General features: G+C 62.7%; 46 protein-coding genes and 8 tRNA genes (2 of these 54 only partly in view). 18 read left to right on the top strand and 36 right to left on the bottom strand.

The window, feature by feature from the left end:
• The 3 genes in view from GA615_RS03705 to GA615_RS03695 are tightly spaced (each overlapping or abutting the next) and all read left to right on the top strand, a layout consistent with a single transcriptional unit that may run on beyond the window.
• Positions 1-330, top strand: the 3' portion of a protein-coding gene (locus GA615_RS03705; protein ID WP_152049909.1) for a hypothetical protein. It extends 444 nt beyond the left edge of the window; 330 of the gene's 774 nt are visible here — the last part of the coding sequence; its start codon lies off the left edge, out of view; the stop codon is at positions 328-330.
• Positions 327-1,292 (top strand): beta-ribofuranosylaminobenzene 5'-phosphate synthase family protein, encoded by a 966-nt coding sequence (locus GA615_RS03700; protein WP_152049908.1) that lies wholly within the window; start codon positions 327-329, stop codon positions 1,290-1,292. Before GA615_RS03705 ends, GA615_RS03700 begins: the two co-directional genes overlap by 4 nt.
• Complete coding sequence (locus GA615_RS03695; protein WP_152049907.1) at positions 1,289-2,878, top strand: non-canonical purine NTP pyrophosphatase; 1,590 nt, start codon at positions 1,289-1,291, stop codon at positions 2,876-2,878. Before GA615_RS03700 ends, GA615_RS03695 begins: the two co-directional genes overlap by 4 nt.
• A gap of 271 nt (positions 2,879-3,149) precedes the next feature.
• Here the strand turns inward: GA615_RS03695 and GA615_RS27345 are convergent, their stop codons facing one another.
• From GA615_RS27345 to GA615_RS03665, 6 genes are all read right to left on the bottom strand, one after another.
• A complete protein-coding gene (locus GA615_RS27345) occupies positions 3,150-3,728 on the bottom strand; it encodes a hypothetical protein (RefSeq protein WP_161602149.1) in 579 nt (192 codons plus the stop codon).
• A 15-nt stretch (positions 3,729-3,743) separates the two neighbouring features.
• Positions 3,744-6,602, bottom strand: a complete 2,859-nt coding sequence (gene ileS, locus GA615_RS03685; RefSeq protein ID WP_152049905.1) for an isoleucine--tRNA ligase — start codon at positions 6,600-6,602, stop codon at positions 3,744-3,746.
• Positions 6,603-6,713: 111 nt separating this feature from the next.
• The gene (locus GA615_RS03680; RefSeq protein WP_152049904.1) at positions 6,714-7,559 is read right to left on the bottom strand and encodes a purine-nucleoside phosphorylase; all 846 of its coding nucleotides are present in this window, start codon (positions 7,557-7,559) and stop codon (positions 6,714-6,716) included.
• Positions 7,560-7,648: 89 nt separating this feature from the next.
• Entirely contained in the window at positions 7,649-8,077 is a 429-nt protein-coding gene (locus GA615_RS03675) for a TPR end-of-group domain-containing protein (protein WP_152049903.1), read from the bottom strand.
• A gap of 203 nt (positions 8,078-8,280) precedes the next feature.
• Positions 8,281-8,646 (bottom strand): hypothetical protein, encoded by a 366-nt coding sequence (locus GA615_RS03670; RefSeq protein WP_152049902.1) that lies wholly within the window; start codon positions 8,644-8,646, stop codon positions 8,281-8,283.
• Between the two features lie 181 nt (positions 8,647-8,827).
• Complete coding sequence (locus tag GA615_RS03665; protein ID WP_152049901.1) at positions 8,828-9,853, bottom strand: Gfo/Idh/MocA family protein; 1,026 nt, start codon at positions 9,851-9,853, stop codon at positions 8,828-8,830.
• 280 nt (positions 9,854-10,133) lie between these two features.
• On the opposite strand from GA615_RS03665, the gene GA615_RS03660 reads away from it, so the two are divergent.
• Positions 10,134-10,206 (top strand) — tRNA-His (locus tag GA615_RS03660).
• Positions 10,207-10,900: 694 nt separating this feature from the next.
• Here the strand turns inward: GA615_RS03660 and GA615_RS03655 are convergent.
• Positions 10,901-11,452 (bottom strand): hypothetical protein, encoded by a 552-nt coding sequence (locus GA615_RS03655; protein WP_152049900.1) that lies wholly within the window; start codon positions 11,450-11,452, stop codon positions 10,901-10,903.
• Positions 11,453-11,627: 175 nt separating this feature from the next.
• On the opposite strand from GA615_RS03655, the gene GA615_RS03650 reads away from it, so the two are divergent.
• On the top strand, positions 11,628-13,166 hold the full coding sequence (locus GA615_RS03650) for a vitamin K epoxide reductase family protein (RefSeq protein WP_390622214.1): 1,539 nt from the start codon (positions 11,628-11,630) through the stop codon (positions 13,164-13,166).
• A 73-nt stretch (positions 13,167-13,239) separates the two neighbouring features.
• Here the strand turns inward: GA615_RS03650 and GA615_RS03645 are convergent, their stop codons facing one another.
• From GA615_RS03645 to GA615_RS03605, 9 genes are all read right to left on the bottom strand, one after another.
• Positions 13,240-14,346: a slipin family protein gene (locus GA615_RS03645; protein ID WP_152049898.1), complete on the bottom strand. Its 1,107-nt coding sequence runs from the start codon at positions 14,344-14,346 to the stop codon at positions 13,240-13,242.
• 441 nt (positions 14,347-14,787) lie between these two features.
• Positions 14,788-14,863, bottom strand: a tRNA-Leu gene (locus GA615_RS03640).
• Between the two features lie 122 nt (positions 14,864-14,985).
• Positions 14,986-15,056, bottom strand: a tRNA-Cys gene (locus GA615_RS03635).
• A 23-nt stretch (positions 15,057-15,079) separates the two neighbouring features.
• Positions 15,080-15,150, bottom strand: a tRNA-Arg gene (locus tag GA615_RS03630).
• A 122-nt stretch (positions 15,151-15,272) separates the two neighbouring features.
• Positions 15,273-15,342: transfer RNA gene (locus GA615_RS03625), tRNA-Trp, on the bottom strand.
• A gap of 27 nt (positions 15,343-15,369) precedes the next feature.
• Positions 15,370-15,440 (bottom strand) — tRNA-His (locus GA615_RS03620).
• Positions 15,441-15,463: 23 nt separating this feature from the next.
• Positions 15,464-15,534: transfer RNA gene (locus GA615_RS03615), tRNA-Ala, on the bottom strand.
• A 34-nt stretch (positions 15,535-15,568) separates the two neighbouring features.
• A tRNA-Ser gene (locus tag GA615_RS03610) sits at positions 15,569-15,652 on the bottom strand.
• Between the two features lie 489 nt (positions 15,653-16,141).
• Complete coding sequence (locus tag GA615_RS03605) at positions 16,142-17,464, bottom strand: S1C family serine protease (protein ID WP_152049897.1); 1,323 nt, start codon at positions 17,462-17,464, stop codon at positions 16,142-16,144.
• A gap of 547 nt (positions 17,465-18,011) precedes the next feature.
• Here GA615_RS03605 and GA615_RS03600 point away from each other — a divergent pair.
• Positions 18,012-19,400, top strand: coding sequence for a spinster family MFS transporter (locus GA615_RS03600; RefSeq protein ID WP_235905047.1), 1,389 nt, complete (start codon positions 18,012-18,014; stop codon positions 19,398-19,400).
• 168 nt (positions 19,401-19,568) lie between these two features.
• Positions 19,569-20,564, top strand: coding sequence for a malate dehydrogenase (locus tag GA615_RS03595; protein ID WP_152049895.1), 996 nt, complete (start codon positions 19,569-19,571; stop codon positions 20,562-20,564).
• 60 nt (positions 20,565-20,624) lie between these two features.
• On the opposite strand, the gene GA615_RS03590 is transcribed toward GA615_RS03595, so the two are convergent.
• The 3 genes from GA615_RS03590 to GA615_RS03580 are packed head-to-tail and all read right to left on the bottom strand — an operon-like array spanning position 20,625 to position 23,153.
• Positions 20,625-21,464 carry an energy-coupling factor ABC transporter ATP-binding protein gene (locus GA615_RS03590; protein ID WP_152049894.1) on the bottom strand — a complete coding sequence of 280 codons (840 nt, stop codon included), beginning with the start codon at positions 21,462-21,464 and terminating at the stop codon, positions 20,625-20,627.
• Entirely contained in the window at positions 21,461-22,159 is a 699-nt protein-coding gene (gene cbiQ, locus GA615_RS03585) for a cobalt ECF transporter T component CbiQ (protein ID WP_152049893.1), read from the bottom strand. Before cbiQ ends, GA615_RS03590 begins: the two co-directional genes overlap by 4 nt.
• Complete coding sequence (locus GA615_RS03580; RefSeq protein ID WP_152049892.1) at positions 22,149-23,153, bottom strand: energy-coupling factor ABC transporter permease; 1,005 nt, start codon at positions 23,151-23,153, stop codon at positions 22,149-22,151. Before GA615_RS03580 ends, cbiQ begins: the two co-directional genes overlap by 11 nt.
• A 279-nt stretch (positions 23,154-23,432) precedes the next feature.
• On the opposite strand from GA615_RS03580, the gene GA615_RS03575 reads away from it, so the two are divergent.
• Positions 23,433-24,218, top strand: coding sequence for a hypothetical protein (locus tag GA615_RS03575; RefSeq protein WP_152049891.1), 786 nt, complete (start codon positions 23,433-23,435; stop codon positions 24,216-24,218).
• On the opposite strand, the gene GA615_RS03570 is transcribed toward GA615_RS03575, so the two are convergent.
• Positions 24,143-24,535, bottom strand: a complete 393-nt coding sequence (locus GA615_RS03570) for a DNA polymerase ligase N-terminal domain-containing protein (RefSeq protein WP_152049890.1) — start codon at positions 24,533-24,535, stop codon at positions 24,143-24,145. The genes GA615_RS03575 and GA615_RS03570 overlap by 76 nt on opposite strands.
• Before the next feature lie 120 nt (positions 24,536-24,655).
• Here GA615_RS03570 and GA615_RS03565 point away from each other — a divergent pair, with 120 nt between their 5' ends.
• Positions 24,656-25,117, top strand: coding sequence for a ferritin-like domain-containing protein (locus GA615_RS03565; protein WP_152049889.1), 462 nt, complete (start codon positions 24,656-24,658; stop codon positions 25,115-25,117).
• A gap of 133 nt (positions 25,118-25,250) precedes the next feature.
• On the opposite strand, the gene GA615_RS03560 is transcribed toward GA615_RS03565, so the two are convergent.
• On the bottom strand, positions 25,251-25,568 hold the full coding sequence (locus tag GA615_RS03560) for a hypothetical protein (RefSeq protein ID WP_152049888.1): 318 nt from the start codon (positions 25,566-25,568) through the stop codon (positions 25,251-25,253).
• 345 nt (positions 25,569-25,913) lie between these two features.
• Between GA615_RS03560 and glnA the strand changes: the two genes are divergently transcribed.
• Complete coding sequence (glnA, locus tag GA615_RS03555; RefSeq protein ID WP_152049887.1) at positions 25,914-27,329, top strand: type I glutamate--ammonia ligase; 1,416 nt, start codon at positions 25,914-25,916, stop codon at positions 27,327-27,329.
• 24 nt (positions 27,330-27,353) lie between these two features.
• On the opposite strand, the gene GA615_RS03550 is transcribed toward glnA, so the two are convergent.
• The 4 genes from GA615_RS03550 to GA615_RS03535 all read right to left on the bottom strand — a co-directional run bounded on the left by GA615_RS03550 (position 27,354) and on the right by GA615_RS03535 (position 29,641).
• Positions 27,354-27,734, bottom strand: coding sequence for an SPW repeat domain-containing protein (locus tag GA615_RS03550; protein WP_152049886.1), 381 nt, complete (start codon positions 27,732-27,734; stop codon positions 27,354-27,356).
• Between the two features lie 232 nt (positions 27,735-27,966).
• On the bottom strand, positions 27,967-28,410 hold the full coding sequence (locus GA615_RS03545; protein ID WP_152049885.1) for a YHS domain-containing protein: 444 nt from the start codon (positions 28,408-28,410) through the stop codon (positions 27,967-27,969).
• Between the two features lie 161 nt (positions 28,411-28,571).
• A complete protein-coding gene (lspA, locus tag GA615_RS03540) occupies positions 28,572-29,243 on the bottom strand; it encodes a signal peptidase II (RefSeq protein ID WP_235905044.1) in 672 nt (223 codons plus the stop codon).
• Positions 29,240-29,641, bottom strand: coding sequence for a TraR/DksA family transcriptional regulator (locus GA615_RS03535; RefSeq protein WP_152049884.1), 402 nt, complete (start codon positions 29,639-29,641; stop codon positions 29,240-29,242). Before GA615_RS03535 ends, lspA begins: the two co-directional genes overlap by 4 nt.
• Before the next feature lie 318 nt (positions 29,642-29,959).
• On the opposite strand from GA615_RS03535, the gene GA615_RS03530 reads away from it, so the two are divergent.
• Positions 29,960-31,009, top strand: coding sequence for an NAD-dependent epimerase/dehydratase family protein (locus GA615_RS03530; RefSeq protein ID WP_152049883.1), 1,050 nt, complete (start codon positions 29,960-29,962; stop codon positions 31,007-31,009).
• A 129-nt stretch (positions 31,010-31,138) separates the two neighbouring features.
• On the top strand, positions 31,139-31,675 hold the full coding sequence (locus tag GA615_RS03525) for a type 1 glutamine amidotransferase domain-containing protein (RefSeq protein ID WP_152049882.1): 537 nt from the start codon (positions 31,139-31,141) through the stop codon (positions 31,673-31,675).
• A gap of 40 nt (positions 31,676-31,715) precedes the next feature.
• Here the strand turns inward: GA615_RS03525 and GA615_RS03520 are convergent, their stop codons facing one another.
• From GA615_RS03520 to GA615_RS03510, 3 genes are all read right to left on the bottom strand, one after another.
• Positions 31,716-33,152: a M56 family metallopeptidase gene (locus GA615_RS03520; protein WP_152049881.1), complete on the bottom strand. Its 1,437-nt coding sequence runs from the start codon at positions 33,150-33,152 to the stop codon at positions 31,716-31,718.
• 46 nt (positions 33,153-33,198) lie between these two features.
• Positions 33,199-33,618, bottom strand: a complete 420-nt coding sequence (locus GA615_RS03515; protein WP_152049880.1) for a BlaI/MecI/CopY family transcriptional regulator — start codon at positions 33,616-33,618, stop codon at positions 33,199-33,201.
• A gap of 118 nt (positions 33,619-33,736) precedes the next feature.
• Entirely contained in the window at positions 33,737-34,414 is a 678-nt protein-coding gene (locus GA615_RS03510; protein ID WP_152049879.1) for a uracil-DNA glycosylase family protein, read from the bottom strand.
• 202 nt (positions 34,415-34,616) lie between these two features.
• On the opposite strand from GA615_RS03510, the gene cimA reads away from it, so the two are divergent.
• Positions 34,617-36,239 (top strand): citramalate synthase, encoded by a 1,623-nt coding sequence (cimA, locus tag GA615_RS03505; protein ID WP_152049878.1) that lies wholly within the window; start codon positions 34,617-34,619, stop codon positions 36,237-36,239.
• A 36-nt stretch (positions 36,240-36,275) separates the two neighbouring features.
• Positions 36,276-36,716: a bis(5'-nucleosyl)-tetraphosphatase gene (locus tag GA615_RS03500; protein WP_152049877.1), complete on the top strand. Its 441-nt coding sequence runs from the start codon at positions 36,276-36,278 to the stop codon at positions 36,714-36,716.
• 108 nt (positions 36,717-36,824) lie between these two features.
• On the opposite strand, the gene secD is transcribed toward GA615_RS03500, so the two are convergent.
• The 5 genes from secD to GA615_RS03475 form a co-directional block, all read right to left on the bottom strand.
• The gene (secD, locus tag GA615_RS03495) at positions 36,825-40,070 is read right to left on the bottom strand and encodes a protein translocase subunit SecD (protein WP_152049876.1); all 3,246 of its coding nucleotides are present in this window, start codon (positions 40,068-40,070) and stop codon (positions 36,825-36,827) included.
• 162 nt (positions 40,071-40,232) lie between these two features.
• Positions 40,233-40,607 (bottom strand): preprotein translocase subunit YajC, encoded by a 375-nt coding sequence (yajC, locus tag GA615_RS03490; protein ID WP_152049875.1) that lies wholly within the window; start codon positions 40,605-40,607, stop codon positions 40,233-40,235.
• A gap of 90 nt (positions 40,608-40,697) precedes the next feature.
• Positions 40,698-41,825 carry a tRNA guanosine(34) transglycosylase Tgt gene (gene tgt / locus GA615_RS03485; protein ID WP_152049874.1) on the bottom strand — a complete coding sequence of 376 codons (1,128 nt, stop codon included), beginning with the start codon at positions 41,823-41,825 and terminating at the stop codon, positions 40,698-40,700.
• Positions 41,826-41,900: 75 nt separating this feature from the next.
• Positions 41,901-43,265, bottom strand: a complete 1,365-nt coding sequence (locus GA615_RS03480; RefSeq protein ID WP_152049873.1) for a DNA-directed RNA polymerase subunit alpha C-terminal domain-containing protein — start codon at positions 43,263-43,265, stop codon at positions 41,901-41,903.
• Positions 43,266-43,426: 161 nt separating this feature from the next.
• The gene (locus tag GA615_RS03475) at positions 43,427-44,914 is read right to left on the bottom strand and encodes a DUF1570 domain-containing protein (protein ID WP_161602148.1); all 1,488 of its coding nucleotides are present in this window, start codon (positions 44,912-44,914) and stop codon (positions 43,427-43,429) included.
• 194 nt (positions 44,915-45,108) lie between these two features.
• Between GA615_RS03475 and GA615_RS03470 the strand changes: the two genes are divergently transcribed.
• Positions 45,109-46,137: a hypothetical protein gene (locus tag GA615_RS03470; RefSeq protein WP_152049871.1), complete on the top strand. Its 1,029-nt coding sequence runs from the start codon at positions 45,109-45,111 to the stop codon at positions 46,135-46,137.
• 3 nt (positions 46,138-46,140) lie between these two features.
• On the opposite strand, the gene GA615_RS03465 is transcribed toward GA615_RS03470, so the two are convergent.
• From GA615_RS03465 to GA615_RS03455, 3 genes are all read right to left on the bottom strand, one after another.
• A complete protein-coding gene (locus GA615_RS03465; RefSeq protein ID WP_152050094.1) occupies positions 46,141-47,349 on the bottom strand; it encodes a glycosyltransferase in 1,209 nt (402 codons plus the stop codon).
• 298 nt (positions 47,350-47,647) lie between these two features.
• Complete coding sequence (locus GA615_RS03460; protein WP_152049870.1) at positions 47,648-48,409, bottom strand: biotin--[acetyl-CoA-carboxylase] ligase; 762 nt, start codon at positions 48,407-48,409, stop codon at positions 47,648-47,650.
• A 30-nt stretch (positions 48,410-48,439) separates the two neighbouring features.
• Positions 48,440-51,889, bottom strand: coding sequence for a pyruvate carboxylase (locus GA615_RS03455; protein WP_152049869.1), 3,450 nt, complete (start codon positions 51,887-51,889; stop codon positions 48,440-48,442).
• A 294-nt stretch (positions 51,890-52,183) separates the two neighbouring features.
• Between GA615_RS03455 and GA615_RS03450 the strand changes: the two genes are divergently transcribed.
• The 3 genes in view from GA615_RS03450 to GA615_RS03440 are tightly spaced (at most 50 nt apart) and all read left to right on the top strand, a layout consistent with a single transcriptional unit that may run on beyond the window.
• Positions 52,184-54,715: a PSD1 and planctomycete cytochrome C domain-containing protein gene (locus GA615_RS03450; RefSeq protein WP_152049868.1), complete on the top strand. Its 2,532-nt coding sequence runs from the start codon at positions 52,184-52,186 to the stop codon at positions 54,713-54,715.
• A 50-nt stretch (positions 54,716-54,765) separates the two neighbouring features.
• Positions 54,766-56,181 carry a DUF1501 domain-containing protein gene (locus tag GA615_RS03445; protein ID WP_152049867.1) on the top strand — a complete coding sequence of 472 codons (1,416 nt, stop codon included), beginning with the start codon at positions 54,766-54,768 and terminating at the stop codon, positions 56,179-56,181.
• Between the two features lie 31 nt (positions 56,182-56,212).
• Positions 56,213-57,290 carry the 5' portion of a cyanophycinase gene (locus GA615_RS03440; protein ID WP_161602147.1) on the top strand. The gene runs 575 nt beyond the window's last position, so only the first 1,078 of its 1,653 coding nucleotides appear in the window; it begins with the start codon at positions 56,213-56,215; its stop codon lies off the right edge, out of view.

Below are 57,290 nucleotides of genomic sequence, written 5' to 3'. Positions count from 1 at the left end.
GACAAAGAGGAAATGAATTCGGATGGCAAAATCGCGGCGGACGTTAAACGCTTTGTGTCAGCTGTCAGCCCACTAATTCGGAAGAGTGGCCCCAAGAAATTTGAGATCCGGTTTTACCGATGCCTGCCGACCCTCAATATTCTGAGGATTGATGACGAACTGTTCTGGGGACCATACCTGATCAAGGAGCAGAGCAGAAATTGTCCCACGTTCTTGGTGAAACGAGGTGGGATTCTATATGACAAATTCGTAAGTCAGTTCGAACAGATCTGGGCCAGCGATGAATGGTCCAGGGCAATACCTCCCGAATGGCTCTCCGCCGATAAATGATCAAGATCCGTTCATTCCCGCGACTGCACTTCGGCCTGCTAGACGTTTCTGGTTCAGGACATCGAGCGTATGGTGGTTCGGGCGTCATGCTCGATGCCTTACCAACAGAGGTTTCGGTTGGTTACGAGCCTGTAGGGGAGGTACATGCGCCAATCGACCAGACTGGGCGACATGATGTCGCCTCCGCTCTTGAGCGTATGCGAGCTGCCTATGGCCTAGCTCAAGGATTCCACTCAATTCATCGACTTCCCCCACAGCATATCGGTTTAGGCACAAAAACAAGTTTGATAATGGCTGTACTAAAAGCGTGGGAAAAGATCAGTGGGATAGACATTCCTGATCGACAGCTTCAACTGTTGAGTGGTCGCGGTGGCGCGTCAGGGGTCGGCATTCATGGATTTTTCCATGGAGGGTTTGTTGTTGATGCTGGCCATCCCTCAAACTCAGTGACTTCCTATATGCCCTCCGCTGGACATCGCCCCCGCGATGTTCCATTGGTAACGATAAAAAGCAAGGTCGAGGAGCGATGGCGATTTACGCTCATATTGGCCGATGGACGAAAGTACTATGACGGCGTTGAAGTGGATTTCTTCAAGCACAATACACCAATACCGGCAAGCGAGGCCAGGGAGGCGATTGAGATAACCCATCATGGCATTGTTCCTTCAGTCATTAGTGGCGATATCGAATTAATGAAGACCGCTCTTAGGCGCATGCATGGGTGTGGCTTCAAAAGGAGGGAACTCTTGGGTCAAACTGATCAGGTGAGACACCTGCTGTCGGATTTGGATGAGCTACGAGGGTGCGCCGTAGGCATGAGCAGCATGGGTCCACTGGTCTATGTTATCGACGCGAGCGGGTCGCAAACCATTCGGCCTCAAATATTAGATTGCGTCGCTCGCCACGGTGCAAAGGTGCTAGCTTACTGTCCAGCGAGGAATTCGGGGTACGAAATTGAATGAGAATATTACACGCTCGCCCATCCTTAAGAGAACAATTTTTAGTCGCACCCAAGCGGATCGAGGTCTACTTCTACACTTCAAGTACGGATAAATTTTTGCATGCGTACACCGTTTTTGAGCGATCTGGTCTGGCATTAAAACATTTCAAAAGTAGGACGGACCCTTATGCTGAGGACTATTCTCTCGGAAAGCATGGCCTTTTAACCCTGGCACTTAAAGAGATTCTGGGCCAGATCGGAACCCAATCGGTTTTTTTTGTCGAGGATACGTCTCTTCGCATCGAAGCTTTCAGCAATGAAGAGGATTATCCTGGGCTGGATGTTAAGGATTGGTTCAACAGAATGACATTCGATGAACTAAATTCAAGGCTCGCTGGATTTGAGAGGACCGCGACGATCAAGTCGGATATCGGCCTGCATGTTCCAGGGCTTCGGAGACCGCTTTTCTTTCATGGAGAGGTCACGGGCCAGATCGCATTAACGGCACCGGCCTTCGAGCAAAATCCCCAATACCCTTGGCTGACACCGAACACGTTCAATGGTTGGCTGATTCCTGATGGTTCAACAAAGCGGCTTGGCGAAATGTGCCTTGAAGAGTCCTGGCAGTATGACTTCCGTACTCAAGCATTGGAGTTGGTTTTGGATCGTCTGGAAGAATACACGGCAACCCTGAACTTGCCTCCCCATGCCTACACCCGCCTGAGGAAAAATATTCCCGACCAGCAGCCTTTGCTTTTTTCCCTCAACAGGCCGGTGTACATCGTCGTCGGAAAAACTTGCGCCGGGAAGAGCACTTTCGGAGCCCGCGCGGTCCAGAAGCATCGGCTGAAATGGGTAGAAGCAAGCAGTGTCCTACGAATGTTCCGTAGTGAATATGACTTCAATCAAGCGAGCGATCTGGATTTTGCTAAACACATACTCGACACCTACGGCTACGACGCTGTTGCCCGAAAAATTGTAAGATTGTATGGAAATGACGCAGCGGATGGTCTCGTTATTACAGGCTTTCGAGCCATAGAGGAATTAGAGACAATCAAAGCCAGCTTCCCTGAGGCTCAAGTGCTCCTTATCGAGGCGACCGATAGGGCTCGCTTTCAGCGTCACCTGGGACGGGGACGAATAGAAGAAATTAAAACGCTTTCTGCCTTTAAGGATCACGACATAAAGCAATGGAGTATTGGCCTGTTGAGAGTTGCAGAAGAGTTCGCCGACATAAAGATTGTCAACGAGGGCACTTTGGATGACTTTTTCCAGAAGGTCGACGCCCTGCTTAGCGGCGTCGGATCAAAGTCGATTCCCGGCATTTCACTGCATGTAAATCCGCGCCGCGGATTCCAGGAAAATCAGATCTATCGATGCCTGTATGTGTTGAATCAAGCTGCCCGGCCATTGTCCTGCGACGAGATTCAATACCTCACAGGCCAGAATGGTTCTGCGGTGCTTCACAATAATGCCAATAAGGTCTTGAAGAAAGTGCCAGAGCTGGCCAAACGCTACGCTATGCCCAACGAAAGAGTTCATTACGAGATCACTAATGCAGGGAGAGCGTATATTCGTTATATGGGATCACGAATGGGCGTTCATTAGTCAAAATTATTTCATATATTTGTCTGTTTGCTGTCTTAACGGCTGCTGTCCGCCTTCCGCCGAAAATGTATACATCCAGAGCTCATGCGGATCGCTCTCTGCGGTACGACGAAGACGACTCCGGGGAGTCGTCTTCGTCTAGTTAAGTTAGTTCCTAAGTTACAAGAGGAACGGAGAAAAGGGAAAAACAGGATATCCGTATTTGTCCTATTGAAAATTTCGCCGGGTCCGTCACGTCTACGACGATCCACCCAACTAGACGATTTGACCCTTACGAGGCGGTCCCGTTGGTCGAGTTGGCGGAGCTGGCGACGAGCCAGAGGGCGTTTTCGTAGGAGCCGCCGAAGTCGATGCGGGTGATCTCGTCGAGGGGGTAGGTGTCGGGGAGGTCGTCCCAGGAGGCGTCGGGGGTGATGTGGCGGAGGACGACGCGGTCGGGGTGGGTCTCGACGACCTGGCCGATCCAGCAGACCTCGGGGTCTTCGTCCTCGGTGTGGATGGTGACGAGGGAGAAGGCGGCGGTGGCGGTGCGGAGCAGGTCGGGGAGGCTGTCGAGGTTGACCGAGGGGGTCGAGGGCCGCGCGAGCCCGCGGAGTTTCAGGGCCGATTCGACGAAGGCGGCGTGGGGGGCGGGGTCGTCGAGCCGGGAAATGTCGGCGAGACGATAGACCTGGTAGCCGTCGAAGCGGATGCCGTGGCCGACGACGGCGAGGAGGACCAGTTCGGGGCCGAGGGCAAGGACGTAGCCGTCTTCCCAGCCGTCGGTGAAGGATCGGGTGATGCGGACGAGGGAGCCGGCGTCTCGGGCGTGTTCGAGCCGGCTGCGGAGGTCGGGGTCGGATGAGGACATGATCCGGTGTTCCTGTCAGGTTTGGGGAGGCGAGGTGTTTGCTTCTCGGATGACCTGGGAACAGCGGAAGCAGAGGGTCGGATGTTCCTGGTCCTGCCCGACGGTCGGACGGAGGTTCCAGCAGCGCTCGCACTTCGGGTGCGGCGATTTCTGGACGTGGAACCAGATCTTGCGGTCGGGGAGGTCGATGGCATCGTCCGGGCGAGTGTCGGCGAGGACGACGTCGGAGACGATGAACATGCGTTCGAAATGGGAGCGGAGGTGATCGAGCGAGGCAAGGACCTCGGGGGCGGGGCTGCCGACGGTGACGAGGGCCTCCTGGTTGCTGCCGATGACCTTGGCGGCGCGGAGCTTTTCGAGATCGCGGAAGACGACCTCGCGCGATTCGCGGAAGAGATCCCAGTCGAGGCCGCCGGGGCGGGGGTCGTCGAACGAGGGGTCGGCTTCGGGCCAGGGGGCGAGGTGGACGCTCGGAGTCTTGGAGGGGGAATCGGGGATGAGGTCCCAGATTTCCTCGCTCGTGTGGGGCATGATCGGCGCGAACAGGCGGGCCAGGCTCGAATGGATGCGGGCCATAACGAACTGGGCGGCGCGGCGTTCGGGGCCGGTCGGGTGCTCGGCGTAGAGGCGGTCCTTGAGGACGTCGAGGTAGAAGCTGGAGAGATCGACCGAGCAGAACTGATAGAGGCGCTGGAAGGCCCGGTAGAAGTCGAAGGCGTCGAAGGCGGCGGTCGCCTCGCGGATGACGGTGTTGAGGCGGTAGAGGGCCCAGCGGTCGATCGGGTGCAGGGTCGCGGGGTCGACGCTTTCCGGGTCGAAGCGGGCGTAGTCTTCGAGGTTGCCAAGCAGGTAGCGGAAGGTGTTACGGATCTTGCGGTAGGCGTCGGACATCTCCTTGATGCCGCGCTCGCTCATGCGGACGTCCTCGGCGTAGTCCATGCTGGAGACGTAGAGGCGGAGGACGTCGGCGCCGTACTGCTCGGTGGCCTTGACGGCGTGGATGACGTTGCCGAGCGACTTGGACATCTTGCGGCCCTGGTCGTCGACGACGAATCCATGCGTGAGCACCGTTTCAAACGGAGCCTGGCCGGTGGTTCCGACGGCGGTGAGGATGGAGGACTGGAACCAGCCGCGGTGCTGGTCGGAGCCTTCGAGGTACATGAAGGCGGGGTACGGGCCGGAGTCGTAGCTTGGTTCGCGGACAACGGAGCGGTGGCTGGAGCCGGACTCGAACCAGACGTCGAGGATGTCGGTCCCTTTTTGCAGGTGTTCGACGGGGTGGGCGTCGGTGTCGAGGTCGGGGGGGATGAGGTCGGCGATGGGGCGAGTGAACCAGGCGTCGGCCCCTTCGCGGGCGAACAGGTCGCGGTAGAAGCGGACGGACTCGGCGGTGAGGTGGTGGTAGTCGTTCCGCTCGTCGAAGAGGACGGGGATGGGGACGCCCCAAGCGCGCTGTCGGCTGATGCACCAGTCGGGGCGCTGGCCGACCATGGCCTCGATGCGGGCCTGGCCCCAGGAGGGAAGCCAGCGGACCTGGTTGCGGATGGCGTGGAGCGTGTTCTCGCGGAGGTTGTTGCGATCGACGCCGATGAACCACTGGGCAGTGGCGCGGAAGATCACCGGCTTCTTGCTTCGCCAGCCGTGCGGGTAGCTGTGGCGGAAGTTGAAGTGATGAAAGAGTGCGCCGACGCTTTTAAGGATCTCGATGACCTTCGGGTTGGCGGCGAAGACCTGGAGGCCGACGAGGTCGGCGGGGACGCCGTCGGTGTCGAGGAAGCGGCCGGAGGCGTCGACGGGGCTGATGACGGGGAGGTGGTACTTCAGGCCGGTCTTGTAGTCGTCGGCACCGTGGCCGGGGGCGGTGTGGACGAGGCCGGTGCCGTCTTCGACGGTGACGTAATCAGCCAGGACGAAGGAGCCGGCGCGGTCGATGAAGACGTGCTGGTACGAACCGCCTTCGAGATCCTTGCCGGTGCAGCGGGCGACGATTGCGTAATCGGTGATTTGACGGAGGCCCATCACCTTCTCGACGAGCTGCGCAGCGAAGAGGGTCTGGACGGTCTGGCCGGATTCGGGGTCGGTGTAGCGGACGCCGGCGTATTCGAGGTCGGGGTGGGCGGCGATGGCGACGTTGGCGGGGAGGGTCCAGGGGGTGGTCGTCCAGATCATCGCGTGCCAGGGGCCGGGGCCGAAGTCGGCCGGCAGGGCGGAGGTGATCGGGAAGTTGACGTAGATGGAGGGGGAGGTGTGCTCGGCGTATTCGAGCTCGGCCTCGGCCAGGGCGGTGCGGTCGTGGATGTCCCAGTGAATCGGCTTGAGCTGGCGGAAGACGAAGCCTTTTTCGACGAGGTCGGCCAGCACGTCCATGATGCCGGCCTCGTAGCGGGGGTCGAGCGTGAGGTAGGGATTGGCCCAGTCGCCGGAGACGCCGAGGCGCTGGAACTGGGTGCGTTGGATGTCGACCCACTTGAGGGCTTCGGTCCGGCAGAGTTCGCGGATCTCGGGGAAGGACATCGAGGCGGCCTTGGAGCCGAGGTCCTTGGCGACCTTGTGTTCGATGGGAAGGCCGTGGCAATCCCAGCCGGGGACGTAGGGGGCGTCGAAGCCTCGCATGGTGTGGTAGCGGACGACGATGTCCTTGAGCACCTTGTTGAGCAGGTGGCCCATGTGGATGTCGCCGTTGGCATAGGGGGGGCCGTCGTGCAGCACGCGACGGGGGCTTCCCTTGCGGGCGGCTCGGATCTGCGGGTAGAGGGACATCTCCTCCCAGCGGGCCTGGATTTGAGGCTCGCGCTGGGCGAGGTTGGCCTTCATGGCGAAGGCGGTTTTGGGAAGGTTCAGGGTGTCTTTGTATTTTTTGACGTCGGTGGACATGATGGTCTGTTTCAAGAGAAACGCCAGGGGACGAAGATCCCGCCTCCAAGGTTTGATGGAGGAGGGGGCTTCGTCCCCCGACAGGGAACCGACTCCCAGAGGAATACTGGATCAGGAAACGTTGAGGCGCTCGATGACCTTCGTGACAATTCGCCGAAGTTTTCCTTCGGCCTCGTTGGCAACGGCGATGATTTCCTCAATCTTGACCGGTTCGAGGGCGTCGGGCAGGCAGAGGTCGGTGACGATCGAGAAGCCAAGGATCTTCATGCCGGCGTGGACGGCGACGAGGACCTCAGCGACGGTGGACATGCCGACGACGTCGGCGCCGATCCCCCGGAGGTAGCGATACTCTGCGCGGGTTTCCAGGTTCGGGCCGACGATGCCGACGTAGACGCCGCGATGAGCGGGGATGCCTTCGTCCAGGGCGATCGAGAGGGCGAGGTCCTGGAGTTCGCGGTCGTAGGGCTCGATGAGGTCCGGGAATCGGGGGCCGAGGCGGTCGTCGTTCGGGCCGATCAAGGGATTGATGCCGGCCAGGCCGGGAAGGTTCAGGTGGTCATCGATAACGACCAGATCCCCTTTCCGGTGTAGGGGATTCAGCCCTCCGGCGGCGTTGGAGACGATGAGGGTTTCGCAGCCGAGTTCCTTGAGGATCCGGATCGGAAAGGTGACCTGAGCCGGGGAATAGCCTTCGTACAGGTGGAACCGGCCTTCCATGGCGATGACCGGAACCCCGGCGAGGGTGCCGCAGACGAGGCGACCGGCGTGGCTCTCGACCCCGGTGGGGTGGGGGAAGTGGGGAATCGCCTCGTACGGGATGGTGGCCTCGGCCTTGATCTGAGACGCAAGCTGACCGAGGCCGGTGCCAAGCACGATGCCGACGCGTCCGGTGCCGGGCCATTGTGATCGAACGGCGGCTGTGGCCTCCTGGACGTCGTCCCAGCGGTGATACTGCATCAGAAGAGGGTTCCGGGGCGATTCAGAGCCGAGCAAGGGTGGAAGGGGGATGGAAAACCAAAGGTGGGTCGGGCCGAGCAGCGAGAGCCTTAACCGCGACGAAGAATGCGGGCGAACCGAGGATCCTGGCGCAGGGCTTTCAGGTCGGGGTCACGAAGCATGTGGCGGAAGTGGCGGTAGCCGAGATCGACGGCTCGCGTCAGCGCGTCGAAGGCGGGATCGATCATGCCGAGGACCGCGTAGCTGCAGGCCAAGTTGTACCAGGGGATGGGACGGTCGGGTTGCAGTCGCGTCAGACGGCGGTCGAGCTGGAGGGCCCGGGTGGACTCGCCCCGACGAGCGAGGTTGTTCGCTTGCACGCGGATCGCATCGACGTAATAGGGATCTCGATCGAGAATGCGCCCGATGAACTCGACCTCAAAATCGCGCTGAGATTGCTCGCGCAGGCATCGGGTCGAGGTCTCGGACGACGGCCGATCGCGGTCGGAGTTGCCTGGCAAGTGATTAGAGGCGGCCATAGCGCAACGCTCCCTTCCCGTCCGGTCGCCGGCCGAACTCGACGTGGCGTTCGGATCGGACGTTCAAGCCTACTACACTACGACGCCAAGACACGTTATGCCAAGCCCTCGTGTGACAAGAAGGACAAAACGAACGGTCGGGCGGCCCGAGCGAGGGGCCGTCCGGAACCGAACGATGGGTTGAGGTCGATCGTCAGGGTTGCTCAGAGGTCTTCCTCGTCGTCATCAATCTCGTCGAGATCGTCATCATCGTCGTCGTCGAAGTCGTCATCATCGTCGAGGTCGATGTCACCGAGATTATCGAGGTCGTCGTCGTCGTCGAAGTCGTCGTCGTCGTCGTCGTCGTCGAAGTCTTCGTCGTCGTCGAGATCGTCATCCTCGTCGTCGTCGAAGTCGTCGTCGAAATCGTCGTCTTCGTCGTCGTCGGCCAGATCGTCGTCGCCGGTCTCTTCCTCGTCATCCTCTTCAGGATGTCGGGCGAGGGGATCCGCAACGGCCCATTCCGCGAGGAGCAGGGCGGAGTTCGTGTCGTCCTCGAGGCAGGCGAGCGGGGTCGGGAGGTCCCACATGGGGTCGGTCCTCTTGCCAGGACGGCTCGGGCCGATTGGGTCGGCCCGAAGGGTCGGGGCGGGAATATCGAGTCCGAAAGCTCTCCGCCGGACCAGTTTGGGCCGGAGGAGACATACTGGTAGTCTCATGCTGAAGGATTGTCAAGCAGGGCCCAGCTTCCGCCGGGACCATGAGTCGGAATCAGAGCACTTCGTCGCCGGAGGCAAGGCGAATGATCTGGCCAGAAGCGGCGGATCGGGCGATGGCTTCCTGGAGACGAACCGTCTCGATTGCCTGCTCGGCTGAGCAGCAGGGAGGCCGTCCCGATCGGATCGCGTCGATAAAGTCGCCATCAATACTCGTCTGATTGCTGTGTAACGGAAGGTCTTGCACAGGTGCCTCGGGATCGGCTCCGGCGAGTCGAAGGCTTGAGGCATTCGCTCGCAACGTGCCGACTTCACCAAAATAGGTGATTTCGAACAGGCTGCCGGGCGAGGCGCCGGTAATGGCAAGCGTGGCCGGAGTTCCGTCGACCAGGCGGAGGGTAATGGCATTGACGATGTCGAGGCCCGGTTCCTCACGATCCTGGAAGGCGGAGACCTCGGCCACCGAGCGATCGGTCGTCCAGACGAGGGCGTCGAGCAGGTGGTCCCCGTCGTCGGCAATGATGCCGCCTCCGGAAACCTTCGGATCGACGCGCCAGGCGTTGCCTTCCGGGCCTCGCTGGGTGGCGAGCCACGAGTTGGCCATGACAGCCATGACCAGCCTGAGTCGGCCGATGGCTCCCTCGGCCAGCAAGCGGCGTGCCTCGATCAAGCTGGGGGCCAGGCGAAACTGATGCCCAACGCCAACCACGCGATCACGTCCCCGGGCCAGGTTGACGATATCCACCGCCTCCTGGGTATTGGTCGAGAGCGGTTTCTCAATAAAGAGATGGCAACCGGCCTGTAACCCGTCCATTGCGGGGCGGTAGTGGGCCCGTGGAGGCGTGAAGATCGCCAACACGTCGGGCGGGGTATCGGCTAACAGTTGTTGATGATCGGAGAACGCCTGGATGGACGCGGGATCACCGCCGGAGCCGATCAGCTCCGAGGCAAGGGCCCGCGCCGCCTCGACTTCAGGATCGACGCAACCGGTAATGCGAACCGCTTCGATGTCTCGTAATCGCCTGGAATGAATCCGGGCGGCTCGGCCGCAGCCGACGATTCCAATCGTAAGCGCTGTCATGGTCTCACACCCGGAGCTTCCCGACGGATCCTCGGCCTGGCGACTTGTCCGCCGGACGCGACCGATCGCAACATCCCAGCAAGCCTACGGTGCCTCGTCAAGACCATCGCCGCAATCGGCGTAAATCGCTGAGACCTTCCTCGATTATCCCCTCATGAATGCACTGCCGGTCGCCTCTGCGTTCCCGGTACATCCCGATCAATTGAGGCCGACTGGAACCGGAGTGCTGACTTGACTCGGAGGGCAAGGGATCAGTATGTTAGTTCAAAGCACTTCGACGGTGGCTGTTGCCTAGCGGTTAAGGCGCCAGATTGTGGATCTGGAGATCGCGGGTTCGAATCCCGTCAGCCACCCTGACCTGAACTCCTGCCGAATCCTGAGTTTACGATACCCCTCCTCGGCGGAAGGTGCGGCTTCTAAAGTCTCCGGAGGCCATGCTTGATCATGTTTCCGGCCGGAGGATCAGCGTATTCGGATCCAGGTCTCACTTAACACAGCTTCCCCCAATCTCGCGTTCGCAAGCCGAAGAATTTCGGGTTTGTCATCCTCGACAGCACGAAATCTCCATCTCGGCATCTCATCTCGGTCCGATTGGCTTCCCCCAATCTCTCGCCGGATCCAACTGGTTTGTCCAGGATTCGCTCGCTCGGGAATTCAGCCCCCAGTCTCGGTCAGGATTGCCAGCCTCTCTGCGCGTGGCGACGAGATCCGTCGACCGATCCGAACTGCAAGAGCCAGTCGAGGGAACTCGATGGGGCTGCGCTCGACCCATCCAGGCTGGAGGCCGTAATCTACCGGGTCTTCATGTCATGACCTTCTCATGTCCCTCGCCACTGTGACCAGCAACTTCAATCGCCTGTACACGGGATCGATTGGGAGAAACGACGAGGCGGGCGTCCTTTGATCACCGAGATCTCTCATCTCCCGCCTCCTGGGGGAGTCCGCGAGGCAGGTCGACACCGATGATGCCCAACCCCCTTCGCCGGCAAAGCTTGTGTCACACGCCGTGCCGGTAGGGAGACACACCGTCGCTCACTCCTCCCGAGGTCACCGGGCGGTCGGCGACTTGCACCGGAATCGTTTCGAGGCCATCGATTGGATGGCCGTTCCATGGCCGAAGCAGGCGGCCTCGAACTCTAGTACGGTGAGCTTCGCCGGGCTCCGCCGCCCCCTGGCCGAGTTCTGAGAGCCCGGGCTCAGGGCCAGGCCGAAGGCGATCGGCGTAGTCTCGGCCGCAATCAGCACGCCGCCGTGCTCCGGCCAGAGGAAGGCCAGTTGCCCCGCATGATGTTCCGGGACGTGGATTGCCCGGAGGCCGCACGGTAGGGGCTCATCGTCCCTGGTCTCGTGCTCAATCTCGGTCGGCTCGACCTCCGTCGAGGCCGAGCAGAGCAGGAAGCGGCAGACGAGGGCATTGACCGGCCCGGAGCGGGTCTGAGTGGCCGGATTGCTCGGTCCTCCCTCATCATTGCCGGTTCGATGGGGTGCATTGTCGCCGGTACCTGGTGAGCCGCACCGCCTCGGAGAACGAATCGAGGAACCGCAGGCATGCGTACTGAGTCCGGCCCGGGTTCTGCAGAGAAGTCCAACCTTCGGCACGTGTCAAACGCCCCGGGAGAGGGCGGCGAGCACATTCCTAGCCGCTGAATTCGGACAGGAGGACTGGCGAGCGATGGCAGACCATCAAACAACTCACCCCGAGAAGGGACGGCCCGGCAGTGATTCCGCGGCCATTGACGGCTCCGGCGAGGAGGGCCACGAATCCCAGGGCGGTATGGGAACTCGCGGCGTCTCGCGGCCGATGGCCGAGCAAGAGGCGCGCCAGCACGACCACGGGGGTGGGGAGCACGACCACGACGGCGGCGACCACCACATGAGCCGTGAGGACCGCCTCCGCATGCTCCGTATGCACCACGGGCAGACACTCTGGATCCCCTGGACGCTCATCCTCCTCGGGGTCTGGACCATGCTTGCGCCGGTGAGCTTCGGTTACCTGAAGGAGCCGCAGTGGGTCGACCCCAGCGGAGGCCGCGGGGTCTGGTTCAGCGACGAGACGCACACCGCCCTACGGGCCTGGCTCATGACCTGGAGCGATGTGATCAGCGGCCTGCTGCTGGTCATCTTCGGCTGGCGGGCCCTGACGCCGAACCGGCCGGTCAGTCTCTGGATCTGCTGTGTCGTCGGCATCTGGATGACCTTCGCTCCGGTCGTCTTCTGGGCACCGACCTCGGCCTCCTACCTGAACGACACGGTCGTCGGCGCTCTGGTGATCGCCCTGACGATCCTGATTCCGGGCATGCCGAACATGATCATGTTTATGCAGATGGGGCCCGATACCCCGCCCGGTTGGAGCTACAACCCGTCGAGCTGGCCCCAGCGTTGGATCATGATCGTGCTCGGCGCTGCCGGGTGGGTGGTTTCCCGCTACCTGGCGGCCTTTCAGCTAGGGTATATCGATTACGTCTGGGACCCGTTCTTCGGGTTTTCGCAGGGCACAGGTCGGGTGCTTAACTCGAAGATGTCGCATGCCTGGCCAATCTCTGACGCGGGGCTGGGCACGATCTCCTACACCTTCGAGTTTCTGATGGGGTACATGGGGAGCACGGCGCGGTGGAGGACGATGCCCTGGATGGTCACGTTCTTCGGCATCCTTGTGATTCCCCTTGGGCTGACGCATATCTTCCTGATGATCTCGATGCCGGTGGCCGTGCATCACTGGTGCACGCTTTGCCTGCTGGCCGCAGCGATCATGCTCCCGATGATTCCGTTGGAGGCCGACGAGGTGGTCGCCATGGGCCAGCACATGGTCGAGGCGAAGCGGCGCGGCGACCGTGGCGGCTCGCTCTGGCGGATTTTCTGGCGGGGCGGCTCCGCAGAGGGCTGTACGGCCGATGAACGTTCGCCGGAATTGGTGGCCTTGCCCAGGACGCCGGGGAGCGTCATCGTCGCCTCGATCTGGGGCATGAGCGTCCCGAAGGGCCTGGCGCTTGCTGCCTTGTTCGGCATCTGGCTGGTCTTCAGCCCGACGGTCTTCCGCCTGGACATTGAGACGACGGCGGCAGACATTGCCCATCTGGGAGGGGCACTGATGGTGACCGTCTCGGTCATCTGCATGGGGGAGGTGTTGCGCATGGGCCGCTTTCTGAACGTCCCGCTAGGCCTGATCGTGGCCGTCGCCCCCTGGTTCCTTGAGGCCGCGACGACCGGCTTTGCGTTCAGTGCGACGCTCTCGGGCCTGGCGGTCCTCCTGCTGTCCATCCCACGAGGTCCGAAGACCGAGCGGTATGGTCTGTGGGAAAGCTATGTCCGGTGAGCTGTCATGCCCCCGGATTTTACGAACGACGCCCCGTGATACGCTCGCGAGCATCGCGGGGCGTGGTGGGGTTTCAGAGCAGGTTGACCACCCGATCGGCGAGTCCCTTCTCGCCGAGGATGACGTTGAGGTGGCCGTTGGACGCGATGCGTTCCAGAACCTCAAGCTCGCGGAGCCTCATGAGGGCTGGGTGGTCGGTCAGGAGCTTGGCGGTGTTGGCCTGGCTGCGGAGGGCGGCCGTTTCCTCGCGTCGGGTGATGAGATTGGCCTCGGCGGCCTTGCGGGCCTCGGTGACCTTGTTCATCAGGTCCTTCATTTCTCCCGGGAGGATCAGGTCGCGGATGCCGGCCGATCGGACCTCCAGGCCGAGACTCGACGCTCGGGCGCGGAGCAGGTCCTCGGCCTCCCGGGCCACGCTGTCCTTGTCGGAGAGCAAGGTGTCGAGCTCTCGGCCGCCAAGGACGGCACGAAGGACCAGCTGCGCCTCGCGGTAGAGGGCCTGGCGGTGGTCGTCGACCGCGCAGACGGCCCGCTTCGGATCGCTGACGACGAAGGTCACCTGAGCGTTCAGGCGGAGCGTGACCGTGTCGGCGGTCATGATCTCCTGGCCGGTCAGGTCGAGCGTGGCCTCTCGGAGGTCAACCTCCACGACGCGGGCCTCGGCGGAGCCTCGCCAGAAAGCGTAGAGCCCCGAGCCGAGTGTGTCGGCGTACTGACCATCGAGGAACAGGACGCCGGCATGGTTGCGATCGACCGTGCAGAGGTCGAGCAAGCCGACGGCGCCGGGGGTCCGGGCGATGATCTTCAGGTCGTCATGCTCGAAGCGAGGCCGGCGGGCGTCGACCAGTTCGATCCGCACGTCGCGAGGTCCGGTCCAGTAGGCATACAGACCCGGTCCGAGCACACAGGAGAAACGGCCGTCGATCCAGACCAGGGCTCGGCGGTCGTCCTTCAAGTCGATGACCTCGGCATGAGGCTTCAGAGCACCGGACTTGACAATCAGGTCGAGCCGATCGTGCACGAGCCGAGGAGCCCGCATGGAGACGACCTCGGCCTCGATCCGACCGAGCGGGTCGAACAGCCAGTGGGTGCCCTCGCCGAGCAGGCCGTGGAACTCTCCCCGGCGAAAGAGGAGGCCCATCTCATAACTTCGAACATGAATGCGCTTGATCAGAACCATGATGATCGCTCCTCGCCCGGGGAGTCACCGGGCTTCATTCAGGGAAAAGGCATGAGCGAATTCCTTGAAACGAAAAAAACGGCCCTTGGAAGGCCGAACGGCCGTCGATCACACATCGAGGGGCGGGGCGTCGCGTTGATGTCCCTGAAGGTCGGAGGGATTGGCCGCGCTGTGAAGCCTTCCGCTGGACGAAAGGAACTTCACAAACGACCTCACCCATCGACGATCGAGGGACATTGCGGCGGGCCTCAGGGCCTCTCGGGCGTGCGTGCCCTCGGATCGGTTGGCGAGGTGGCGGTCGATCCGACCCGGTGGTTCCGGGCCATTTGTTCCGTCAACTCGCGTCGAACGAGGGCGGATCGAGCGGTTGCTGGCCTCCCTTGGGCGCTCGGTGTGACGCAATCGCGTCGGGGTGGAAACAGGCGCAACACCTGTTCCCGGTCAGTGTGGGCAGGATTCGAACCTGCGACACCCGGATTCTCAATCCGGTGCTCTCCAATTGAGCTACCACGATCTGAAGCCGCTTCGTTTTGATCCCATGTCCGGAACACACCGGCCCGATCGCCCTTTGGAGGGTGAGGGCAGTGCGCCGCTGGCCCTGCGACCTCAGACGACCCGACGGTTCTGAGCCGCCGGGAGAAACGCGGGTGGGAGTCGAACCCACTTCCACCGATTTGCAGTCGGTTGCCTGGCCGTCTGGCTCCCGCGTCTTGAATGAACAGAACAGAATCAATGCCCCCGCCAGGAGTCGAACCTGGGCTTCGACCTTCGCAGGGTCGCGTGCCTCCCTCACACTCCGGGGGCGGTTTGATTGGGGTGAGTCCCCCCGCCAGGAGTTGAACCTGGTCCTCGACGTTCGAAGCGTCGCGTGCGATCCGACACACTCCAGGGGTAGGGATCAGCGGTCATCGGGAAGGATGGCCGAGCAGAGGCGCAAGGATTCGAACCCTGTCATCGCGTGTTGGAGACGCGCCGCGCTCCCAGGCGCACACCTCTGTGTCGTGATGGTCGATTCGTCGAAGGGATGTCCGACGGGATTCGAACCCGTGCTTCGAGGCCCACAACCTCGGGTGCTGCCGCTACACCACGGACACCATCGTTGCGATCGGCTCAGGAGTGGACTGCCGGGGAATCGAACCCCGATTTCCTGTGTGCAAGACAGGTGTCTTCCCCTTGGACCAGCAGCCCGAATCGATCGGTTCGGAACGTTTCATCCCGCAGGCGGAAGGAGGGGGAGTTGAACCCCCAAGGCTCATCGCTCGGCCGTTTTCAAGACGGCTGCCGTCGCCAATCGGCTTGCCCTTCCGTAGATAATCATGCGAATAATTGATTTGAAAATTGAGATAAATTCATGCGCATTTGAAATCAAGTGATTGTGGCGTTTCATAAGAATGTCGTGCTGATAAGCCAGGCTGAAGCAGCGGGATGCAAACCGGCGCTTCCCTGATGCGTCTCGTCGACTGGCTTCAAGGGAATCGAAAACGGCCCGGTCGTCTTGGGACGACCGGGCCGTTGCGAGGGGTTCGCGAGACGGTGATCGGTCGTCAGAGGCGGAGCGGTCGGGAGAGGAACGCGGCCGGACGCATCGCGTCCGAATGACTCGCGCTCCGATTCAACGGTTGAGAGAATGATCGAACCCAATCCATCGAAATCCTGCTCCCCACAAAAGCGACGGCGAGGAAACCTGGGCCACCCGGCCTCGATCGAGCCTCGCCATCGGCTGACATCCTCCCAGACGCTCGACCGGGGACGGATGTTCGCGCTCTGAGATCGGATTTTTTCAGACGGCCCGAAATCAGCGAATGATGGTGCGACCCAGGCGGACGGTCACGTCTTCGGTGCCTCCGTTGCGGCGGACGGTCACGGTTATGGTCTCGCCGGGCATGTACGATTCGACCTCCGTCAGCAGCTCTCCCACGCTTGGGACGGGAACGCCGTTGATGGCCAGGATCACGTCGGCGGAAGTGGGGTCGATCTGGGCTCGAACGAACGGGCCATCACGGAGGTACTGGATCCGGAGGGGCCGAATTCCGGCCTGATCGGCCGGTCCGCCCGCCTCAACGCCGAGGACGAGCAAGCCTTCGTCGAGCTTGTAGACGCGAGCGATTCCCAGGGTTGCACGCTCGACATAGCCCTGCTCGATCAACGGTTTGAGGACTCGTTTGATGGTCGAGATCGGCACAGCGAAGCCGATGCCGGAGGACTGGCCGACCCGGCTGTAAATCGCCGTGTTCATGCCGATGACCTCACCCCGATTGTTGAGCAGGGGGCCGCCGGAGTTGCCGGGGTTGATCGAGGCGTCGGTCTGGATGATCCCTCGGATCGATCGGCCATTCTTGGCTTCGAGCGAACGGTCGAGGCTGCTGATGATGCCGGTCGTCAGAGTTCGTTCGAGTCCAAAGGGGTTGCCGAGGGCGAGGACTTTCTGGCCGACCTTGAGGTTTCGACTGTCGCCCAGCACGACCGGAACCAGGGAATCGGGAGGGGAAAAGGCCTTGAGAACCGCCACATCGTTGCTCGGGTCGATCCCGACGACCCGAGCATCGAGGACCGAGCCATCGAAAAGACCGACCTGAACGACCTCGGCCCCTTCGACCACATGATGATTGGTCAGAATGTGCCCCTGGTCGTTGATGACGAATCCGGAGCCGGAGCCGGACACCTCGGTATCCTGAAAGAGCCCTCGGACGGTGGCCGAGGTGGAGATATTGACGACGGATCGGTTGACGGCCTCGTAGATTCGCGTCGTGTTCTGCTCGTCTTCGTCGAGCCCGGTGACGGCGAAGCCGGCGGGGCTGGAGTCGATGGGGTCGAGTGGAGTGTCGGGAGTGCCTTCGTTCGAACGGGAGCCGCGGGGAAGTCCTGGAGCGGGATCGACCCGGTCGCCGGAGGGCTCGGGGAAGGCTCGGGGATCGACCCCTCCTTCGGCTCGACGTTCGGGATCGGGAGGAGCCGCGTTGTAATAGAGGGCAGAGTCTGGTTCGGAACTCCGGCGATCGAGGAGAGACCGCGCGTTGATTCCGAGGTCGAGCAGGGCGACGATCGCCAACGTGATGATGATGGTCAGCAGATGGGGACCGATTCTGGCCAGGGCATCCGACGTTCGGTGGCGTTGCATGATGGGCACCCGATCTGGGAAGTCGATTCGAGCCGAAACGGCGTCCGGTGGAACCGACTTCGAATCGGAATCAACCAGCGGTTCCTTGACGCGCGTTTCACCTCCTGGCGCAAGTTTACGAGACCCCATTTCCTGCGCCCATCCCGAGAATCGCACCAGGGGGAGCGACTTCGCCTCAGGTGGGAAACGGGTTGAGAAACCAGCAACACGTGTGCAATCGATGGGCCGAATCGTCTGAGGTCGGACAATTTTGGGAGAGACCTGGCACGCCGATGATCGGAATTTGAAGGGTTGGATTCAGATCGGGAGGGCTTTCAGCGTGCCCTGGAGGCTTCCCCTGGAACGCGGAACCGTGATCCCGTAGCATTTTCGATTCCTGGAACCCGGCCGATTCGACCCGTCCTCCGGCGGGGGTTCCCACCGAAACAGGGGCCATTTCGTGGCAGAACACGACAGAACGACCGGATCGGGGCCTGCTCAGGGGCCTGAAGACACCAGGGATTCCGCTCCTGTGAGCGCGTTGGATTCGAAGGCGAGCCGCTGGGCCTTGACCACGTTTTCGGTCCTGTTTGTGATTCACCTGCTTGACTACCTCGACCGCTGGGCCCTGGCCGGGGTGTTGAAGAAGGTCCAGGCCGATCTGGAGATGAGCGACGGTCAGGCGGGCTCCTTGAATTTCTACTTTCTACTGACGTTTAGCCTGATCAGTCCGTTAATGGGGTGGTTTGGAGACCGAGGGAGGCGGACCTGGCTGCTGGCCTTCGGGGTCGGCCTCTGGAGCCTGGCGACCGTCGGCACGGGCCTGGTGCGAAGTTACGGAGAGCTGACGTTCGCCCGGAGCTTGCTGGGGGTCGGTGAGGCGACCTACGGGGTGCTTGCGCCGACGATCCTGGTCGATCTGTTCCGTCGGGAGCGTCGGTCGCGGGTGATGGCCTATTTCTACATGGCCATGCCGCTCGGGTATGCGTTGGGGGTGTTCGGGGCGGCCTGGATTGCCACGAACAGCCCGACGTGGGTCGCAGGGACGCCGTTGGAAGCGTACGGCGGCTGGCGAATTGCGTTTTTCATCGTCGGCATTCCGGGGTTGCTGGCGGCCTTGACCGTGCTGCTGTTGCCCGAGCCGGTCCGAGGGGCCAGTGAGAACGTCGATCTGGAGCGCGTGCAGGCCCACGAGCGGGTGATGCCGACGGCCGACGATTACAAGGATCTGGCGGTCAACTCGTCGTACACCTACGTCGTGTTCGGCCTGGCAACGTTCACGTTTGCCTTCGGAGGCTTGGCGTACTGGCTGCCGTCGTACCTGGACCGGGTCAAGGGCTTCGGCACCGAGAAGGCGGCCCTGGTGGTGGGGCTGAGCGGCGGTCTAGCGGCGATTGTGGGGATGAGTCTTGGTGGCTGGCTGGCGGACCTCCTCTCGAAGACGAACCCGAGAGCCCTGTTCCTGGTGCCGGGGACGGCGATGTTGCTGGCGGTTCCCTTCGTGCTGGGGGCGATCTTCAGCACGAGCGAGCCAATGATCATCGGCTCAATGTTCGTGGCGATGACCTTGATGCTGATGAACACCGGGCCGTGCAACGCGGTGATTGCCAACGTCGTCACGCCGAACATGAGAGGGGTGGCCTACGCCGTCTCGATCTTCTTCATCCACGTGCTCGGGGATCTCTGGTCGCCGATGCTGATGGGCCTGGCCTCGGACTACCTCGGTGATCCGGAGGTGATGGCCTCCTGGATCGGCGAGTGGTTGTTCCGGATCGGAGCCAGGCCCGTGGAGCAACCGGATGGATCGTACCGCAACCTGACGGCCGGGATGCTGGTGGTGGTTCCGGCGATCGTGCTGGGGGGTTGTGTTTTGCTGGCCGGTGCGCGGCACTTGCCGAGAGAGATGGCCCTCATGCTTGCCAAGCTCCGAGCGAACCCGGCGGCCCGAAAGGGGTAATCGCAGTCCCGTTACCGCTCGATTCCGAGCCGATCGGGGCGGGAAGCAGGGCGGGTCTTTGTGTATGATCTCGGACTGTGGCTTGAGGGAACGGGTCTCCCCGCCCGGTCGGTGGGTCGAGACGTCCCTCCATCAGCCCGTCTCGTTTTGCAACGGAGCCCGACTTCGATGAGTCAACCCGTGAAGGTTGCGATCACCGGCGCCGCCGGTCAGATTGGTTACGCCATGCTGTTCCGGATCGCCAGCGGCGGTCTGTTTGGCCCTGATCAGCCGGTGAAGCTTGGCCTGCTGGAAATCACCCCGGCCCTCGGGGCCCTCAACGGCACCCTGATGGAACTGGACGACTGCGCCTTCCCCTTGCTCAAAGGGGTGACGGCGACCGACAACGCCGAAGAAGCCTTCGCCGATGCCGACTGGGTGATCCTCGTTGGCGGGATGCCCCGCAAGGAAGGGATGGACCGGGCCGACCTGATCCGCGCCAACGGCCCGATCTTCACCGGCCAGGGTAAAGCGATCAACGCGGCTGCACCGAAGGCGAAGGTGCTCGTTGTTGCCAACCCGTGCAACACGAACTGCCTGATCGCCATGTCCCACGCGCCGAACGTCCCCCGACAGAACTGGTTCGCCATGACCCGGCTCGATGAGAACCGGGCCAAGGCCCAGCTTGCCCAGAAGGCCGGGGTCGGCGTTTCCGACGTGACCCGCATGACGATCTGGGGCAATCACTCCGACACCCAGTATCCCGACTACAAGAACGCCCGGATCGGCGGCAAGCCGGCGACCGAGGTGATTTCCGATCACGCCTGGCTGTCCGAGACGTTCATCCCGACCGTCGCCAAGCGAGGCGGCGCGGTCATCAAGGCCCGGGGGGCCAGCTCGGCGGCCTCGGCGGCGAACGCGGCACTCGATTGTGTTCGGTCGTGCTCGCAAGCGACCCCTGGAGATGACTGGCACAGCGTCGCCATCTTCTCCGAGAGCAACCCCTACGGCGTCCCCGGCGGCCTGATGTACTCGTTCCCGATCCGGACGGGCAGCGATCAGTCCTGCTCGATCGTCTCCGATCTGGCGATCGACGACGACGCCCGACGTCGGATCGACGCCTCGGCCGACGAGTTGCAGAAGGAACGCGAGGTGGTCAAGGAACTGCTCGGCCCGGCGGTCTGAGCGGTTGATGGTCCACTGGTCGAATCGGGGCCGATTCTCTCGATGGGAACGGCCCCGAGATCAGTGGATCGGGCGACTCAACCGAATCGAGAGGGGAAGCTCCAGGCCGTGGGCTTCCATGAGCGGCTCGTCACCGAGAATCGTCTCGGGAAGGCCGTCGGCGACGATCCGGCCGCCGTCGAGTAGGGCGACACGGTCGCAGAGTTCGAGGACCATTTCGAGGTCGTGGGTCGCAATGAGCTTCGTCGCAGGAAGCGAACGGATCAGGGTGAGGAAGTTGCGTCGGGAGCGGGGATCGAGGTTGGCGGTCGGCTCGTCGAGGACGAGGACTGTTGGCTCGCAGGCGAGAACGCCGGCGAGGCAGGCCCGTTTACGTTCGCCGAAGCTGAGGTGGTGAGGAGGTCGGTCGGCGGCCTCGGCCATGTCCACGAGGTCGAGGCAATGCAGGGCGATCTGTCGGGACTCGGCCTTGCGTTTGCCGAGGTTCAAGGGGCCGAAGGCGACGTCTTCCAAGACGGTGGCGGAGAACATCTGGTCGTCGGGGTCCTGGAAGAGCAGGCCGACCCGACGGCGGATCTCGGGACCGTTGCGCTCATTGACCGGAAGGCCGTCGATCCAGACCGAAGGGGAGGGCTCGGATCGCTTGAAGGACGGCAGGCCGTGGCCGTGGCCGAGTCCCGGTTCCGCACCCGCACCAAGGCGGCCGGGAAGGAGGCCGTTGAGGTGGAGCAGAAGGGTACTCTTGCCCGCGCCGTTGGGGCCGACCAGGGCGACGGTTTCTCCGGCTCGGATCTCCAGATCGACCCCGCGGAGCGCTTCCTTGCCGTCGGGATAGCGGTAGCGGAGCCCTCGGACGAGCAAGGAGGCCGGAGGGGTGTCATCAACGGCGGTCGGCGTCATGGTGAAGCAGAATCGGGCTGAACGGGCGGGGAGATTGAGTCGGGGCCGTCGAGACTACGGAAGGTGCCGTCCCACCCCCGGGCGAGCATGGCCGCGTGAACCCGCTCGCCGCGCTCGAAGGATCGGAGGAGCAACCCGGCGATCAGCGAGGCCCCGAGCGGCCATTCGGACCATCGGGAGCGTCGGAAGGATCGGGCCCGTCGGGCGCGGGCCATCCGGCTGAGCTGCTCGGCCAGGACGAACAGGTAACGGTACATCAAAAGGAGGGTGGCGACCAGGACTGTCGGTGCCCTGAGCTGTTCGAGGGCGGTCATCAGGTCACGGAACGGGGTGACGTGGGCCAGCAGCAGGATGGAGAGGATCGTCAGGCAATTCTTCGCCAGAATCGTTCCCCCGACGACCCACGGACCAAACGTCGGGGCCATCGGGTGCGAGGGGGCGATCATCACGGCAAGGAGGACCACGACCGGCATGACCGCGAGCCCTCGTCGTAACAAGGTGCCAGGTGAAACGCCGGAGATCCCGACCAGGAAGGCAAGCAGCATGGCCGCTCCCCCGAGCGGTCGCCAGGAACCGATCGGCAGGAGGACCACCGCGAGGACCAGGGCGAGAGTCGCCACCAGTTTGATCCTCGCGTCGAGTCGATGCAGCGATCCGTGGGCCGATTGATCGGGTTCGAGCCAATCAAGCCGCATGAGGTTCCGGCCCTGCTTCGGAAGGAGAGGAAGAATTCGGGCCTTCGAGGCTGGGAGTGTTTCGGGTAAACGCTCTTGCCAGGACGAGCCCGGTGATGAAAACCGAGACGGTGCCGATCAGGCCAACGGCGGCGGTCACCGGAGCGATGTCAGGCAGGCCCTCGATCGAATAATCCGGCATCGGGCCGGTGAAGATCGATCCGGCTTCCTCGTTGAGGAACCCAAGCCGCCCGCCGACGAATTCGAGCCCGTCGTCGTTGGGAGAGGCCAGGGGGGCCAGGAAGGCCGCAACCGCCAACGAGGCCGCCAGGCCGCCGATTGCCACGCGGGTCCATCGGCCCGATCGGGTCAAAATCGTGTCGTCGTCGAAGATCAGGTCGGGACGTACCGAGAGAACCGTTCGCAGGACAAGGCCGGTGATGATCGCCTCGCCCAGGCCGATGATCGCGTGAATCATGGTCATCCAGCCGAGGACTCTCGGCAGGTCGGACCAGTAGCCCGAGGCTCCCAGCTCGATCGTGAACGCCAGCGAGGCGAGCAGGACCGAGAACCAGGCCGCAACCATCGCACCGATCAGGACTCCGGACTGGCCGCCCAGGGCCTTGCGGATCGGGTCGTAAATGGCGTATCCGCCAACGCCTGCGATGAGGCCAAGGTTGAGGAAATTCGCCCCAAGCGCGAGGATGCCTCCGTCCGCAAAAAGCAGACTCTGCACGAGCAAAACGGTTCCCAGCACCAAGGCTCCGGCCCACGGACCGAGCAGGACCGCCGCCAGGACTGCGCCAATCAGGTGACCCGAGGCCGGCACCACAAACAGCGGGAAATTTACCATCTGAGCCGCGAAGACGAAGGCGGACATGACCCCCATCAGGACCATGGTGCGGTCTCTGAGGCGCGTTCTCAGCTTGCGGAGTCCCACCGCGAAACCGCCCAGAGCCAGGGCCCCGGTCGTCAGCACGACGGGTTGGGAGAGGAGATTGTCCGGAATGTGCATCGGCTCGGCTCCGCCGGGAACGGATCTTGGGGACGAACACGATGGCTCCGCTGAACTGCGACCGCCCCCGTATTCGTATGCGCGTTTTAACTATTCGCGCATAAAGGGACGGGTCTCGTCAACTCTGTTGAGCCCGGAGTCGGTCCGAATTGACGGAAGGGAGGACCTTCCGTATGGTCTTGGCGACCGATTTCCTGTCTGTTCGCGCTGGTTTGCCTGGCAAAGCGATCGCTCTGCAATGCCTTCCGCCTGCGGCCGAGGTCACCTGGAGGACCGCCCATGCGAGCGTCACGGAAGCGCAGGATCGTCACGCTATTGATCATTCTGGTCATCGTGGGCACGGCGATCCCGCTGGCGGTCTGGCGGTCGTTGACCTACGAACCTCCCTTCTACCGGAACCTTGCGGCGAAGGATCGCCAGATCCGCCGGGTCGAGGCCGACCGCTTTGTCTCTCAGACCTTCCAGTTACGCAACGACATCGCCAATGAGTCGTACTGGGAGGCCAGCTTCACCGACGAGGAGGTCAATGCCTGGATCGCGGAAGACCTGGTGACGCATTTCGCGGAGTACCTGCCGGATGGGGTCCGCGATCCGTTGCTCGTCTTCGAACTGGATCGGGTGACACTGGCCTTCAAGCTCGATCGGGGGCCGTTCACGTCGTTGGTCTGGGTCGTGGCCCGGGTGCAGGTTGCGGAAGACAACACGCTTGCGCTTCACCTGGAAAAAATCCGGGCCGGGGCCATGCCGATCTCTCCCGACGAGGTGGTTGGGCCGATCGTCAACCGGGCCAAGGCGCACGGTCTGGACGTCGATTGGTCGAACGACCACGGCGAGACGGTGGTCTACATTCGCTACTCGCCCACCCCGGAACGCCTGGATGTGGTGCTGGAACGGGTCGTCGTGCTGGATGGTCGGCTCTATCTAAGTGGGCGATCGGATCGAAACGCCGGGCGCGTGTCGGGGCTGACACTGCCGTCTCGGCGCATTCTTCAGATCAAATTTCCCATCCGGAACCGCCAAGATCGTTCGCCGAGTCGGACCAGATCCGCCTCGCCGATGACCTGATGTCCGAAGAATCGGACGAGCACGCGATCGTCGGTCCAGAGGATCGGTTCGTAGGTTCCCCGATCGACGCGGCGGACCGTGCCCCGATCGTGCGAGATCGGTCCCTCGTAGTCGAGATATCGGACGCGGTGGTCGGGCAGCGAAGTTGCATCGATCTCGGTTTCGGGCTCCGGAAGGCGCGAAAGGGCCCAGGTGCGGAGCCGAGGTCCGGCTTCGAGCATTAAGTCCCAGTGCACCCCGTTCCAGCGGTGCTCAAGCAGGACGAAGCGCGGAGGGATGCCAGATCGTCCCGGGAACTCAAGCGGTTCAAGGCTCATCGAACTGGAGCAAATTGGACCGATGACCTACAATGTGGCTGTTTCAACACAACGAGACGTCGGGCAGCCCTGGGTCCCAGGAACAATCGTCCCGAATCTACTGACGGAAAGGAGCGCTCGATGGATCGCGCCGCGATGATCGAAAAGCTGAACGAAATCCTCAAGTGGGAGTATGCTGGGCTGGTCCAGTACACCCAGTATAGCTTCCTCGTCCGTGGCACCTGGCGAGAGGTCTACTACAAACTCTTCCGGGACAGCGGAGAAGAGGCCCTGGAGCATGCCCACAAGGTCGGCGACAAGATTGCGGCCCTGGGAGGTGTGACCACGGTCGAACGAGGTGAGGTGAAGGTGACGACCGACCTGAATGAGATGCTCCGGAACTCGCTGGAGATGGAGCGTCGTCACGTCGAACTGTACACCCAGGCGATCGAACTTTGCGAGGATCGCGACGTGGGCCTGCGCAACCTGCTCGAAGACATCTGCCAGATGGAGCAGGACGGAGCCGACCACCTGTCCAAGATTCTGGACGAAGGGGATCTGAGCCTCGGAACCTCGTCTCGTCCTCAGCAGCGAACCGGCTGATTCGGTTCGAGCGGAAATCGCTTCAGAACAAAACCAGGCCGCGGAAGCATTCAGGTGCTTTCGCGGCCTTCGTGTTCGAAGGGGCCGATCGGAACGAACGGAACAGGTTCGGTTCGAATTCGCTCGATGCCTGTTACTCCGAGCCATCCCCCACCGCGTGGCGGAAGCGCCGAGGGCTGTTCGGCCCAGGGAAGGGCAAGGTGGCCGGGACGTCCTCATTGTCGGCATCGAGGGCCGCGCGGGCCTCAGTCATGCCGAGGACTCCTTGAAGCTGAGCCCACTGGCGCGGTTCGAGCTGCATCGAACGCTGCGTGAACCAGCCGATTCCTTCAGCATGGTGTTGCTCGCACAAACAAATCATCAGGCCGCCCTGATCCGCTTGCTCCAAGGCGACCTGGAGCCGTTGGTAAGGGGCTGAACCCGGCAGTGTCGCTAGGACCGTCCGCGCCACGGTCGTCTCTCCATGGAACCGTCGGGGAGGGTGGAATCGAGGCAGGGCTTCGCGATTGAGATTCAGTCTCAGCTCTGATGATTGAATCTTACTGGAAGGAGGTGTTCGAGAGCAAGCGCGAAATGGAATGCGAGTTGAAAAAATCGGTGACGGGGGGAGTTCCCTCGGATGGCGTGGGAGGGTGTTGCGGTTCTTGAGAGGCTCGTTCATCTGGCCTGGGGCGATCGGCTCGGTTAAGCTCGAAGAACGTCGGCCGCCGATGGCGGACGGCCAGGGAGGCGGGCAAGAACGCCATCGGAGCGGTTCGAATCGACAGCGACGACTTCGTCGCGAGGGGGCAAAGGCGTGAGCCCGAAAGAGGTTCTGGCGTACATTCGTCAGCGAGAGGTGTTCACGGTCGATCTCAGGTTCATGGATTTCCCGGGCGTCTGGCAGCACTTTGCCATTCCGGCCGATGCGCTGACCGAGGAGACCTTTGAGAACGGGATTCCGTTCGATGGGTCGAGCGTGCTGGGATGGCGGGCGATCAACGAGGCCGATTTGCTGGTCGTTCCGCAACCGGAAACGGCGCTGATCGACCCGTTCGCCGCGCGTCCGACCCTGACGATGATCTGCAACATCCAGGACCCGATCACCCAGCAGGACTACACGAGAGACCCGCGCAACATCGCCCTGAAAGCGATGCAGCATCTTCGGGAATCAGGCGTGGCCGATGACTGCCGGATTGCTCCGGAGCTGGAGTTTTTCGTCTTCGATCGGGTGCGGTTCGATCAGACCGGGAACCAGGCGTTTTATCACGTGGACTCGGAGGAAGGTTCCTGGAACCAGGGTCGAGACGATGCTGGGAACCTGGGATACAAGCCGCGATCGACGCTCGGGTATTTTCCGTGCCCTCCGATGGACAGTCAGTCGGACTTGCGAACCGAGATGGCGCAGATCATGAGCGACTGCGGCATCGCCACATCGGCCCATTTTCATGAGGCGGCCACGGCTGGACAGGGGGAGATCGACCTGCTTCCCCGATCGCTGGTCGAGGCGGCCGATCATGTCATGCTCGCGCGCTACATCATTCGAAATGTGGCGAGGAGACACGGCAAATCGGCCACGTTCATGCCCAAGCCCCTGTTCGGAGAGAATGGGTCAGGACTGCACCTGCACCTTGGTTTTCGATCCGAGGGGCAATCCTTGATGGCAGGCAATGATTACGCCGGCATGAGCGAGCTGGCGATGCACGCCGTCGGCGGCCTGATTCGCCACGCCCCGGCGCTCTGTGCGTTCGGCAATCCGACGACGAACAGTTACAAGCGGCTGGTCGAGGGGTTTGAGGCCCCAACCAAACTTGCCTACAGCCGTCGGAACCGCCAGGCGATCGTCCGGATTCCGGTGCATGACCCCGTGACCGATGGTCGTCGGATCGAGTACCGATGCCCGGATGCGTCGTCCAACCCCTACCTGCTGTTCGCTGCAGTCTTGCTGGCGGCCCTCGACGGGATCCAGACCCATGCCGACCCCGGCGAGCCGTTCGATCGGGACCTTTACGAGGTTCGGCCCGACGAACTGGACGAGGTCCGTGGCACACCACGATCGCTCGATGCTGCGCTCGATGCGCTTGCCCAGGATCACGATTTTCTGCTTCGGGGTGATGTTTTCACGCCGGACGTGATCGATACCTGGATCTGGTACAAACGCCAGCACGAGGTCGAAGCCGTTCGGGTTCGACCTCACCCGTATGAGTTCTCGCTCTATTACGATGTGGGATAAGCTGGCAAGCGGATCGGGTCGCGGTCAAGGGCCGGGGGTGACAGAGTCCTCCGATGCGGGGGGCTCGACAACTCGGGTCGAGGTCGCGACCACGATCGACAGCAACCCCACAACAACGTGAGGCAGCCAGACGATTCCGGCAAACCCGAAGAGCCAGGGGGAGGCCGCCAGGAAGACGCCGGCGGCCGCGTCGAAGGCCATGTGAGTCGGCATGGTCAGCGTGCCAACGCATCCAGCCTCGTAATCGGTCATCAGTGAATAAATGATGACGATTGCTCCGACAAGGACGGGCACCCAGGTTTCTGCCCCGCCCACGGTGAAGCCGAGCAGCCAGGGCATGAGGATGAGGCTTGCGCCGACAAGATAGTCGAGGACGCCGTGTGAGCGTGTGGAGAGGAACCGCATCGGTCGTGCTTCCTTGTGGGCTCGGGATCGATGGGTTTGGTTCGGAAGACAAGGTCGAGGGAAGGTGTCGCCTGGGCTGGCGGGATGCCTGACTCGCAGGAAGGAGCCTCGGAAGAGAGAGCAATTGGAAGGCTCCGTACCCTTCGGGCAAGGAGCAGAAACGAAAACCGCCCGCCAGGGCTGGAGGGCCAGGGCGGGCGGAAGGGATTCGGTCAATGGAAAAGAGGAGGGATTACTCCTTTTCCTTGACCTTGAAGCCCTTGTCGAAGGCGGCGGAGGAGAAGATCAGGGTGAGCTTCTCGGCGTCTTCGGCTCCTTCGACCTTGGCGAGGCAGTTGCCGCAGCAGACGGCGACGGTCGCGCCGGCGACCTCGGTGGTCTTGGTGTCATCGGCCGGACGGCCGGAGAGCGGGCAGGCGGTCTGCTCGGCCTGACCGGTGGCGACGAGCTGCGCATTGGCCTTTTCGGCGAACTTGGCGGTGTCGGCCTTGAAGGCGTTCGGGCACTTGCCGCAGCAGAAGTAGACCGAAGCACCCTTGTAGGCGACCTTTTGCTCGGCCTTGACCGGGGCGCCGGACACCGGGCACTTGATGTCGTCGAGCTTGGGTTCGTCAGCGATGAAGGCCATTGCAGGGGCGGCGAAAGCAATGGCGGCGAGCAGAGCGAGCGTTCGCATGAATTGGTCCTCGTGATCAGAAACTCAAGAGACTCGGGATGCCACGCGGCCGACAAGACCAGTCCGGGCCGCGTCGTGCAGCGCGGCGAGATCGGGCCGGTTCGAGCCGGTTCGCAGTCTTAATCTAGAGCCTCGTCATGCCGTCGTACAGGGGGCAGCCCCTACGAAGCGGGTTGATCTGACGAATCGGGCCTGAGGGGATCGGTCGGTTCCGAGGGCGGTGTTTCCTCGCGGAAGGCGAGCAACATGAGGGTGGCGGCGCCGATCACGAGCATGTTGTCGGCGAAGTTGAAGATGGGGAAATCGAAATTGATCGAGTCGACATGAACGTGGACGAAATCGCGGACGTGACCGAATCGAAGGCGGTCGTAGCAATTGCCGATGGCTCCAGCCATGATCAGCCCGAGTGCGGCGGTTTGCCAACGATCGGTTGCGTTCCGGAGCACGAATAACCAGTAGAGAATGAAGACCCCCGCCACGATCGACAGGAGGGCGAACATCAGGCTTCCAAAGGCGAGATTTCCACCAATCCCCCAGAGCGCCCCGGTGTTGTAGCTGGTGCGGAGTTCAACAATCTCGCCGAGAACGGAGACGGCCGGGGATCCGGGAGGCCCGACTCGCTGAAAGACGATGGCCTTGGTTGCCAGATCGAACGCCGAACCTCCCAGAGCCAGTCCCCAGAACAGGAGCCAGCGACTGGCCGGGATGGGAGCGTGGCCGGAGACGGTCGTTCCGGCGGCTGTCTTCGGGTCGGCCAAGGGCTGCGTCTCCATCGCCGAGCCTTTCGCGTCCTGCCGGGCCAGGTCGGTTCGGCCCGTGGATCCTTGGGTCAACCCAGCGCGACTCGATTTTCGTGCGCTCGGGCACACTCAATGCAAAATCGGGTGTAAGGGAGGGCCTGAAGTCGAGCTTTGGCGATCGGTTTGTCGCAATCGCCGCAGCGGCCGAAGTTGCCGTCGTCCAACCGAACGAGCGCGGCCTCGATCTCGTCGAGGGTTTCCTGCTCGTTTTCGATCAATCCGAGTGTAAATTCCTGATCGAAATTATCGGTCCCCAGATCGGCCATGTGGATCGGCATGCTCGAAAGGTTCCCGCTGCCACCGTCTCCGCCTCGGTTCAGGGCTTCGTCGGTCATCTGATCGACGTCTCCCTGGAGCCGGGCACGCAGGGTAAGCAGGATTTTCCGAAACCGCTCTTGCTCGTCCTTCTTCAACTGGCGATCGCTGGCCATCTGCTCGATCCTCCGCAGGCGCTCAATGCCTGGTCGGGGGATCGCGATGGGGAGGAATGCTAGTCTCCCCTCGCCCCCCTTGTCAACGCGAGCCGGGCGATCGTCCCGGTCGGCGCGGGTGTGCACGAATGTTTCGACCCTCCAGATTACACCGAACGGGATCGGCGCCGCCAGTCCCGGCCGTGGTTTGCGAAGGATCACCGGACTTGACCTGGCCAGGGCTCGGGGTAGCCTTTTCCCCAGAGAGAAGCGTCCTCCGGAACCATCGACCGAGGCACGGTCGGGGCTGACACAGGGGGATGAGTCGGGAGCGCCTCCATGAGTACCAGCGCGTCGAAATTGATCTTCATTACCGGAGGCAGCGGGCTGGTCGGCAGTCACGCGGTCGAGGAAGCAAAACGCCGAGGGCACCGGGTTCGGGTTCTGGTTCGATCGACCAGCGACACGACCTGGCTCGATCGCCAGGGGGTCGAGAAGGTTTTAGGTGACCTCGAAGACGCCGATTCGCTCCGACGCGGCTGCGAGGGGGCCGACTGGGTGTTCAACTGCGCCGCGAAGGTGGGGGACTGGGGGACACTTGAGGAATTTCGTCGACTAAACGTGGACGCGCTTCGCCTGCTGCTCGATGCGGCGGTCGATGCCCGCGTCGAGCGGTTTGTTCATGTCAGTTCGTTGGGGGTTTACGAGGGCCGAGACCACTACGGCACGGATGAAACCACGCCACCGGCGGCCAACTCGCTGGACGCCTACACCCGCTCGAAGACCGAGGCCGAGCAGCTTGTGCTGAAGACGCACGCCGAGCGGGGCCTGCCCGCCTCGGTTGTGCGGCCGGGCTTTATTTATGGAGAGCGAGACCGCACGGTCTTGCCGAAGCTGATCAACGCCCTGCGCAAGGGGACGTTTGCCTATTTCGGATCGGGCGAGCAGGTGCTCAACTGCATCTATGTCAAGAATTTGGTTGCCGGGATCTTCCTCGCCGCCGAGGTTCCCGAGGCCATTGGCCAGGTGTTCAATCTGACCGACGGCCAGCGAATCACGAAGCGGCAATTCGTATCTCGGGTTGCCCAGCTTGCTGGCCTCAAGGAGCCGACGAGGAAGATTCCGCTCGGCGTGGCCCGCGTTCTGGCCAACGTGGTCGAGACGATCGCCAAGACGCGAGGGGCCAAGCGTCCTCCCCTGATCAACAAGGCTCGCTACAAGTTCCTCGGCTTGAATCTGGATTACTCGATTGAGAAGGCACGCCGGGTGCTGGGGTATCAGCCGCCGTATTCCTTCGAACAAGGAATCGAAGCCGCGATGGCCGATCTGACCGGAGCGCCCTCGGCGATCGCGCCGGCTCCGGCGGCCGGATCGGCGTCGTCGTCCTGATCCTCAAATCGGCTTAAGGTGGGGGAACCTGCTCGCGTTTTGCGAGCAGGCCCTCAGCTTCGATATACTGCTCGGCGGTCGATCCCAATGAGCCGATCCGATTCCCGCATCTTCAGGAAGCATCCCCCGATGGAACAGGTCAAAGGAAAGCGTGTCGCGGTTCTGGTCGAGAAGTTTTACGAAGATCTGGAACTTTGGTATCCGGTCCTCCGACTCCGAGAAGCCGGTTGCGAGGTGACGATCGTTGGGCCAAGGGCAGGCGAGTCGTTTGCGTCGAAGCATGGGTATCCGGCCAAGTCTGACGTGGCAGCGGCCGACGTGAAGGCCGAGGACTTTGACGCCATTGTCATTCCCGGCGGTTATTCACCCGACCACATGAGACGCTGCCAGCCCATGGTGGATCTGGTCACCAAGGCCGCTCACCAGGGGAAGGTACTGGCCGCCATCTGCCACGGCCCCTGGATGCTCTGCTCGACGAAGGCCATCAAGGGGCGCCGGCTGACCGGATTCTTTGCCATCCGAGACGATGTCGAGAATGCCGGGGCCATCTGGGAGGATGCCGCCTGCGTTCGAGACGGGAACATCGTGACCAGCCGGACGCCAAACGACCTCCCCGACTTCATGAAGGGGATTTTCGACGCGATGACCGAGGCGAACGCTCGCTGAGTGGTCGTTCCTGGAATCGCTCCGATTTGGGCGGAGCCGATCAGGCGGTTCCGTCCGTCGAGCGGGTCGGCTCCGACGGAGAGAGGATCAGATCGCGGAGCTGCAAGGAGCCGCCGGGAGGAGGGCGGATGGTGAGCCATTGCCCGGACCCGGCAGGGTCTGGCATCGTGGCGACGGGCTGGTCGTTGATCCAGAGTTGAGCCGAGGACCCTTCGACCCGTAACCGAACGCGGTGCCAGCCGTCTGAGCCACCGTCAACTGGGGTGGGGAACTCCAAAGGTGGGCCAAGCCGATATCCGGCGATTCCGATCCGGCCAAGGTCGGCCGGACTGGCTCGAAGGAATGCCGACAGCTCGAACGAGTCAGGCAAGGGAGCCGGGAACCGAAGGGCATCATCCTCGGCGTCTGGGGAAACATCCAGTTCGAGCAGATGAAACGGGATCGTCGGGGCGTTTGCCACCTCATGCCGAGTCGTCTCGGGGGCAAGAACCAGCGAGAACCGAGAGACAACGAGCAGCGCGAACAGCATCACGGTCGACATCGCCATCCGCCACCAGACCGGAGCTGCCTGTTGAATCGGGAAGGGGCACTGGAGAAGCATGGCGACCCGGAGGACGAGAGGAGAGCTCTGAGGGGCTCGATTCCCAACGTCCGGTTGTTCTGAGGACAGGGACCGACCCGGGTAGTCTCGACCTCCGATCGCCAGTTCCACGAGGGAGGCGGCATACGATCGACCGGGCGTGCCGAGTTTTCGAGCGGCCAGATCGTCGGCCAGGATTTCCTGATCGAGGAGCAACCGCCGACGGATCCACCAGGCCGGGGGCATTGGCACCCAGATGACCTGCAACAGCGTCGAGAGCCAGACGAACCGCGGATCGCGGTGCTCTGCGTGGGCCAGCTCGTGGCGCAAGACCATCCGCAGGCGCTCGGCGGAGCCGGGACCGGGTTGATCCCATCCCTCAGGAAGCACGATCGTCGGTCGAAAATCGCCGATCAAGACCGGTCGTCCGAGCTTCGACGAGACGAGGAGTCGCGGACGCTCTGCTGGATCCTCGGAGTTCAAGAGCCTGTCGTATTGCTCAAGCCCCCAGGTCGAGGCAGGCCGAGCCGTCCGGATCAGGTGCCTCGACGCCAGCGAGCCGAGCAAGAGCCACCCAAGCCCCGCCACGGCGCTGCTCAGGTAGCCGAGCGTGAGCAACCGACTCAGGAGGTCCAGCGGGATCACGTCCCAATTCCCCAGAACCGACAAGGGGGCCAGCAGGACCGATCGAGGGATCACGCCGTCAAACGTCTGGATCGGGAGCAGGATCAAGGGGCCGAGACTGAGTGCCCCGAGCACCCCCACCCGTGCCACGGCTCGTCGTCGCACGGGCTGACGGCAGGCCATCATGGTGATCATCACGAGCGAGAGCCAGACGAGCGTCACAAGACCGAGGTCGAGCAACCAGAGCCCCAGACGATCGACCGTGCTGATCATCGGCGAGGTTCCACAAGGCGAATCAAGAAGGAATGGTCTGCTCGGATCAGTCCGAAGGGTTCTGCGAGCCAACCGTCGAGGACCCCTGGCGTTGCGCCTCGTCGAGCATCGCCCGGAGACGGTCGAATTCCTCAGGCGTCGGTGGCTTCGAATCAAGCAACGCGACGAGTGTTCGGTCGAGCGCACCGTCGAAGACCCGGTCCACGAAGCGTCTCGTCAGGTCCCGGATGGTTCGTTCCGGGGATTTGAGCGGCATATAGATGAAGGTTCGCCCCTCGACGACGTGGCTGACCAGTCCTTTCTTTTCTTCCATGATGTTCAGCAGGGTTTGCACCGTGCTGTAGGCAACAGGTCCACTGTCCTTGACCAGTTCATCCTGAACCTCTCGGACACTGGCGCGTCCCTTGGCCCAGAGGACCTTGAGAATCTCAAGCTCGCGATCGGTGACCATCTGGACTTTTCTCATGGTGGACGCTCCCCCGGCTGTCTGGAACGGCGTCGTTCGATCTCCTCAACGTAGCGGTCTCACCACGCGCAAACAACCCTGAAGCCTTTCGGATTTCCCGAATTGGGGAATCACGTCGTCAGGCCGATGCGATGGCCTGGAGACGCTGTCGGAGGAGTGTCGGGAACTTCCCATACCAACGCTGGTTTAACGGGGAGGGGTGCGGAAGCGGCCCCAAGACGATCGACTTTCGGAAGGTTCCTTCGTCGGTGTCCACGACCAGCTCGCAAGGCAAGTCGGCCTCGTAGCGATCGTCTCGTTTCCAGAAGTCGTCGACGACCTTGGTCCCCACGTACGGGGTAAACCACTTGAAGGCCTCGGTTCCGAGGCAGAGCACGCGGTCGCCGGACCAGTGGGCTGCGAGGAACTCGGCCACGAAGGGCCGAAAGCGTTCCTTGACGGTTGTCGAGTACGCTTTGTTGCCGGGCGGTTTGTACGGAACGGTGTTGGAAAGTAAAATATGATCAAGCGCTGCTTCAAATTTCGGGTCATCGTCGGGGGGCTCACCAAGAAACTCGCGGTAGACTTCTCGACGGACCAGGCGGCCGCCGGCACCGATCTGGGGCTGTCCCCATTTCACTTCATCGCGGCCCAGGTCGCGTCCGAACGAACAGACGCGGGCCGACAGCGAGCCCGCGAAGAGAATTGGCCAGGTCGGGTCTTTCTTGCAGGCGTTATAAACGGGTTCATCGATGGGAAACTCGGTCCGTCGGGCTTCCTGGGCAATCGCTTCGAGCAGGTCTTCAACACTGCGCATGGCGGGCCTCGATGAGAGGAGCAGGGGGCTGTGCCTCGATCATGGCCTGATCTCCCAGGGAGGTCCAGCCCGTTGAACGGATGGTGAACCCAGGGCGGTGGCCCGTGTGTCCGGGAGTCGTCGGCCACGGTTTATCGTGGTACAATGATGAACGCTTTTTTTCCGAGACGACGATCGATTCGAGCCAGGTGGACCGCCTCTCATGACGCGCATCGCCATCTACGACACAACTCTGCGCGACGGCAGCCAGGGCGAGGGAGTGAACTTCTCGCTTCAGGACAAGCTGCTCATTACCCAACGGCTCGATGAACTGGGAATTGATTACATTGAAGGGGGATATCCCCTGTCGAACCCCAAGGACGAGGCATTTTTCCGAGCCATCCGCGATCTGGACCTGGACCATGCTCGGGTCGCCGCCTTCGGAATGACCCGCCGCAGAGACATGGCCGCGGAAGATGACCCGGGCATGAAGGCGTTGGTGGGCGCGGGGTCGCCTGTGATCACCGTGGTCGGCAAGAGCTGGGATCTGCACGCTCGGGAGGTGCTCGGGGTCAGCCTGGAGGAAAACCTCCGGATGATCGCCGATTCCGTGGCCTTTCTCGGTGCCGCGCCTCACGGTCCTGAGATCGTGTACGATGCTGAGCACTTTTTCGACGGCTATCGAAAGAACCCCGATTATGCGCTCGACACGATCCGACACGCGGCCGAGGCTGGGGCGGCCTGGATCGTGCTTTGCGACACCAACGGCGGGACCTTGCCCGAACAGATCGCCGAGGCGATTGACGCCGTTCGGCAGGTGACATCGGTGCCCCTCGGGATCCATACGCACAATGACGGCGACCTGGCCGTGGCCAATACACTGGCCGCGATCCGTCGCGGGGCGACCCAGGTGCAGGGAACGATCAACGGCATCGGAGAGCGTTGCGGGAATGTCGATCTGTGCAGCGCGATCGCCAACCTTTCCTTGAAATATGAGGGATACGAACTGCTCCGCTCGGGAAGTCTGACGCATCTGACGGAAGTGTCTCGATACGTCTACGAACTGGCCAATCTGAACTTCCGAAACGGTCAACCGTTTGTCGGGGCCAGTGCGTTCGCGCATAAGGGGGGGATGCACGTTCACGGCATCCGGAAGGTGGTCCACAGCTACGAACATATCGATCCGAGCGTTGTTGGCAACGAGCGCCGGGTGCTCGTGAGCGAATTGTCAGGCCGGTCGAACATTGCGGAGAAGCTGGCCGAGCATGGCCTGCAACATGATTCGGAGTTGATGGCCAGGGTGCTCGCTCGGGTGCAGGATCTCGAGAACGAGGGGTATCAATTCGAGGCTGCCGAGGCCAGCTTTGTGTTGCTCGTCGAGAAGGAAGCCGGACGGTATCAGAACTGGTTTGAGAGGCTGCACTATCATGTGAGTGTCGAGGCTCGTGACGGCGGCGACCCGATCACCGAGGCGACGGTGAAGCTTCGCGTCGGTGAAACCATCGAGCATACCGTGAGTGAGGGAGACGGCCCGGTCAACGCCCTGGACGGGGCGTTGCGCAAGGCGCTCGAATCGCACTTCCCGAAGCTCCGAGAAATGAGTCTGGTGGACTACAAGGTCCGCGTGATCAATGCTCGGGCCGGCACCGCGGCTCGCGTCCGCGTGGTGATTGAGAGCCGCGACAAGGATTCGGTCTGGGGAACGGTTGGCGTGTCCGAGAACGTCATCGAGGCGAGCTGGCTTGCCCTGGTCGATGCGTTTGATCACAAGCTCTCGAAGGACGCCAGACAATCGGCCTCGGATCACCCTGAGGGGAAGCTCGCCTCTGCTTCCTCCCGGGGATGAGGTCTTGAGACGCGATTCGGAAGGACCGACCGCACGATGCGACAGATCCGAGCCTGCGGCATTTTGCTAATGACCCGCTCCGAGCCCCGATCGTTTTTGCTGATGCGGCACGCCGACCGCTGGGATCTCCCGAAAGGGAGGGTCGATCCCGGCGAGTCGGATCTGGAGTGCGCGTACCGCGAGTTCGAGGAGGAAACGGGCATTGCCCGGTCCTCGATCGTGCTCGATGAGTCGTTCCGGTTTGAGCTGGTCTATTATCCTGTGCGGAAGAAGTCCGGAACGCTCGATTGCAAGACCCTCGTGATCTTTCTGGCAACGGTGCCGGAGCGACCGCCCATTGCGGCCACGGAGCACCTCGGCCACGAATGGATTGTCTGGCAACCGCCGCACAAGATTCAGGAACAGACGATCAACCCGCTTCTGGAGGCGGTTGCGAGGCACCTGGATGCCTCGTCGGAGCTGGTTGAGCCCTCCTGACTGATCGACCCGCTACCTCCGCGGCGGTTTTCGCCTCTGTGAACACGAAACGCCCCGCCAAGTTGCTTGGCGGGGCGTTTCGGAGGTTCAGACGCATTCCAACGCGGATTACCGGCTGGTTGCCAGGGCCTCGGAGCCCTTCTTCGATCGTTTCCCGAGCCACTCGACGAGGATCGGGGCGGCGATGAAGATCGTACTGTAGGTGCCGCTGATGAAGCCGATCACCAGGCAGAACGAGAAACCTGCAAGCCCCTCACCACCGAATCCGTAGAAGATTAACACCACGAGCCAGGTGGTGAGTGAGGTGAGGATCGTCCGGCTCAGGGTCATGTTGATCGCGTCGTTGACCAGGCGGGCCGTGAGGTTCGGCGATTTGCCTTTGATCTCTCGGATGCGGTCGAAGATGACGATCGTGTCATTGACCGAGAAGCCAATCAAGGTCAGGAAGGCGGCGATCATCGGCAGGTCGATCTTGTAGCCGGCCAGCGCCACGGCGCCGAGTGCGATGAGCACGTCGTGGATCAGGGCGATCACCGCCGCGAACCCGTAGGCGACCGCCTGGAAGCGGAACCAGAGGTAGGCGATGATGATCATCCAGCTCGCGATGATGGCCACGATGGCCTTCTGACGAGTTTCGCCCGCCACAACGCCGCCGAAATTCTCCAGACGTTCGAACAGGAAGTCGCGGTCATTGCGCAGTTCTTCTCCGAGCGTGGCCAGGGCGGGATCGAACTGGTCGGGCGGGATGGTGGTGCTCAGTTCGAGGGTTTCGCCAGCCTGGTCCGGGTTGTTGGGCGGAGCGTCGGGGTTCGAGATGCTGAACTGGCTTCGAGGGCTCGGGACCGGAGGATCGGCCGACGCCAGAACGCGAGCGAGTGCCTCGGTGATCCGAGACGGTGCCTGGGGAAGGTTCAAGGAGAGGCGGTAGCGGGTCGAGTCGGCCTCGTCGAGGACGGGGTCGGACGCCTCGTCAGTCATCGTTTCGGTCTGAAGTTCGACCCGAACCAGGCTATCGCTGAAGGCTTCCAGAATGGCCTTCTGAACCTCTTCGGGAGACTCCTCGGTCGTTCGGATGTTATAGCGAGGAGCAGCGGAGGGGCCGCCTTCCGCGTCGATCAGGGTCAGGCTCTCGACCGTGACGTTCGGCAGCGTTTCTCCCGCCTGGTTTCGCACGGCGGAGACTCGGGCCGAGGAACTCAGCCCTTTGAGTTCTTCGCTATCGAGCCGGAGTGTGACCAGCGTACCGCCGGTGAAGTCAATGTTGTACATCGCGCCCCGCTGGTCGGCACCTCCTCGGTTGAAGAACACCGTCAGCCCGAGCGCAATGACCAGGAGCGAACCGGCCATGCAGTAGCGTCGGGGGGCGACAAAGTCGATGTTCGTCTTGCTCAGGACCCGGAGCATGCTGAGCCGCTTGATCCAGCCTTGTTGATAGGCCAGGTCGAAGAGCGTTCGAGAGACGAAGACGGCCGTGAACAGGTTCCAGAGCAGGCCGATGATCGTCACAAGGGCGAACCCTTTGACCTCCTCGGTCCCGACCGACCAGAGGACGATGCCCGTCAGGATCGTCGTGACGTTCGAGTCGAGAATCGTGGACCAGGCCTTGCCGAAGCCGTTGCGGATCTGCTGGCCGAGTGGTGCACCCCGGTCCCGTTCTTCCCTCATCCGTTCAAAGATGAGGACGTTCGCATCCACGGCCATGCCGATCGTCAATGCCAGACCGGCCAGACCAGGCAAGGTGATCGAGCTGCCGGTCAGGGCCATCGAGGCCAGCAGCAAGACCATGTTCAAGAGCAAGGCGATGACCGAGATCAAGCCCGCGACTCGGTAATACACGAGCATGAACAGCGGAACGAGGCCCAGGGCAATCGTGATTGCGTAGACCCCCTTGCGAATCGTGTCTTCGCCGAGGGTTGGGCCGATCGTCTCCTCCTGAAGCGGAGGACTTTGCAAGGCAATCGGTAAGCTTCCGGCCCGGAGGATATCGATCAGATAGTTGACCTGTTCGGTGGCCTGGCTGCCGCGACCTCCCATGGTGATGATGCCGCGGTCGGTGATGCGGTCGTTGATCTGGGGGGCCGACATGATCTCGCCGTCGAGGAGGATGGCGAGGTTGAACCGGAAGGCCCCTTCCTGGCGAGGGCGATAGCGTCCGGTCAGGTTGCCGAAGCGTCGCGATCCGGTCGGATCGAGGTTGAACCCGACGGCGGCCCGGAGCTGCTCATCGGTGGTCGGGTAGACCCGATCGAGCATGTCACCGGTCACATCCTGCGATTCTCGGGGGACCTCGTAGAGGACGAAGTACTCGGTGAGGCCCGGCTGGGTGGGAACCGGCACGCCCCGGACGATCCAGTCTCCAGCGGCTTCGGGAGTGATCGAAACTCCGTCCGGCCCCACGGCGATGCCGCTTGGGTTGTATGCCAGGCGGTAAGAGGTGACGGATTCGAGCCCGTGCGCTTCAGTCAGGGTGAAGGTGTTGGATGTGTTGCCGGAGATCTCGGCAGTCAGCGTGGCCGGCTCACCGTCTCGAAGACCTTCCAGAACCACGGGGAGACCGGAGTAGCGATTGGTGGGCCACTCCCGGATCGGGTCGATGATCTGGTTCGGGCCGTCGGCGTAGTCAATCGAGTAGCCGGTAATGGCGCTCGATTCGAGCTGGTGCGGTTGGCGAAGGACGAGCGTGTCGTTCGTGTTACGCTCGATCTCGAATCGGGCGGAGGGGGCGCTTCCAGAGCGTTGCAGAACGACCTGCAAGCCTCGGAAGCGGTTCGGCTCCCAGTCGGCATTGGTGTCGGTGATGGTCTGTTCACTCACCGAGGTCGGGGTGCCGCTGGCGGAGGGCACCACGAGTTCCTCGCCGACTTTCGCCCAGCGGAAGCTCTCGGTCTCAGAGCCGGGCGAGGTGACGACCGGCAACCGATCGACGATCGGATCGGTGTCTCGGTTCAGACGATTGAGGTAAGACGGGAAGTCGGCGGCACGATTGGTCGAGGCGAGGATCCGGAAGGCGAGCGAGCCTTCCTCGGTCAGCTTGCGCTTGACTTCCTCGGCCTGGTTGGCCATCTCCTCGGGCATGATGATTTCGACCCGATCCTGACCGACGGGTCGGATCGTGATGTCGAACACCCCTTCGGGATTGATGCGCCGCTTCAGGGCTGCCACGAGTTCGTTCAGGTCGACCTGCTCGCCGGCTTGTTCCTCGACCTGGTAGACCAGGATCGTGCCGCCGGAAAGGTCGATGCCCAGCTTCAACGGGCGCTCATCACTCAGGCCGAGTTGCTGAGAGAAGAGGATCGCCAGGCCGGAGACGGCTGCAAGGGCGATCAGGATCAGGCGAGAGGTCACATTCTTCATGGCAGGTCCTTGGGGGCCGCACGGCGAGGGGGGAGATGCGTCCCCGTCCGGCCCGGGGCGGAGCGGCCCAGCCCCGTCCCGATCCGATCGTCATTGAAGATCATTGCCTTGACGATTGCCGCCCCGAGGTTCCGGCGTGAGAACCGTCAGAGGGGCTTCCGCTCAGGAGGCTTTCTTATCCGTCGCTCCCGCGTCGACGAGGCCGACAACACTCGTCTTGCGGCAGGTCAGCCTGACCCCCTTCTCGTCGTCGATCCGAAGCACGATCTTGTCAGCCTTCTCATCGACCGACACCACCGTTCCGTAAATGCCCGACTCCGTGAGCACGCGGTCATTCTTCTTCAAGGCATGGATCATCGCCATGCGGCGCTTCTGGTTACGCATGGGCAGCCAGAAGAACAGGAAGAAGGCCAGGAGCAGCACTGGCCCGAATTGCACGAGCAGCACCATCATCGGAGACATCGATGCCTCGCCACCGGCCCCCTGGGCCGCCTGGGCGAAGCACACCGGAATGAGCGAGCAGATCGTGCCGGGCATGGTCGGGGATCGTCGTTTCTTCGAATCGGTCGGACGGTACGGTGTCACTGGATCGGCGATCGGTGCACCGTTCGCCGCCAGACAATCGGATCACTTTACCGACGACGGGCCAAGGGCTTCAAGCGTCTCCGCTCGGAATTGGACGTAACGGCCTGCCTGGATCGCTTCCCGAGCCCGAGAAACGAGCCGGTGCAAGAATGCCAGGTTGTGGACCGAGGCCAGAATTGGGCCGAGCATCTCGTCGGCGAGGAACAGATGGCGGATGTACCCCCGACTGAACTGAGAGCAGGCGGGACAGTGGCACCCCTCCTCGATGGGACGGGAGTCGGTCTTGTGGACGGCATTGCGCATGCGAACCGTGCCCTGCATGGTCAGGCAGGTGGCGTTGCGGCCGTTTCGAGTCGGCAAGACGCAGTCGAACATGTCGACCCCGGCGGCGATCGCATCGAGGACATCCTGCGGCCGACCGACCCCCATCAGATAGCGGGCCTGGTCTGGGGGCAAATGGGGGGTACTGACCTCAAGTGCCTTGCGAATCTCCTCGGGAGACTCGCCGACGCTGACGCCGCCGATCGCGTAGCCATCGAACCCGATTTCAACGAGGCGTTCGGCGCACTCGCCTCGGAGGTCTGCATGGGCTCCTCCCTGGACGATCCCGAAGACGGCCTGATCGGGGCGGGTCCGGGCTTCCTTGCAACGCTTGGCCCATCGGACGGTGCGATCGGTGGCCTCGGCGATGGCGGCTTTCTCGGCCGGTAAGGCGGGGCAATGATCGAGGACCATCGCCACATCGGCACCCAGGGCTTCCTGAATGGCAATGGCCCGCTCGGGGGTCAAATCGAGCAGGCTACCGTCAAGATGCGACCGGAACGCCACTCCTCGTTCGGAGAGGGTGACACGGTCGCTCATGCTGAAGACCTGAAAACCACCCGAGTCGGTCAGGATCGGACCGTCCCAGGCCATGAATCGATGCAGGCCGCCAAGCTGTTCGACCACCGCCTCGCCGGGCCGCAGGGCCAGGTGGTAGGTGTTGGCGAGGAGCATTCGACTGCCCGACGCCCGGAGCAAATCGGGGACAACTCCCTTGACGGTTGCCTGGGTGCCGACCGGCATGAAGATCGGCGTTTCAACCGTCCCGTGGGGGGTGTGCAGCAGACCACAGCGCGCGGCCGAACCGGAGTCGACCGCGAGCAATTCGAATCGAACGGGGGCGGCCATGCGTCTTCGGGCTCGCGGGTCATTTGGGAAAGAGGGCTGGGGAAGCGAAAGGACACCAACAGCCCTCTGATCCGATTAGTCGTTCCGCAGCTTGAGCCCCATCTCTGAGAGCTTCTCCCGCACCTCATTCAGCGAGGTTACGCCGAAGTTCTTGCATTCGAGCAATTCGTCTCCGGTTCGGCTGACAAGGTCGCCGATCGTCTGGAGGTTCAACTTCGACATGCACTTGCGCGATCGAACCGACAGGTTCAACTCGCTGATCGGTTTACCCAGGATGGCTCGTTCTTCGGGAGAAACTTCAATCGCCGAAGGACCACTCGCAGCCGGGGCGTGATGCGAGGGGCGGGACAGCGCCGGGCCTCGCTCGGCCGATTCGAGAGCCATGCCGAGGCGAAGCCCTTTGGTGTCCATGATCTGCTTGATCTCGGACAGCGACGTTTCCCCGAAGTTCTTGGAGGCCAGCAAGGCGACCTCCGTGGTTCGGGTCAAGTCGCCGAGCGTCCGGATGTTCATCTTTCGCAGGCAGTTGCGGCTACGAACCGAAAGCTCGAAGTCGGTCACGGGGATTTCAAGCAAGGTGCGGAGCCGGTCGTACTGCTTTTCCAGGCTCTCGTCGTAGTACATGTCGCGACTGGCGCGGCAGTCCTTGGCGTAGAGCCGGGCGCGGGGCTCGTTGCCGAGGTGATCGAGGACCTGGTTGTAGAAGGTTTCCGCCTCTCGATACCGCTGGTCATCTTCGAGCAGGATGCCGAGATTGATGAGGGCGGCCAGGGGAATGGGCGGATGGCGGAGGCACTGGCGATAGTAATCGACGGCGACATCATCGTTGCCGTAAAGGTCGTTGATGTAAGCCAGTTGGAACAGGGCGCCGGTATGGTCGCGGTCGAGTTCCAGGGCGCGCTCGAAGGCGGCGGCGGCTTCGATCTGCTCGCGATCGTCGGCCAAGAGGCAGCCGATCTGATAATGGTATTCGGCCTTGCCGTCGGCCTGACCTTCGAGCTGTTTGAGCAGCGATCGAGCCACGTCCGGCTTGCCCGCCCGCCGCATGGCACCGGCTCGGTGCAGGGTGGCGAGCTTGGCGTCGTAGTCCGATTCGCCGGCAGCAGCGAAGGCGTCGGCGGCTTCTTCCCAGCGCTGGAGGTTTTCCAGGGCCAGACCGCGATGGAAGTGGGCCATGCCGCTATCCCCGGCCTTCTCCAGGTGTTCGAGGGCCTGGAGATAATGGCCGTGCAGCACTTCGGCGACCCCGAGGCGGAGTTGAAGATCCGGCTCCAGTTCACCTCCCTGGGCGCGGTCCTTGATGTTCTGAACGGCCTCTCGGAGGGTCCGGTAGCGCGAGGGATCGCGGCCGAGCAACTCGCGCAAATCGACCACGGTGGAGAGGTCGAACGGGTCGCGGTCCATCAAGGCCCGGACGTCGGAGGTCATCTGGTCGGTCATCGGCTTGCCTCAATGCAACGCTCCGGCCACCAATCTGTCATCCGGTTCGTCGATGACCGGCGCAGACGGGGAGCCGTGCGAGTCAAAGAGTCTAATCTACCAAAAACAACGCCGGGAGCAAGACACCCGACGAAGCTCTGGTTGCGGGGGGACGCTCGGTGTCAAGTCCCTGGGCTTCGATTCCTCGACCGAGGCGGTGCATTTTCCTCGATGGGTGTGCGAAGGGTCCGGAGATTCTCAATCCATTCCCGACGCAGATTTTCTGGATCCTGGCCGAAGACGGCCTGGAAGGCGGCCGCACCTTGATCACCGTTGCCGGATCGGGGATTCCGAAGCTGATCGAGCACCGCGATGAACCCCTCGGGCTGTTTCGTGCGAAGGTGGAAGACCAGGGCCCAGGCCGCGGCGTAAGGCGCGGGAGCATAGCCCTGGCCGAAGCCCTGATCGCGCACGATCGCGTCGATGGCGGGAACCGATCGTAGCCGACGCCACTGGTCGATCCGGTGGCTTGGCGCTTCGGCGAGTCCGGCCCACTGGTCTCCCCGGAACGCCTCAAACTGCATGGCAATCCCTTCGTGAAGCCAGATCGGGAACTGATCGTACTGAGGCGCCAGTCCCGAGGCGATCACCAGTTGATGAACCAGTTCGTGAACGGCTGCGGCCTGATCCGAACGCCGTTGTTCCAGGGTTTGAAGCAGGAGTTTCCGCTGCGTGTCGCGTCGCAACGCATCGAGGCGCTGCTCGGCCTCGCTCCGGTTGACTGCCCGGGAACGTTCGCCGGACAGGCTGAGACGAAACCGGGCTGAAGGGGGCACGTCGGCGAGGGATCGCTCGGCCTGATCGAGTTCGTCGAGGCGACGGCGAAGCTCGGTGGTCGATCGCTGAAATTCGGGCCGGCTTCGGCTGTCGGAGACGAACACGACGCGACGGGTCGGATGATAATAGCCTCGGGTCGTCAGAAAGGCGTCGCCCGCCTCTCGGCGCACGAAGGCCCGGTAATCGGATTCCTCGGCGAACCAGACGGCCACAAGCTTCTCGGACGGAACGCGCAACTCGAACCCGAGGGTGGTGAACGTCAGATAAAAGGTCGTCACGATGCGATCGAGTAAGGCCAGTCGCTCGGTTGCCTCGGCATCGTCGTGCTGATGGAGGAGGAGCAGTCGAGGCGTCTCGGAGACCTTGAAGTTGGAACGGAGGACCTTGCGGAGCGCGGTCAGGTTTGGGGTCTGGGCGGGTTGATTCAGGTGATCGAGGATCGAGACGAGGCGGGGCGCCGGCTCAAGTGTCGGGTCGAGTTGATGGGCCGCTCGAAGCAGGGCGACTCCTTCGAGGGTCAATCCGTGCTCGATGGCCCACCAGGCCGCCCGGAATCGGTCCGAGGCGTCGCCGGCCTCGGCCTGCCGACGACGCCCGGGCCACTCGTGCTCCGGCCAGAACCCGGGAACGATGGCTCGGAAATCCTCGGTCTGAAACGGGATTGAGCCGTCAGGGGTGATGACCTGAACGATATCACCTTCGATCTCGACGGGTAATCGAGCCTCTCCCCCCTCGGCGAAATAGAGCAAATCGGCCGATGCCGGGGCGATTGCCACAAGCAGCGCAATCGCCAGCGACATGATTCCGGCTCGGACGGCTCGACAACGGCTCATCGTGACGGGCTCCTTCGTACTTGCCGAGGCCAGAGGCGCCTGACCCTTCGGAAATCGACCACCGGCCCTTTGACAAGCGGCGGTCGCCGTGCGACCGTTGGCGAGCGGTTCGCAGCCGGTCGAGGCCCGGCTGATGACAACCGTCCGCATCTCGTTCTGGACTTCATCACCCGAGACGACCGAGGATCGCGACCATGCGACCGCTACGACTCACGGCCGGCGCCCTGGCGACGGCCGCCGGGCTGATTGCCGCCGGGCCTGTTCCGGCCGCCGCGCAGGAGGACGTCACCGTGGAGATCGTCGAGTTTCGCGGCTGGAAGAACAACGTCAAGCTCAGCAATGGCGAGGCCGAGCTGATCGTGACGCTCGACGTCGGCCCCCGTGTGATCAGTTATCGGCTGACCGACGGCGAGAACGTGTTCAAGCTTTACCAGGACCAGCTCGGCGGTTCCGGCGAGTCCGGCTGGCAGATTCGGGGGGGGCACCGCCTCTGGGTCAGCCCCGAAGATCCGGCACGGACCTACGTTCCGGATAACGGCCCGGTCCAGTACGAACAGATCGGACCGGGGCAAGTCCGCGTCATCTTGCCGCCCGACCCGACCTTCCAGTTCCAGAAGGAAATGGAGATCACGCTCGCTCCTTCGGGGACCGAGACCACGGTGATCCACCGCATTCGCAACGCCAGCCGCCAGCCGACCGAACTGGCCATCTGGGCCTTGTCGGTGATGGCGCCGGGCGGGATTGAGGTGATCCCCTTGCCGCCGAAAGCCCCGCATCCCGGCGGGGCCGAGAACGCCACGGCCGAGATGTTCGCGCCGCAACTCGGTCTGACGCTCTGGTCCTACTTCGATTTCCAGGACCCACGCTGGACCTTCGGAACCAAGGCCCTGACCCTTCGGCAAGACCCGCAGAGCGATCGAGGCCCCACGAAACTGGGGATCTCGACCCCGCTCGGCGTGGTCGGCTATCTGAACGACGGAACGCTGTTCATCAAGCGGTTTCCGTATCTTTCGGGGAGGGTTTATCCCGACCGAGGGGTCAATTACGAGACGTTTACCAACGAAGACATGCTCGAACTCGAAACCCTTGGGCCGCTCGTCCGGCTCGGACCGGGAGAGGTGGTCGAGCACGTCGAGCGCTGGGAGCTGGTTCGCGATGTCGAGGCGGGTGACGGTGCCGAGGAGACGATCGAGGCTGTCTTGCCCCTTTTGATTCGTGACTGATCGTCAGGCCGAGAGGTGAGCCGGTTCCTTCGGGAGCCGGCTCGGTTCGATTCCTGGGAAGAGTTCGGCCAGGCGAGCCGCCTCGCGGCGAACATCGTGGTTGGCGGCGACGCGGGCCGCGCCGAGGCTTCCCATCTGACGGAGTACGGCGGGGGTGGCGTCGAGGGCCGATTCCATCGCGTCGGCCAGGTCGGAGACTGATCCGGCCGGAACGAGCCAGCCCGACTCTCCGGTGCGGATCAATTCTGGAATGCCCGCGATCGTGGTCGAAATGACCGGGCGGTGCAGGGCCAGAGCTTCCATGATGACCACCGGAAGCCCTTCGGCAAAACTGGATTGCACCAGCGCCCGGCTTCCTTCCAGGGCCTCCCGGACCTGGGCGCTACTTTGCCAGCCGGCAAGGCGCACGTGATCGCGCAAGCCTCGGCGATCGATCAGATCTTCCAGGATCGGTCGGAAGGTGCCGTCGCCCACCAGGGTCAACTCGAAGGTGCGCCCTCGGCGGAGCAACTCGGCCGCGGCCTCGATCAGAACCAGCTGGCCCTTCTCGGGGGCGAGTCGGCCGATGTTGAGGAACCGAGGGGCCTCGGGAGGGTCGCTCGGGGGACGATCGAGGAAATCAACCGCCAGGCCGCATCGGACGACGTGAATCTTTTCCCAGTCGCCCGGATCAGCCCATCGCCAGAGTTGACTCCGGCCGAACGAGCTGATGGCAACGGTGAACGCGGAATGCCGCACCTTCTCGGCAAGCGAGAGGGCTCGGGGGGCGTCGAACTCCTCGGGGCCGTGGACTGTGACGCTGTAAGTCGGGCCGCCCAGTCGTCGGCAGAGCAGGGCGACCGTGGCCGAGTTGGTGCCGAAGTGCACGTGGAGGTGACTGACTCCGTCTCGATCAGCCCAGCGCCGGAGCAGACAGGCCTCGGCAAGGTAAATGAGGTGATAGGCCAGGCCACGTTCGGATCGACGGCCCAACCGCCAGGCCGCCGAGAGGGCCTGAACAAACCGCACCGGTCGAGTGAAGATCGTGGCGACGAGGGCCCCGAGCAGGCCGAAGGCCCTGGAGTCGAGCAGGCGGCGGGTTTTCTCGTACTCGGCCTGATCGTCCGGATCGACCCGAGGGAGGCCCGAATCCCGGATCGCGTAGCGGATGACCGGGATGCCTTGCGCCTCCAGTGAGCCGATCTCTCGCCGGATGAACGTCTGGCTCGGCATCGGGTACGAATTGACGAAGTAGGCCAGGCGTGGCACGAGACACTCCCTGCTGGATGCTCGAAATCGAGGAAGACGCAGTCACCAATAGACAATCGTGGAACAGGCTCCCGCAATCGGCCTTGCGGGCCCCTTGAATCGCTTCGCGGGTCGGCCCTGGGTATCGAACGACTCTACGGCGCGTGGGGCCATTTTTTGACGGACTTCTTCCGAAGATTCCGAGAATGGACTGCTTCTTGACGAGGGCTGAGGTGCGGCTCACCCCGGGAGGCGTCGACCGAGGCGTACGCATTGAGTCGGCTCAATCGCGGAGGATCCGTCCCCCATACACCACCCGATCTTCGGCATTGGTCCGGATGCGAAGGCCCCCGTCCGGTCCAATCCCTCCACCGAGCCCCTCAACGATCTCGCCACCCAGATCGATGCGTACGGGAGCCTCGCGCAGCTGGTCCCGCGAGGCCCACGACCTGGCGAGGCCAGGATCGTCCTGAGCGAGTAAGCGGAGGTTTGCATCGAGCCGTTCGAGGAGGTGATCGAACAGGGATTCCTGTTCGTCGGGCGAGATCGCTCGATCTGAGAACTCGGTGAGCGCAGCGGCCATGCGACGGACCTCGTCGGGAGCGTCGTCGAGGTTGCTCCGGACGTTCAAACCGATACCGATAATCAGTCTTGGGCCGATCGGGCCGTTGATGCGCTCGGGAAGAATGCCGGCAATTTTCCGGTGGTCGATCTCGACATCATTCGGCCAGCGGAGGGCGACGGAGCCCCGATCGACCCACGGCTCGACGGTTTCGATCACCGCCACGGCGGTTGCGAGCGAGGAAAGCGGCGTGTGCCGGTCCTCCAGGCCGAAGGCCGAGGGGTCGAGCAGGACGCTAAAGGTCAAGCTCCCCGTGTCGGACCACCAGGCGTTTGATCCTCGACCGCGACCCTGGGTCTGGCGATCGGCCTGGAAGACCAGGGGAGAGGTGGGCGGATCAATCGGATTCAGGGCGTGTTGCCTGGCGAGGTCGTTGGTGGAAGCGACCTCGCCAAGCCGGATGACGGACCAACCGGCGGGCATCGGGGGGTGATCTCCTCGGGAAGCGAACGATCAGGAGTCGGTCATCCGGATGAGAAGATCACCGGCCTGGACCTGGAGACCGACCGAGGCGAGGACCTCGGCCACCCGACCGGGACGCTCGGCGTAGAGGGTTGTCTCCATCTTCATCGCCTCGATCGAGAGCAGCTTTTGGCCCTTGCGAACCGGATCGCCCGCCGAGACCGCCACGCCCACGACCAGGCCGGGCAGGGGGGAGGCAATCTGGTTCGGATCGCCCGGGTCGGCCTTCGGAGCCGTTTTGACGGCCGAGGCGAGCGAGCGGTCGGGCACGATGATTTCGCGAGGTTGCCCGTTCAACTCGAAGAAGGCGGTGCGGGTGCCGTCGACGTGGGGCTCGCCGATTGCCACAAGCTTCACGATCAAGGTCTTGCCCTGTTCGATCTCGACCGGATGCTCCGCGCCGATCTCCGGGCCGAAGAAGAAGACGGTCGTGGGCAAGACCGAGGTGTCGGAGTAGTTTCTCAGGTGGTTTGCCAGCTCGGGGAAGACACGCGGATAGAGTAAGAGGCTCAAGGCGTCTCGAACCGTCGCCTCGTGACCGAGCAGCTCCGACGCTTTCCGCCGGGCGTCGTCGAGGTCGGCCGGAGGAAGGTCCTTGCCTGGCCTGTCGGTCATTGCCGGTCGGCCCTTGAGAATGCGCTGCTGGACGAGCGGGGGGAATCCCCCTGGGGGCTGACCAAGGCGACCTTCGACGAACTCCACCACGCTTTCCGGGAAGGCCAGCTCGCGGTTCTCGTCAACCACGTCTTCCGCGGTCAGGTTGTTGGCGACCATGAACAGGGCCATGTCGCCGACGACCTTGGACGAGGGGGTGACCTTGACGATGTCGCCGAACAAGAGGTTGACCTCGGCGTACATCGCGCAGACCTCTGGCCAGCGATCGTCGAGGCCGAGGGCCTTGGCCTGCTGGAAAAGGTTCGTGTACTGGCCACCGGGCATTTCGTAAGCGTAGACTTCGGCCGAGGGCGCTTTCTGGCCGGTTTCGAAGGGGGCGTAGAGGGCTCGGGCGGCCTCCCAGTACTGGCTCATCTCGATGAGGCGGGCGGGGTTGACCTTCGAATCCCTCGGGGTGAAGCGGAGGGATTCGACGATGGCGTTGAGGCTCGGCTGCGAGGTCAGGCCAGACATGGACGCAACCGCGCCGTCGGCGATGTCGAGCCCGACCTCAGCCCCTTTCACGACGCTTGCCGCCTGGGCGCCGCCGATGTCGTGGGTGTGGAAGTGGATCGGCAGGCCGACCTCCTCACGAAGGGCCTTGATCAACTGCTCGGCCGCATAGGGCTTGCAGAGCCCGGCCATGTCCTTGATGGCGATGAGGTTCGCACCCCGTTTTTCCAGCTCCTTCGCCATCGAGACGTAGTACTTCAGGTCGTACTTGGTGCGCTTCGGGTCGAGAATGTCGCCGGTGTAGCAGATGGCGGCCTCGCAGAGGGCACCCGACTCGCGGATGGCCTCGATCGAGACCTCCATGTTCGGCACCCAGTTCAGCGAGTCGAACACGCGGAACAGGTCGATCCCGGCGTCGGCCGCTTCCTTGACGAAGGCCCGAACGACATTATCCGGATAGCTCGTGTAGCCGACGGCATTCGAACCGCGCAGGAGCATCTGGAAGAGGATGTTCGGAATCGCCTCGCGAAGCTGGACGAGGCGTTCCCAGGGGTCTTCCTTGAGGAATCGCATCGAAGTGTCGAAGGTCGCTCCGCCCCACATTTCGATCGAGAACAGCTCGGGGCAATTGCGGGCGTAGGCGGCGGCCACCCGGAGCATCTCTCGGGTCCGCATTCGGGTGGCGAGCAACGACTGATGGGCGTCTCGGAAGGTCGTGTCGGTGAGCAGCAGGTGAGGCTGTTCTCGAACCCAGGCGGCGAACTTCTCGGCGCCAAGGGCTTTGAAGCGCTGGCGAGAGCCATCGGGGGGCGTGGCGGTGTGATCATACGCCGGGGGATCCGGCTCGGGATCGGGAGTGTAGCCACTCGGCCGGGTCACGCCGGGGAAGCCGTTGACGGCGACATCGGCCTCGAAACTGAGCAATCGGCTGGCGCGGTCGAGCCGCTTGGGGAAGATAAAAAGATCCGGGGTCTGATCGATAAACCTTGTCGTGCAACGACCGGCGGCGAAGTCGGGGTGGTCGATGACGTTGAGCAGGAACGGGATGTTGGTTTTCACCCCTCGAATGCGGAACTCGTCGAGCGCCCGCTTCATCCGATTCACGGCGTCGATGAACCGCCTGCCCTGAGCGCTGACCTTCACGAGCATCGAGTCGTAAAAGGGCGTGACGATCGCTCCGGTGATGGCCGTGCCGCTGTCGAGCCGCAGACCCATGCCGCCGGGAGATCGGTAGGAGGTGATTCGCCCGTAGTCGGGTGTGAAGTTGTTCTCCGGGTCCTCGGTGGTGATCCGGCACTGGAAGGCGTGGCCGTGAACCTCGACGGCATCCTGGCTGGGGAGCCCGATTTCCGGATCGGAGAGGGGAGTGTTCCCGGCGATGAGAATCTGGCTCTTGATCAGATCGACGCCGGTGATCATCTCCGTCACCGTGTGCTCGACCTGAATCCGAGGATTGACCTCGATGAACGAGAAGGAGTTGGCGTCGGTATCAACGAGGAACTCGACCGTCCCGGCGTTGTCGTACCCGCAGTGGCGACCGAGCTTGATAGCCGCGTCGCAGATGGCCTCGCGGAGCTTCGGGTCAAGGCTGGCGGCCGGGGCGATCTCAATAATCTTCTGGTGCCGCCGTTGCACCGAGCAATCACGCTCGTACAAATGCACGAGGTTCCCGTGCTGATCGCCGAGGAGCTGAACCTCGATGTGCTTCGCGTGCCGAATGAACTTTTCGAGGAACACGTCGGGACAATCGAAGGCCGTTTGCGCCTCGCGCCGGGCCTGATCGAGGGCGTTGTCGAGTTCGTCGGCCGACTCGACGACACGCATCCCACGACCACCGCCTCCCATCGCGGCCTTGACGATGACGGGGTATCCCATCGCCTCGGCCTTGGCGTGGGCCTCCGGGCCGGGCAAAACCGGCTCTTTCGTGCCGCCGAGGATGGGGACGCCGGCTTCTTCGGCCAGCTTCCGCGCCGCGACCTTGTCGCCGAGCATGTCGAGCAGCTCGGGCCTCGGCCCGACCCAGACGATCCCGGCTTCCTGGCAGGCCCGGGCGAAGGTGGCATTCTCGCTCAAGAAGCCGTAGCCGGGATGAATGGCGTCGACCTCTTTCTCGACGGCCAAGGCGATGATGTTCTCGATTCCGAGATAACTGCGGATCGGCTCGCCCGGCTTCCCAACATGGTACGCCTCATCGGCCTTGAGCCGATGCATGGCGAAGCGGTCCTCGTGCGAGTAAATCGCAACAGTCCGGATTCCCAGCTCGTGCGCCGAGCGGAAGATCCGGATGGCGATTTCGCCTCGGTTGGCGACCAGGAGTTTGCGGAAGGCAGGCATCGAACGATCTCGGGCGGTTTCAGTTCTGTCAGAAAGAATCGCGGATGGCATTATCCTAACGCATCGCCTCACACGGGGCGAGATGACGCTCTTTTCGAGTTCTCGGGAGAAAGACTTCGAGGAAGACCGGTGCCTCCACTCAGCAGACGAAATCGCTCACCGACGAAAATCAACGGTTTTCGACTCCAGAATTGCGACATCCGGGGGCGTACGTTAGCGTGAAGAAGAACCGTCGTTCGCCGATCGACCTGCCTCACACTGAGGTTCCTGTGACTCTGATCCGGATGAACCACGATGGTACAGCGTCGGCTTCTTCTGTTCTGCTGCATCGTTGCTTCGATTCCCTCACGTGCCGAGGAGCCGATTGACTTCGATCGGACCATCCGTCCGATTTTCGAGGCTCACTGTCTCGGCTGTCACGGTTCGGAGGACCGAAAGGGGGGGCTGCTCCTGACCTCCCGACGCGAGGCATTGCTGCCGACAGACTCGGGAGAGCCGGCTCTGGTGCCGGGTGATCCCGATGCGAGCGAGTTGTGGTTCCGGGTTGAATCGCACGACGAACTCGATCGAATGCCTCCCTCGGGGAATCGTCTGGCCCCCGCGCAGATCGAGGCGATTCGAGCCTGGATTGCGCAGGGGGCCGACTGGCCTGGGGACGACGAACCCGCATCGAATCACTGGGCGTACCTCCCTCCGGTTCGCCCGGACTTGCCCGACATTGGGGATCAGGAGTGGTGTCGAAACCCGATTGATCGGTTCATTCGAGCCCGACTGAATAAGGTTGGGATTGAACCATCTCCCGAGGCCGATCGAGCAACCCTCATCCGCCGCCTCTCGCTCGACATTACCGGCTTGCCGCCGACTCCCGAGGAGGTGGATGCCTTTCTCCAGGACGAACGACCCGACGCCTACGATCGGATCGTCGATCGCCTGCTCGCCTCCCCTCGATACGGCGAGCGGTGGGCGACCCCCTGGCTCGACCTGGCTCGATTTGCCGATTCGAACGGATTTCAACGCGATGGGTTTCGGGATGTCTGGCCCTACCGTGACTGGGTCGTCCAGGCGCTGAATGCCGATATGCCGTTCGACCAGTTCACCGTCGAGCAACTCGCCGGCGATCTCTTTCCCGACGCATCGATCGACCAGCGCATCGCGACCGGCTTCAACCGGGGCAATCCGGTCAACGTCGAGGCGGGCGTGGATCAGGAGGAAAACCGCGTCAACGGTGTTGTTGATCGGGTCAATGCCATGGCGACCGTCTGGCTCGGGTCGACCATCGCCTGCGCTCAGTGTCATAATCACAAATACGATCCAATCACCCAGCGCGAATACTATCAACTCTTCGCCTACTTCAACAATACGCCGATCGAAACCATCTTCCGGACCGAGGGGAACACGTCGGAACTCGATTTCACGGGTCCGGCGATGGAAATTCCCTCCTCCGCCGAAGTCGTGGCCCGGCGCGAGGAATTGGCCAATCGTCGCGGCCCCCTCGTTGAACATCTCAACACGCTGACCGATCAGGTCTGGAATGGCCGGTTCGAGTGGGAGGAGCAGCTTCGCCTCGATCCGGAACGGCTTGCCCGTCTTCCCGCACCGATTCAGAAGGTGCTAGCCATTGCTGACGAGGATCGGAGCAAGGCCCAGCAACAAACGCTCAAGAACCACCTGGTTGCCGATCATCCCGAGCTGGCGACGGCTCGACAACGCCTGGCCGAACTGGACGAACAGCTCGAAGCCCTGGCGCCGGCCCGCTCGCTCGTCATGATTGAACTGGATGAGCCCCGGCCGACGTTCCTCATGAAGAGGGGGAATTTTCTCGACCCGGGCCCACAGGTTCAGCCGGGCGTTCCCGAGATACTTCATCCGTTGCCAGCAGAGGCGCCGAGGAATCGCCTCGGATTGGCTCAATGGCTCGTGGATCCCGCAAATCCGCTCATCGGTCGGGTGGCAGTCAACCGGGCCTGGCTCGCCTTCTTCGGTCGCGGACTGGTGACGACGCCAGAGGACTTCGGGACGCAAGGGGCCCGGCCCTCGCACCCCGATCTTCTCGACTGGCTGGCGGTCGAGTTCGTCGAATCGGGCTGGTCAACCAAGCATCTGCATCGCCTGATCGTGACCTCGCGTACGTATCGGCAATCCTCCGCGGTCTCAAGCGAACTGCTCGAGCGTGACCCGGACAACGCGTTATTTGCCCGAGGGGCTCGATTCCGACTCGATGCTGAGACGATCCGAGACAATGCCTTGTTTGCCGCCGGTTTGCTTTCGGAAACGATGGGGGGACCGCCGGTCTTCCCTCCTCAGCCGGAGAACATCTGGCGCGTGACCGGCCTGGTGGATAATACCTATCGGACCAGCACCGGCCCCGACCGTCATCGTCGAGGTTTGTATACCATCTGGCGACGAAGCGCTCCCTATCCGAGCTTCGTTGCCTTCGATTCTTCCGATCGCTCGCAATGTCTTGTCCAACGCTCGCGAACCAATACGCCGCTCCAGGCGTTGACCCTGCTCAATGATCCGGCCTACGTCGAAATTGCACGCGCCCTGGCCCGCCGGCTCCTGACGGAACACCCCGAGGACAGTTTCGACGACCGCCTGATCCATGCCTTTCGCCTCTGCCTGGTCCGCTCGCCGACCTCGTCGGAGATTGAATCGTTGACCAATGTTTGGAACACCCTGCACGATCGTTATTCCGACGATCCCCGAGCAGCGAAGGCCCTGCTGAGCGATCCCACCGATCCGACGATCGATCCGGCTGCCTGGGCGGCCTGGCTCGGCGTGGCGAATGTGCTCTTGAATCTCGACGAGACGATTACCAGGGAATGACGCTTCCCGAGCGAGCTGATCGGACCCCCTCAGCCTTGGAACCCGTTCCCATGAACTCGATCGATCACCTACGCATCGGATTGACCCGTCGCGAACTGTTTCGACGATCAGGGATGGGCCTGGGAGCCATCGCGCTGTCGGCCATGCTCGACCGAGATCGAGGCGTGATGGCCGCGGACGTGCGAGGCCCCCGACCGACGCATCATGTTCCTCGGGCAAAGAACGTGATTTTCCTGCATATGGTGGGGGCACCTTCGCATCTTGATCTATTCGAGTACAAGCCGGAACTGGTCGCGTACGACGGTCAACTCTGTCCGGAATCACTGCTCGAAGGCCAGCGCTTCGCCTTTCTCCGGGGGCATCCGAAACTGCTCGGAACTCGGTTTCGCTTTGATCGTCACGGCGAGTCGGGCCTTGAGCTTTCCGAGTTGCTTCCTCACCTGGCGGGCGTGGCCGACGACCTGGCGGTGATCAAGACCCTCAAGACCGAGGAATTCAATCACGGCCCCGCGCAATTGTTTCTTCAAACCGGATTCGGTCAGCTGGGCCGCCCGAGCCTTGGCTCGTGGGTCAGCTATGGACTGGGGAGCGAGGCCGACGACCTGCCCAGCTTCGTTGTCATGCTGACCGGCAAGCTCGCGGGCGGGGGGAGCAATCTCTGGGGCAGCGGCTTCTTGCCAACCGTGCATCAAGGGGTCGAGTTCCGAGACGGAGGCGATCCGGTCCTGTTCCTCTCAAACCCTCCTGGGATGTCATCGACCGATCGCCGAACCATCCTCGACGGGATCCGCGAGTTGAACACCGAACGGCTTCACACGGTCGGCGACCCCGAGATCACCACGCGCATTGCCCAGTACGAGATGGCGTACCGGATGCAATCTTCGGTGCCGGAACTCGTCGATCTGGCGTCCGAGCCGCCTCACATTCATCGACTTTACGGGACCAAGCCTGGCCGCGCGAGCTTTGCGAATCATTGCCTGCTCGCCCGTAGGCTGGTCGAGCGCGGCGTCCGGTTCGTGCAACTGTTCAATGCCGACTGGGATCACCATGGCAACATCTTCAACGGGTTGCCCAACAAGGCCAGGGAGATCGACCAGCCTTGCGCGGCGTTGATCCAGGACTTAAAGCAGCGCGGGCTCCTCGATGACACCCTCGTCATCTTTACCGGAGAATTCGGCCGGACCCCCATGCTCCAGGGGGATCGTGGCACCGCCGGCCGCGATCACCACAAGGAGGCCTTCTGCGCCTGGATGGCTGGTGGCGGGGTTCGGGGAGGCACTACCTACGGCCGAACCGACGATCTCGGCTATCATGCCGTCGAGGACCCGATGCACGTCAACGACTTTCACGCCACGATTCTCCACCTCCTCGGCCTCGATCATACCCGCGTGACCTTTACCTCGCAGGGTCGAAACTTCCGCCTGACCGATGTGGGAGGAACGGTGGCCACCAAGCTGCTGGCCTGACCCTTAATCACAGAGTGCGATGGAACCCAACGTGTCACGATCATTCCTCACCTGCTGTGCAACCATCGTTCTGGGGATCTCGGTCGCGCTCACGAGCCCGATCGAGGCACGTGAAGGAGCGACGCTGCCCCGGATCGATCCGGAGGGCATTGCCGGCGCTCTTGTAATCGTCGGGGGCGGTCGCATTCCGGGGGAGGCGATCGACGCCTTCCGGGCCCTTGCCGGAGCCGAGGCCCGGCTCGTTGTCATTCCCACGGCCAGCGCCTCGGCCAATGAGGAACCGGACGACGAGGCGGTCACCCTTTGGAATCAACGTGGTTTCAATCATGTCTCCGTTCTCCATACGCGTGATCGAGACCAGGCGAATGATCCCGCATTGGTGGCGCCACTGAAGGTGGCTACCGCGGTCTGGTTCAGCGGTGGCGATCAGTCGCGCCTGGCGAGCGCCTATCTCGGCACCGCTGTCGAAAAGGAGGTCGTTGCAGTTCTGGAACGAGGGGGAGTGATCGGCGGAACCTCGGCAGGGGCGGCGATCATGACCCAGGTGATGATCACCGGCGGCAACCCCAAGGCAGAACGAGGAGAAGGGTTCAACTTGCTTCCCGATGCGATCATCGATCAGCACCTTCTCGCCCGGAATCGCAAACCGAGGTTGCAAGGGGTCGTCAACGAACACCCGGATCGGTTCGGGATTGGGATTGATGAGCAGACCGCACTGATCGTGGCCGGGCGTCGAATGGCGGTGGTTGGGCAATCGAGTGTCACGATCGTGATGCCCTCCTCAAACTCCCGGCCCGCCTCCGAGCAGATTCTCAAGGGCGGAGACGTGGCCGATCTGACGGCTTTGCGCCGCTCCGTCCGCGATCGCGTCACCGGCGACTTTCCACCAGCGCTCATGGCCCCCCCTCAGGTCGAGGCCGGGGCGCTCGTGATCGTCGGGGGCGGAGCCCTACCGGACGAGGTCCTCGATCGATTCGTGGACCTGGCAGGCGGCTCGGAAGCTCGAATCGTGGTGGTTCCGACCGCTTCCGAAGGCAGGATTCCCCCCATTCCTCGGTTCGTGCCCGGCGTGAAGATGTTCGAGGAGCGGGGAGTGCGGTCGGTTGGAG

This window comes from Tautonia marina, assembly GCF_009177065.1.
Taxonomy (GTDB): domain Bacteria; phylum Planctomycetota; class Planctomycetia; order Isosphaerales; family Isosphaeraceae; genus Tautonia; species Tautonia marina.
The sequence above is the reverse complement of the archived record's forward strand: the minus strand, read 5'-3'. Positions and strand labels throughout refer to the sequence as shown.

What these genes read in the sequence shown, in the direction of transcription:
- GA615_RS03700 (WP_152049908.1), top strand. Translation starts at nt 327, where the DNA reads ATGATCAAGATCCGTTCATTCCCGCGACTGCACTTCGGCCTGCTAGAC.
- GA615_RS03695 (WP_152049907.1), top strand. Translation starts at nt 1,289, where the DNA reads ATGAGAATATTACACGCTCGCCCATCCTTAAGAGAACAATTTTTAGTC.
- GA615_RS27345 (WP_161602149.1), bottom strand. Translation starts at nt 3,728, where the DNA reads ATGTCCTCATCCGACCCCGACCTCCGCAGCCGGCTCGAACACGCCCGA.
- ileS (WP_152049905.1), bottom strand. Translation starts at nt 6,602, where the DNA reads ATGTCCACCGACGTCAAAAAATACAAAGACACCCTGAACCTTCCCAAA.
- GA615_RS03680 (WP_152049904.1), bottom strand. Translation starts at nt 7,559, where the DNA reads ATGCAGTATCACCGCTGGGACGACGTCCAGGAGGCCACAGCCGCCGTT.
- GA615_RS03675 (WP_152049903.1), bottom strand. Translation starts at nt 8,077, where the DNA reads ATGGCCGCCTCTAATCACTTGCCAGGCAACTCCGACCGCGATCGGCCG.
- GA615_RS03670 (WP_152049902.1), bottom strand. Translation starts at nt 8,646, where the DNA reads ATGTGGGACCTCCCGACCCCGCTCGCCTGCCTCGAGGACGACACGAAC.
- GA615_RS03665 (WP_152049901.1), bottom strand. Translation starts at nt 9,853, where the DNA reads ATGACAGCGCTTACGATTGGAATCGTCGGCTGCGGCCGAGCCGCCCGG.
- GA615_RS03650 (WP_390622214.1), top strand. Translation starts at nt 11,628, where the DNA reads ATGGGAACTCGCGGCGTCTCGCGGCCGATGGCCGAGCAAGAGGCGCGC.
- GA615_RS03645 (WP_152049898.1), bottom strand. Translation starts at nt 14,346, where the DNA reads ATGGTTCTGATCAAGCGCATTCATGTTCGAAGTTATGAGATGGGCCTC.
- GA615_RS03605 (WP_152049897.1), bottom strand. Translation starts at nt 17,464, where the DNA reads ATGCAACGCCACCGAACGTCGGATGCCCTGGCCAGAATCGGTCCCCAT.
- GA615_RS03595 (WP_152049895.1), top strand. Translation starts at nt 19,569, where the DNA reads ATGAGTCAACCCGTGAAGGTTGCGATCACCGGCGCCGCCGGTCAGATT.
- GA615_RS03590 (WP_152049894.1), bottom strand. Translation starts at nt 21,464, where the DNA reads ATGACGCCGACCGCCGTTGATGACACCCCTCCGGCCTCCTTGCTCGTC.
- cbiQ (WP_152049893.1), bottom strand. Translation starts at nt 22,159, where the DNA reads ATGCGGCTTGATTGGCTCGAACCCGATCAATCGGCCCACGGATCGCTG.
- GA615_RS03580 (WP_152049892.1), bottom strand. Translation starts at nt 23,153, where the DNA reads ATGCACATTCCGGACAATCTCCTCTCCCAACCCGTCGTGCTGACGACC.
- GA615_RS03575 (WP_152049891.1), top strand. Translation starts at nt 23,433, where the DNA reads ATGCGAGCGTCACGGAAGCGCAGGATCGTCACGCTATTGATCATTCTG.
- GA615_RS03570 (WP_152049890.1), bottom strand. Translation starts at nt 24,535, where the DNA reads ATGAGCCTTGAACCGCTTGAGTTCCCGGGACGATCTGGCATCCCTCCG.
- GA615_RS03565 (WP_152049889.1), top strand. Translation starts at nt 24,656, where the DNA reads ATGGATCGCGCCGCGATGATCGAAAAGCTGAACGAAATCCTCAAGTGG.
- GA615_RS03550 (WP_152049886.1), bottom strand. Translation starts at nt 27,734, where the DNA reads ATGCGGTTCCTCTCCACACGCTCACACGGCGTCCTCGACTATCTTGTC.
- GA615_RS03545 (WP_152049885.1), bottom strand. Translation starts at nt 28,410, where the DNA reads ATGCGAACGCTCGCTCTGCTCGCCGCCATTGCTTTCGCCGCCCCTGCA.
- GA615_RS03535 (WP_152049884.1), bottom strand. Translation starts at nt 29,641, where the DNA reads ATGGCCAGCGATCGCCAGTTGAAGAAGGACGAGCAAGAGCGGTTTCGG.
- GA615_RS03530 (WP_152049883.1), top strand. Translation starts at nt 29,960, where the DNA reads ATGAGTACCAGCGCGTCGAAATTGATCTTCATTACCGGAGGCAGCGGG.
- GA615_RS03525 (WP_152049882.1), top strand. Translation starts at nt 31,139, where the DNA reads ATGGAACAGGTCAAAGGAAAGCGTGTCGCGGTTCTGGTCGAGAAGTTT.
- GA615_RS03520 (WP_152049881.1), bottom strand. Translation starts at nt 33,152, where the DNA reads ATGATCAGCACGGTCGATCGTCTGGGGCTCTGGTTGCTCGACCTCGGT.
- GA615_RS03515 (WP_152049880.1), bottom strand. Translation starts at nt 33,618, where the DNA reads ATGAGAAAAGTCCAGATGGTCACCGATCGCGAGCTTGAGATTCTCAAG.
- GA615_RS03510 (WP_152049879.1), bottom strand. Translation starts at nt 34,414, where the DNA reads ATGCGCAGTGTTGAAGACCTGCTCGAAGCGATTGCCCAGGAAGCCCGA.
- cimA (WP_152049878.1), top strand. Translation starts at nt 34,617, where the DNA reads ATGACGCGCATCGCCATCTACGACACAACTCTGCGCGACGGCAGCCAG.
- GA615_RS03500 (WP_152049877.1), top strand. Translation starts at nt 36,276, where the DNA reads ATGCGACAGATCCGAGCCTGCGGCATTTTGCTAATGACCCGCTCCGAG.
- secD (WP_152049876.1), bottom strand. Translation starts at nt 40,070, where the DNA reads ATGAAGAATGTGACCTCTCGCCTGATCCTGATCGCCCTTGCAGCCGTC.
- yajC (WP_152049875.1), bottom strand. Translation starts at nt 40,607, where the DNA reads ATGCCCGGCACGATCTGCTCGCTCATTCCGGTGTGCTTCGCCCAGGCG.
- tgt (WP_152049874.1), bottom strand. Translation starts at nt 41,825, where the DNA reads ATGGCCGCCCCCGTTCGATTCGAATTGCTCGCGGTCGACTCCGGTTCG.
- GA615_RS03480 (WP_152049873.1), bottom strand. Translation starts at nt 43,265, where the DNA reads ATGACCGACCAGATGACCTCCGACGTCCGGGCCTTGATGGACCGCGAC.
- GA615_RS03475 (WP_161602148.1), bottom strand. Translation starts at nt 44,914, where the DNA reads ATGAGCCGTTGTCGAGCCGTCCGAGCCGGAATCATGTCGCTGGCGATT.
- GA615_RS03470 (WP_152049871.1), top strand. Translation starts at nt 45,109, where the DNA reads ATGCGACCGCTACGACTCACGGCCGGCGCCCTGGCGACGGCCGCCGGG.
- GA615_RS03465 (WP_152050094.1), bottom strand. Translation starts at nt 47,349, where the DNA reads ATGCCGAGCCAGACGTTCATCCGGCGAGAGATCGGCTCACTGGAGGCG.
- GA615_RS03460 (WP_152049870.1), bottom strand. Translation starts at nt 48,409, where the DNA reads ATGCCCGCCGGTTGGTCCGTCATCCGGCTTGGCGAGGTCGCTTCCACC.
- GA615_RS03455 (WP_152049869.1), bottom strand. Translation starts at nt 51,889, where the DNA reads ATGCCTGCCTTCCGCAAACTCCTGGTCGCCAACCGAGGCGAAATCGCC.
- GA615_RS03450 (WP_152049868.1), top strand. Translation starts at nt 52,184, where the DNA reads ATGGTACAGCGTCGGCTTCTTCTGTTCTGCTGCATCGTTGCTTCGATT.
- GA615_RS03445 (WP_152049867.1), top strand. Translation starts at nt 54,766, where the DNA reads ATGAACTCGATCGATCACCTACGCATCGGATTGACCCGTCGCGAACTG.